Source organism: Nocardia sp. NPDC049190 (genome assembly GCF_040648115.1).
GTDB lineage: Bacteria > Actinomycetota > Actinomycetes > Mycobacteriales > Mycobacteriaceae > Nocardia.
In genome coordinates this window covers 1-57,671 of sequence record NZ_JBEZDE010000029.1, presented here as the reverse complement: position 1 = coordinate 57,671, position 57,671 = coordinate 1, and the positions used below count along the sequence as shown (strand labels likewise).

The window sequence follows — 57,671 nt, the reverse complement described above, 5'->3', positions numbered from 1 at the left end:
AAGTCGTGCCCGACGAGTTCCATCTGATAGAGGGCGTCGTCAACGGACATCGGGGTCGCCGAGTGCGCCTTCGTGCGCACGATATGACCAGGGCCGACGGCGTAATCCGGGATCTCGCCCGCTTCGTCGACGCGGCGGCTATCGCCCTCGGGATGATCATGTGCGGCGCTCGACCCGCTCGGCCGCTCGAACAAGGAGTCGTCCACCAGATCGGCCGTGGCCTGGGCGACGGAGACGGGGGTCTTGTCCCCGTAGTGCACCCGGCGCCGATCCTTGGTGCGGCGCAGTCTGCTCTCCAGCTTCGCGGTCACCGACTCGAAAGCGGCATAGAAGCTGTCCGCGCAGGCCTCGGCCCGAACGACGGGCCCCTTACCGCGCGCGGTGATTTCGACGCGCTGGCAACTCTTGCGCTGACGACGATTGCGTTCGTGGAACAGCTCCACGTCGAAGAGAAAGATCGACGGATCGAAGCGTTCGAGGCGGGAGAGTTTTTCCGCGACGTAGATTCGAAAATGGTCGGGCACCTCGACGTTGCGGCCTTTCACCACGACATCGGCGCGGGTCGCCCGTTGACTGTCTGTTGCGGATTGCTCTATCTCGTCCTGGGTGCCGGTATCCAGCACCGAAGGAGCAGATTCTTTCACTGAAGTTCGTGAAGAAGTCGTCACGCGTACCTCCCGGATATGGCCGCACACACCAATGGACATGCGGCGGGATTGAGCTGTGCCGATCGACAATTGCTCGGCACAAGTTGTCCGAGGCGCCACCTCCAAACTCCCGGTTCGGGTGTGTGCTCGCGACGCTAGTACGACTACGGGCCAACCGCCAGTGTTCACGTAAATTTTCCCCAGTCAAGCAGCACAAGTGACCATGACACCCTGTGCCGGTATGCCGATTCGCGCCAGCGCGCGAACCGATTCGCGGACCGTCGCACCGGTTGTCAGGACATCGTCGACCACCACCACCTCGACGTTTGCCGGCATAGTCCAGTCCGTCCCGAAACCTGGCACCGTCATGACCCGACCGCGCAGATTGTGCACCCGCTCATCCGGCGTCAAGCCCACCGAATCACGGACACCCCGCCACACGCGCAACACTGGCACCACCCGGCTCCCCGGCAGTCGCCTCGCGGCGACGCGCGATGTCCGCAGCACCGGATCTCCGCCCCGACGTCGTGCCGCCGCGGTTCTGCTCGGCGCGGGCACCAGCACCAGCGACCGGTCGACCGACCGCAGTCGCGCCAGTCCGCCCGCCAGCGCCACTCCCAGCGGTTCGGCCAGATCCCGCCGCCCCCGCTCCTTGGCCGCAAGCACCGCGCGCCTGGCCGGCCCACGATAAGGACCGAGCGCCCAGCACGGCACGCCCGGATCCATGCGCGGCCGCACCCGCACCGGAGGCACGTCCAACGCGGCGTCGCAGTCGGCACACCACCCTGTTCCAGACAGACCGCACCCGCCACACTCCGTCGGCAGAATCAGCTCCAGCAGCATCCCCATCGCCCGAGTCTGCACCGGCGCACCGACAACTTCACCGGGCTATGGCCGCGGGCTTACCTGCCGCGGAACGGATTACGACAGAAACCGCGGTGGTCGCTGCCTGCCGAACCGTCACGGCAACTGACCGGTCATCCACCCACGCGCGATCGACTCGATGCTCGCAGCGGCCGGGGACCGCCTTCGGCACGTCGGTGCGGGGACGCGGCGCGCGATGTCAGCCGGGCAGCACCGGGACGGCATTCGCGCCGAGACCGGGCACCTCGCGCCAGTACGGCTCGCCGCCATCCGGATTACTGGTCAGTTCGAGCACCGCGCGGGAGTCCACAACGTACTGGTGGTCCGGTGTCGCGCTGACCTCCCGCACCGGCGCCGTCAAGTTCCGGCTGGTCTGGGGCGCGGGCTGGGAACCATCCACTCCGACGGTGTTCACCGGGTCGACCTCGCCCTCACGGGCGATCATGATCGTGTCCAGGTTGAGCCAGCTGAGCGAGACCGCGCGGGTGCTCAGAGTGATCGCGACCTGCTGTGGCGAGGTGAGCGCGTAGCGGCCGTCCGGCCGCCGTACCACCACCGCCACATAGACCCTGCCGTCGGCGATCAGCGCCGCACGAACGCCGCTGCTGGAGATCCGCAACTCGGTGATCGGCGATCTCGGCGCAATGCCGGAGGACACCGTCGCAAGCGCCGAGATGTCGATATCCTGCACCGAGACCGTCGAGGTGGCCCGGTCGTTCACTGCCCGGATCACCCGGTCACCATCGACCACCGCCCACGCCGAACCACCGTCAGGGGCCCACGACGGTCGAGTGATGGTCGAACCCGCGGCGACCGGGAAGGCGTTGCCGCCGTAGGTGCCCACCATCAACATGCGCGGCTGCTCGGGCCGTCCGGTCTCCGCCACCGCGGCCACCAGCTGGCCGTCGTCGGACAGCGCCGCCGACTGCAGGGTGCTCACCCCGCCGAAGTACCCCGGCGCCGGCGTGATGGCGCCGTTGTCCCTGAATTGCACCAGTCCGCCACCGCGGAGCGCGTGCAACCCGATCTGGCTGCGCGACGCCGCCGGGCTGAATTGCTGGACGTCGGCGACCGTCCACCCGTTCACGGCGAACCGTTCGTCGAGCGGTTTACCGTCGGCGAGCAGGACGTAGGGTCCGAGGATGTCGGCGCCGGACAGGGTGATCACCACCTGGGCGGCCAGCAGATCACGATCGCGCGGGCTCAGCGCCGACGCGCCGGCGAAATCGATCTTGACGCCGCCGAGCCCGACCCCGACATCATCTGGGTCGCCGTTCGCCTTGGTGATCGTGCCGCGTAACGCGACCGGTGCAGCCAGCTCGTTGTGTAGTACCGGGGTGAGCGCCGGCTGCGGGCCCGCGATCAGCAGGCTGAGCAACTTCTGGGCAAGCTGCGCCTTGGGCACCGAGATCCAGCGCAGATCCGGCACCACCGTTGTTCCGCTCGGGTCGACGAAGTACAACACGTAGCGCCGGTAGGACTTGGCGAACGCGGTGGAGTCCATCACGACACCGTCCGGCAGATCGTCGATGCGCCACTCACCATCGACCTTGGTCATCTCGATCTTGTTCTCGATGATGTCGTCACTGGGACGGTACCCACCGTCCGCGGACAGCTCGCCGACCTTACGCGCACGGATCCGATAGGTCGCCTGATCGCCGGCACGAGACTCCCGCAGCGTGTCCGGCTTCTCCACGATCGCAGTGCTCGCCGCGTCGTCCCACTGGACCGAGGCCGCGGGGGTCATGTACTGGCGCGCGGCCAGATGACGATTGGCCGGATCCGCGGTGGCCTGCAAGAAGTCGCGCAGCAGTAGATCGGGATCCCGGTTGGCGATCGGTGGCGGTGGGCCCTCCATGGTGGGCTCGCGGTTGATGGTGCCCAGTGCCTGTGGCGCGGACGACTCGGGCAGGCTGGCGCATCCGGTAAGCGGCAAAACCATCGCGACGGCGACCGCGATCAGCGCGGACAGCCGCTGCGTCATCGCTGACCCGGCACGGATTCTCATGACTGTACGTCCCCGGAAGTACGCGACACCCCACCGTGGTCCGGTGCCGACCGCGGCGCTTGCGATCCATTCGCACCGGACGCGGGCGTGCTACCGAACCCGAACCCGAACCCGAACACGGATTCGGCACCGGACACCGGGCCGTCGCCGGACATGGACGCCGGACTCGGACCGGAGGCCTCGTCCGAGGGCAACTGGCCACCGGTCGGCGGATCACCGGCAGCCCAACCGTCACCGGACTCCGGCGAATCATCGGACACCGTCCGGTCACCAGCGGCGGGCCCATCACCGAACACCGGCGAACCACCGGAGACCGACTCGCCAGGTGCACGCGCACGATCAGAGCCAGGACCGTCAGCCGATCGAGGCGGACCCGGTTCGAGCGCGCCACCGGACGTGGGCGTCTCACTCGACGCAGATTCCATACCCGATTCCGACGCGGGATCGGTGGACGTCGACGCAGGAGCGCCCACGACGTCCGGTTCCACGCCGACCGGCTCGACCACGATCGGTTCCTCGGCGGGCGGCTCCGGTTCGACGAGCCGCATCGACTTGCGGGCAGGTTCCAACGGCAGCGGACTCACGCCGAGCTTCCTTCCGCGCACCAGCGGCAAGGTCAGCCGGAAACTGGCGCCTACGCCGGCCTCTCCCCACGCCTCCAGCCTGCCCTCGTGCAGATTCGCGTCCTCCACACTGATCGACAGGCCGAGGCCGGTACCGCCGGAGCGGCGCATCCGGGACGGATCCGAGCGCCAGAACCGATTGAAAACCAATTTCTCCTCGCCGGGCCGTAGACCGACACCCTGGTCGCGGACGACGACAGCGACCGCGTTCGCCAGGACATCGCCGCGCATCCTGATCAGCACCGGCTTGCCCTCGCTGTGGTCGAGCGCGTTGGCCAGCAGATTGCGCAACACCCGTTCCACCCGGCGTGGGTCCACCTCGGCGACCAGCGGATCATCCGGCAGATCGACGATCACTTCGACACCGGCGTCCTTGGCCAGGTGTCGCACGGTGGAGATCGCGGCCCGCGCACACATCCGCACGTCGAGTGATTCGACCTGGAGTTCGGCGACGCCCGCGTCGTGGCGACTGATCTCGAGCAGATCGTTGAGCAGGCCCTCGAACCGGTCCAGTTCGTTGACCAGCAGCTCGGCGCTGCGGGCCAGGGCGGGGTCGAGGTCGTCGCTGCTGCCGTGGATCAGATCGGCCGCCATGCGCACCGTGGTGAGCGGCGTGCGCAGCTCATGGCTGACATCGGAGGTGAACCGGCGCTGCAGGTTGCCGAACTCCTCCAGCTGGGTGATCTGGTTGGACAAGCTTTCGGCCATCTCGTTGAACGCCTGGGCCAGCCGTGCCATGTCGTCCTCGCCGCGCACCAGCATGCGTTCCTTGAGCCTGCCGTCCGCGAACCGACCCGCGATCCTGGCCGCGGAACGGATCGGCAGCACCACCTGTCTTGTCACGAGCGCGGTGATCGCGGCCAACAGCACCAGCAGCACGATGCCGCCGACCAGCATGGTGCCGCGCATCAGCGCCAGGCTGCGTTCCTCGTTGGACAGCGGGAAGATCAGGTAGATCTCCAGGGTGGGGATGTCTGCGCTCGGGCTGCCGATGATCAGCGCACGGCCGTGGTAGCCATCCGAGTCGGCGACCGTGGCGAACTGGTAGCTGACCTGGTTGCGCTGCACGAACCGCCGCAGCTCGTCGGGCACCTCCTGGATCGGTCCGGCGGAGATCTGCTGCTGTGGCGTGCCGCTGATGATGCTCAGCGCCGAGTCGAAACTGCCTGCGGCGCCGCTGGATTGGCCGGTGCCGCCGCGATTGGACAACGCGTTACGGGCCTCCTGCAAGCGCTGTTGCTGGGTCCCGATGTCGTGCACACCGACCAACTGGCTCTGCACCGTATTGCGCGCCCGGCTCATCTCCTCCACCGCCGCGTTGATCTTGGCGTCCAGCAGGCGGTCGGTGATCTGACTGGTCAGCACCACGCCGAGGATCGTGATGACGATCAGCGACAGGGTCAGCGTCGAGACGATAACGCGCAACTGCAGCGAGCGGCGCCAGAGGTGCCCCAACGCGCTGCCTACCGCTTGCGACCACGCAACCACAGGTACCAGCGACCCTCGAAGACGCGCGACCACGCCATCGGTGTCCGAATTCCGGCCTTCGCGGGGCCCTTCGTGGTCACGCAAGCTAGCGCCTCCGGGCCATCAACTCAGGCCGGATCACGGCGGTCCGGCCTTGTAGCCGACACCACGGACGGTCAGCACGATCTCCGGATTCTCGGGATCTTTCTCGACCTTCGCCCGCAGCCGCTGCACGTGGACGTTCACCAGACGGGTATCGGCGGCGTGCCGATATCCCCAAACCTGCTCGAGCAGGACCTCGCGGGTGAACACCTGCCGCGGCTTCCGTGCCAGCGCAACCAGCAGGTCGAACTCCAGCGGCGTCAGCGAGATCTGCGCGCCGCCGCGGCTGACCTTGTGCGCGGGCACGTCGATCACGATATCCGCAATCGACAGCAGCTCGGCGGGCTCGTCCTCGGTCCGGCGCAGACGAGCACGCACGCGGGCGACGAGTTCTTTCGGCTTGAACGGCTTGACGATGTAGTCATCGGCACCGGACTCGAGACCGAGCACGACGTCGACCGTGTCGGTCTTGGCCGTGAGCATCACGATCGGAACCCCGGAATCGGCCCGCAGCACCCGGCACACGTCGATGCCGTTCATGCCAGGCAGCATCAGGTCCAGCAACACCAGATCGGGGCGGATCTCCCGAACCGCCGCAAGGGCCTGTGTGCCGTCGCCGACCACATGCGGGTCGAACCCTTCCCCGCGCAAGACGATCGTGAGCATCTCAGCGAGTGCCATATCGTCGTCGACGACCAGAATCTTCGGCTTCATAACTACTATGTTGTCATCTCCCAGGCCAGGATCGGGCCGCCACGCCAACACTCGTGTGAACCCGCGCGTAATCCAACCTTACCGACCAACGAGTTCGGCGATCCGCGCGGACAGCTTAGCCGGATCGTCATCGGATCGGTATGTCCACCATGGTCCGTGCCAGTCGCGTGCGGCCAGCTCACGGTACACCGCACCGGTGCGGCGCTGCAGACCGCCATCGCGCTCGTAGACATCCAGCGCACGGTCGGCGTCGAGTTCGCCTCGCCTGCGGGCACGCTCGGCCGCGACCTCGGCGGGCACGTCGAGTAGCACCTGCGCCGCCGGCGCGGGCAGGGCGAACCTGTCGAACTCCAATTCCGCCACCCAGTCGATGATTTCGCCGTCGGCGGACTGTCCGAGCCGCGCGGCGGAGTAGGCGGCGTTGGACGCGACGTAGCGGTCGAGGATGACAACGTCGTTGTCGGCCAAGAGCTTCGACAGCTCGTCGTGGGCGCCCGCGCGGTCCAGCGCGAACAGGACAGCCATGCCACGGGCCGAGTCCGCGAGATCGCCATGCGCGCCGCGCAGCGCCTCGGCGGCCAGATCCGCGTGGACCGAGTGACCGTAGCGCGGGAAGGCCATCGTCGCGGCGCGCAGCCCCCGCCCGCACAGCTCGGCGGCGACCCGGTCGATCAGCGTTCGCTTGCCCGCGCCGTCCAGGCCCTCGACCGCAATCAGCACTCCCATAGCCAGGCAGGGTACTCCGTCGCCATTCCTCCGCCGTAGCCGACTGACCAGGGCCGATTACGGGTCACGTGGCCGGGCGCGGCGCGGTGACCGGTCGTTGGGGCGTCGCACCGACCGGATGGTCGGCGCGACGCCCCGGGCGCACCGCTCAGTAGCGGTAGTGCTCCGGCTTGTACGGACCCTCGACGTCCACACCGATGTACTCGGCCTGATCCTTGCTGAGTTTGGTCAGTTCGCCGCCGAGCGCCTCGACGTGGATGCGGGCGACCTTCTCATCCAGGTGCTTCGGGAGGCGGTAGACCTCGTTGTCGTACTCCTGCGGCTTGGTCCACAGCTCGATCTGCGCGATCACCTGGTTGGAGAAGCTGTTCGACATCACGAACGACGGGTGGCCGGTCGCGTTGCCCAGATTCAGCAGTCGTCCCTCCGACAGCACCAGGATCGAGCGGCCGGATTCTTTGAACGTCCACAGGTCGACCTGCGGCTTGATCGTCAATTTCGTTGCGTCGGAATGTTCCAGCGCGGCCATATCGATCTCGTTGTCGAAATGACCGATATTGCCCAGGATGGCCTGATCCTTCATCGCCTTCATGTGCTCGAGGGTGATGATGTCCTTGTTGCCGGTCGCGGTGATGACGATGTCGGCATCACCTATCGCTTTCGCCACGGTCACCACGTCGTAACCGTCCATCAGCGCCTGCAGCGCGTTGATCGGGTCGATCTCGGTGACCTGCACGCGTGCGCCCTGTCCGGCAAGCGATTCCGCGCAGCCCTTTCCGACGTCGCCGTAGCCGCAGATCAATATCTTCTTGCCGCCGATCAGCACGTCGGTGCCGCGGTTGATGCCATCGATCAGCGAGTGGCGGGTGCCGTACTTGTTGTCGAACTTGCTCTTGGTGACCGAGTCATTGACGTTGATCGCCGGAAACACCAGCTCGCCCGCCGCCGCGAATTGATACAGGCGCAGCACGCCGGTGGTGGTCTCCTCGGTGACACCCCGAACCGAGTCGGCGATCTTGCTCCACTTGTCCTTGTCGCTCGCGAACCGCTCGCGCAACAGGGTCAGAAACACCTTGAACTCGGCGGAGTGGTCCTCGTCCTCCGGCGGGACCACGCCCGCCTTCTCGAACTGCGCGCCGCGCAGCACGAGCATCGTGGCGTCGCCGCCGTCGTCGAGGATCATGTTGGCGGCCTCGTCCGGCCAGGTGAGCATCTGCTCGGCCGCCCACCAGTACTCCTCCAGGGTCTCGCCTTTCCAGGCGAACACGGGCGTGCCTTTGGGCTCGTCGACGGTGCCGTGTGGGCCGACGACCACCGCGGCGGCCGCATGATCCTGGGTGGAGAAGATATTGCACGAAGCCCAGCGCACCTGCGCGCCCAGCTCCGTCAGGGTCTCGATGAGCACCGCGGTCTGCACGGTCATGTGCAGCGAGCCCGAGATGCGCGCGCCCTGCAGCGGCCGCACCTCGGCGTACTCACGGCGCAGCGCCATCAGACCAGGCATCTCGTGTTCGGCGAGGCGGATCTCCTTGCGGCCGAATTCGGCCAGCGACAAGTCCGCCACCTTGTAGTCGATGCCGTTACGGACATCGGCGGTCATGGACGTGCGTGCGGGAAGTTCTGAGGTCGTCATCAGCCTCTCCTGGTTCGGCAAGTACCGAGGTAACGCTAGTCGCTGAATTTCGCGGGCGGACTATGCGGTCAGCCCGTAGGCCGACAGGATGCGGCGGCGCTTGCGCGGTTGGATGTTCGCCAACGTGACGTCGCCGTCGTAGTGGCCGAGGACCCGCTTGTCCATCACCCGCCGCCACAGCGGCGGAATGGCGGCGAGCAAGATCATCGTGGCGTACCCGGAGGGCAGTTGCGGAGCCTCCTCCGAACTGCGCAACGTCTGGTACCGGCGGCCGGGGTTGGCGTGGTGGTCGCTGTGGCGCTGCAGATGGAACAGGAAGATATTGGTGACCAGGTGGTCGCTGTTCCAGCTGTCACCTGGGGAGCAGCGCGCATAGAGACCGTTCGGGCGCCGTGCCCGCAACAAGCCGTAATGCTCGACGTAGTTCACCGTCTCCAGTAGGGCGATGCCGACCACGGCCTGTAGCGCGAGCCACGGCAGCACTGCCGGGCCGAAGCCCGCGACCAAGCCGCCGAACAGGATCACGGTCATCGCCCACGCCTGCAGGATGTGGTTGCCCACGCTCCACCAGCGCTTGCCCTTGCGGGCCAACCGCGCACGCTCCAGACCGATCGCCGAGCGGAAACTCCCCGACACGCTGCGCGGCAAGAACTCCCACAGCGACTCGCCGAGCCGACCGCTGGCCGGGTCCTCCGGCGTCGCCACCCGCACGTGATGTCCGCGGTTGTGCTCGACGAAGAAATGCCCGTACCCGGACTGGGCGAGCGCGATCTTGGCCAGCCAGCGCTCCAATCGCTCGACCCGGTGCCCGAGTTCGTGCGCGGCATTGATCCCGATGCCGCTGACGAATCCCAAGGTGGCGGCCAACCCGAGCTTGTCGACCACGCTCAACTCGTGGCCTGCCCACATGTAGCACGCGACACCCAATCCGATCAGCTGGATCGGCAAGAACAGGTACGTACACCATCGGTAGTACCTGTCGTTCGACAGCAACTCGTAATCCTCGTCTCTCGGGTTGCTGCCGTCCTCTCCGATCGTCCAGTCCAGCAACGGGATCACGACCAACACGATGATCGGTCCGATCCACCAGAACACCGCCGCGCCGGTATGCAGCACCAGTTGCGACGGCAGCAATGCCGACGACGGGGCGATCAGGCCCAAAACCCACAGATGGCGTTTGGGATCGGCCGACCCCGCCGGTTTGCCAACCGTTTGCACGTTTGCCCCGCTAAATGAAAGACCCTGAAGACCCTTATTTGACGCCTGGAGAATACTTGCAGACTGTACGTCTGTTACACCCGGTTGACCGCGTCGACATGGCGGCAGTTACATGCCGGCCAGTCACATTCTCAGCAGCTTCACAGGTGAGCACGATCATCGCATGAGTCGCACCCTGGTTGCCACACAGCTCAGTTTCGCACGCGCGCGGCGAGAATCGCCTCGACGTACGGACTCAACAGAATACTCAGCTCTTCCGGCGCATCCCGCCCCGGACCGGGTGGAGTCGGGATATAGCTGAGCGCGATCCGCACCAGCGCGTGTGCGATCACCGTCGATTCGGCCGGCGTCGCCGCAACCCAGCTGTGCTGGAACGCACTCGACAATCGCTCCGTCGCGTGGTCGAGCAGCGGGCCGGCATCCAGCGTGATCAGCCGCAACAGGTCCAACTTCACCTCGCCGGCCAGGAGCGACCGCACCAACGGGTCGGCGGCCGCGTCGACGAAGAAATTGGCCACCCCCTCCCGGAACGCCGCTCGAACGTCACCGACATTGCCGGTGATCGCCGCGTCGACATGGTCGACCAGGTCGTCCGCCAGACGCAGTGCGTAAGCCTGCGAGAGTCCGTTGCGTGAGCCGAACTCGTTGTAGAGCGTCTGCCTGCTCACCCCGGTGCGGGCCGCGATGTCACCGAGGGTGATCTTGGACCAATCTCGCTCGATCAGCAGCTCGCGCATCGCGTCGAGGACCGAAGTACGCAGCAGCTCGCGCGCGGCTTCCTGATAGGAATTCCTGGTCCCGTTGCGCGGCATACCCGCGACATTGTCACGGGCGTTGACCGCAGTCAAAACCTCACGACCGTTCGATCTCGACCATGAAGAAGTCCGCCTTGGCGGCGCCACAGTCCGGGCAGGTCCAGTCATCCGGGATGTCGTCCCATCGGGTGCCCGGCGCGATACCGTCCTCCGGCCAGCCCTCGGCCTCGTCGTACTCGAATCCGCACTGGATGCACTGGTAGAGCTTGTATTCGGTCATTTCCTCACCTCTATCGGCTCGAAGTCGATCTTTTCCCGCACACCACAGTCGGGACAACACCAGTCGTCCGGCACCGTCTCCCACCGGGTTCCCGCCGGAAACCCCTCGTGCGGCGCGCCTTTCATCTCATCGAAGACATAATCGCAGACCGGACACCGAAACGCGCTCATGCTCCGACCCCGTCCGCGCCGCCGGTCGCCGCCCGCGCGCCGTAGCGCGCGAATACCGCGTCCCGCTTGCCCGGTTGCACGTTGGCACGGGTGATATCGCCGCCATAGTGTGCGAGCACTCGCTTGTCCATGACACGGCGCCACAGCGGAGGGAAGTAGGCGAGCAAGATCATGCTCGCGTAGCCGCTGGGCAGGTTCGGCGCACCGTCCCAGCTGCGCAGCGTCTGATAGCGCCGGGTCGGATAGGCGTGGTGATCGCTGTGGCGCTGCAGGTGGTACAGGAAGATGTTGGTGACGATGTGGTCGCTGTTCCAGCTGTGCACCGGGGCGGGCCGCTCGTAGCGTCCGCCAGCCGTGCGCTGCCGTACCAGGCCGTAGTGCTCGAGGTAGTTGACCGACTCCAGCAGGCTGAAGCCGATGACCGCCTGCAGGATCAGATACGGAAGCAGCTCGATGCCGAACAGCGCGAGCAACGCCGCGTACAGCACCGCCGACATCAGCCAGGCACTGAGCACCTCGTTGTGCAAGCTCAGCGGCTTCTTACCGAGCCGCTCCAGCCGAACCTTCTCCAGGCGCAAGGACGACTTCAGGCTGCCCCACACCGTGCGGGGCCAGAATGCCCAAAACGTCTCGCCGACCCGGGAACTCGCCGGATCCTCGGGCGTAGCGACGCGGACATGGTGGCCGCGATTGTGCTCGATGTAGAAGTGCCCGTAGAAAGACTGCGCCAACGCGATGCGCGAGAGCCAGCGCTCCAGGTGCACCTTCTTGTGGCCGAGTTCGTGCGCGGTGTTGATCCCGATGCCGCCGATCATGCCTACCGTGATCGCCAGGCCGATCTTGTCCACCAGGTGCAGGCCTCCGTCGATGCCCAACCAGCTCACATTGTCGGCGGTGATCAGGTAGGCGGCCAGGAACAGCGTCGCGTACTGGAACGGCAGGTACAGGTAGGTGAGATAGCGGTAGTACTTGTCGTTCTCCAAGTACTCCATCACCTCGTCGGGCGCATTCTCCCCGTCCGGACCGAAGAAGAGGTCGGCCAGCGGAATCAGCAGGTAGATCAGGATCGGTCCGAGCCAGAACGGCACCTGGGCCGCGCGGTGCCAGCCGAGTTCGTTCAACGCCCAGATCGATGGGAGGCCGATCGTGAACAGGCCGGTCGGAGCGAACAGCCCCCACAGCCACAGGTATCGCTTGCGGTCACGCCAAGCCGGCACATCGACCGGCTGCGCGGCCATATCGGCGTTTGTCGACATCGTCGTCTCCATTCAGGCGGCACATCACATGTGACGTGCACTACATCCAAGATGGACAATATCGCGATAGCTGTCGCATGTCTAGACAAATTCTAGATTTTGTAAAGCATGCGCGGCGTGACGCAACCCCGCGGATCGCATCGATCGCCGGCACCTACGCGGACCGCCCGACCTTCGGCTGCACTACGGCGCCGCTTCGACCGTGCGGCGAATATCGACGCATGAACTCGGCCGACGTGGTGCGGGAGAATTACCGCCTGCCGCCGAGATATTCGCACCGCCGAGCGCGCAGGGCCGATGATCGACAGCACGGGTGGAATCGGTACGGCTTCACTCACAGGCCGAGACCGCGGACAGCACGATGCCGGTGCCGCCTACGGCAGAAAGGGCGGTGGCGGCCCTTCGGAGTCACTCTTTGTTTCAGCGTAGGAGGACGTCGGCATTCGCGGGCAGCGCGTCCACCGGCCACCAGCGCAGATCGGTGGACTCGCTGCTACGCACCGGCACCGCGTCAGCGGGCGCGGTGATCCGGAACAGCAGGTCCAGGTGTCGGGTGGGCACACCCAGCGAGCAGGTGATCGGGTGCGCCTGGGCGCCGTACAGCTCCGGCGCCAACCGGAGTTCCTCGATGCCGGACTCCTCGATCGCCTCCCGCAGCGCGGCGTCCGCGACGGTGGCGTCGCTCTCCTCGCAATGACCGCCGAGCTGGACCCAACGGCCGACCCGGGGATGCAGCGTCAGCAGCACCTCGCGACCGTCGGGCGAGAAGATCACCGCGGAGGCGGTGATGTGCCCGGGTGCGTGCTCACGCAGGCACCCGCGCGGCGCGGATCCGAGGAACGCCAGCATCGCCGCACGCAGCGACCGATCCGAATCGAGGACCGGACACCACGATTCGAGGAGTTCGTTCGCCGAGGCGTGCAGGGATTCCGCGCTCACCGCCGACTCCCGAGTCCGGCCATGCGGGTCGCGCCTGGCCTCACAGCTCGACCAGCCCGACACCGGCACCGGGCACCGGGCGCGGGGTCGGCTCTTCGAGTGGATTGCCGATGGCGATGGCGCCCAACGGGCTCCACTCGTCGCCCAGACCGAGCACGTCACGGGTCACCTCGGGGGCGAAGATGGTCGACCCGATCCAGCAACTGCCGATCCCCTCGGTGGCCAACCCGACGAGCAAACCCTGTACGGCCGCGCCCACCGCGACGGTGAACATGGTGCGCTCATGAGCGCGTCGCCGCTCGTCCGGGTAGTCGTGCGCGCCGTCCGGCACGCAGAACGGGATGATCATCTCGGGAGCGTCGAACAGAATGCGGCCGCGGGCGACTCGACGCTCGACCCGATCCGGGGCGAGCCCGTCGGCGGTGAGATCGGCGCGCCACTTCTCCGCCATCGCCTCCAGCAGTTGGGCCCGCAGGCCCGGCTTGCGCACCCAGACGAACCGCACCGGTCGGGTGTGGTGCGGGGCGGGTGCGGTCAACGCGACCGACACCGCCGCCCGGATGCGTTCGGGATCGACGGGGGTATCGGCGAACCGGCGAATCGAACGACGCAGCAGGATCGCCTCCCGCCGCCCTTGCTCGATCGCCTCCGCGGTGCCGAGCCAGAACAGGTCGTCGGTACCACCACGCAGCAGATCGGCGGCGCTGGACCCGTCGTCGACCACGGGAAGCCCGCGCACCACGGCGACGGGCACGCCGCCGAGCTTGCCCTTCACCAGGTCCGCGGCGGCGGCCAACTCGTCGGCCACCGCGACCTGGGTGACGAACAACTCGTTGCCCTGACCGTCGACCGCGCCCGCGTAGTCGTGCAGCACCCGAAGCCCGGCCGCCCCGATCGCCGCGTCGGTCTGCCCGTTGCGCCACGCGCGCCCCATGGTGTCGGTGACCACTACCCCGACCGTCACACCGAGTCGCGCGGCCAGCGCGGACCGTAGCGCCTTGGCGCTGGCATCCGGATCGGTGGGCAGCAGGACCAGCTCGCCCTGCTCGACATTCGAGCCGTCGACACCGGAGGCCGCCTGCACTATGCCGAGTTTGTTCTCGGTGATCATCGTGCGGCCCTTGCGCGCGAGCACTCGCACCGCCTCTCGATCGACGAGCGCGCGCCGGGCGGCATCCCGCTCGTCGGGGTCGACCGGCACCTCCACGATGCGGCCCTCGACCTTCGCGACGATCTTGCTGGTCACCACCAGCACGTCTCCGTCGGCCAGCCAGGGCGCGCACCGCGCGATCTGCTCGGCCAGGTCGTCGCCGGGCCGGAACTCCGGAAGGCCGGTGATCGGCAGGATGCGCAGCTCGCCTGCCGCGTGGTCGGTCGGTGCAGTCATGGCTTCACTCCCGCGAGATCCAGTGCCTGACGCACCATTTCGGCGGTGGTCGGCGGGTCGGTCATCAGCAAAGGAACGCTACGCACCTCGACGCCGGGCACGTCGGCGGTGTCGGTGGTGTGGATCAGCCAGCCGTCCAGGATTCCGGTGGCCGAGCGAGCACCGTAGTACCGGCCGATGGCCTCGGAGGTGGTGTCCACCCCGATCACCGACAGGCACTCGTCAGCCATGCCGCGCAGCGGTTTCCCGTCGATCACGCCGGACACACCGATCACCTTGGCAGCCGACGTGCGCAGCGCTCCCCGAATGCCCGGCACCGCGAGGATGGCGCCGATGCTCACGACCGGGTTCGACGGGGCGAGCAGAACCACATCAGCGGATTCTATGATCTCCGTCACATTCGGCGCCGGTCGGGCGTCTTCGGCGCCAATTGTGGCGAATCCATGGGTGTCGATGTTCGCGCGGTAGCGCACCCACCACTCTTGGAAATGGATCGCGCGCCGTTCGCCAGGACTGTCCGGGTCGGACACAACGACATGCGTTTCGCAGCGATCGTCGGTTGCGGGGATGAGTTTCACGCCGGGCTGCCACCGGTTACACAGCGCCTCGGTGACCGCGGAGAGCGGGTACCCGGCACGTAACATTTCGGTTCGGATCAGGTGCGTGGCGATATCCCGGTCCCCCAAGCCGAACCAGTCCGGCTGGGCAGAATATTTCGCGAGCTCTTCCTTCGCGTGCCATGTCTCGCCGATCCGACCCCAGCCGCGCTCGGTGTCGATGCCGCCACCGAGGGTGTACATGCAGGTATCGAGGTCGGGGCAGATCCGAAGGCCGTGCATCCAGACGTCGTCACCGACGTTCACGATCGCGGAAACATCCGCGTCGGGCAGTAGCTCCCGAACGCCCTGGAGGAAACGCGCGCCCCCCACACCACCGACGAGGACGGCGATCCGGGGCCCGCTCGCGGGTACGGCGTCCGCTTGTTGTCCAGTCACATCCGCACAGCCTATGCGGTGCCCGAGCCGACCCGCTTCCCAGCAAATTTGCTGATCATTTGCTATTGCAGATAACAAGATCAGCTCGGAATGCAGGTGCGGATAGTAACGGAATAGCGTCGGCGGCTTGACCACCCACACATCCGGCGTGTCTAATCACAGACATGTCATTCCGGTACTCGCGCGAGAGTGCAAGGCGTGAGCGAGTTTTCGAACAGATGTTCGCATAGGGGTGACAGGCTCGGGGACGTCCGCGGGACAACGTCGCGGGGTATGGCCGTCGGTATGCGTGTTGGTCCGACGGAAAGAATCATTCTGCGCTAACACACAGTGAGGAGGCGGAGCGATGGCCAACGAGATGGTCTCGCCGACCGATTCCACAGCAGGCGCAGCACGTGGCGTCTGCGCAGACAACGACTGGAGGGATGAAGAGGGGGGTGACGCAGTCTCGTCAGCCCGGCTCAGCCTGGTCGTGACCGGCTTCGACGAGATGTTCGAATCCATTGAAGAGCAATGGCAGGAGCGTGCCCTGTGCGCGCAGACCGATCCGGAGGCGTTCTTCCCCGAGAAGGGCGGCTCGACCCGCGAGGCGAAACGGATCTGCATGGGCTGCGAGGTACGCGACGAGTGCCTGGAGTACGCACTCGCACACGATGAGCGCTTCGGCATCTGGGGCGGCCTCTCCGAGCGGGAGCGCCGCCGCCTCAAGCGCGGCATCGGCTGAGACGTCCGCGATGCCCGGAGTTGCCCGCCCTCACCAGGGCGACTCCGGGAACGCGGGCCGACCGAGCGCGCACCCGACCGTTCGTCCACGGCCCGACCGACTCGGCATTCTTCGACGCGCTGGCGACACGGCCGGACCGATCACGCCGCCTCGATGCACCGGACGAGGGTCGGCTGCCCTAGATTTTGTGTCATGGCACGTTCCCGTAAGCGTCGACCACCGACCGCCAGGTCGGTGATCCGCCGCGGCCGTGGGGTGCGCGGGCCGATGCTGCCACCCACGGTGCCGGCCTGGCGGACCCGCGGCCAGAAGTTCGACCGGCTGGTGCTGGAGGCGTTCGCCCCGTTGGACACCCGCTGGCACGACCGGCTCACCAAACTCGATATCGCGGTCGACGACGTCCCGAAAATTCGTCCGTTGCATCCCGATTCGGTCACCTGGCCGGACGAGGTGGTCGCCGACGGCCCGGTCCCGCTGTCGCGACTCATCCCGGCCGGCGTCGACCGCCACGGCGCGGCGACCCGCGCCAGAGTGGTGCTGTTCCGCAAGCCGCTCGAGCTGCGCGCCAGCGATCCCGACGACCTGGTCGACCTGTTGCGCGAGGTCCTGGTCCAGCAGGTCGCGACCTATCTCGGCGTCGACCCGGACGTGATCGATCCGGAAGAAGAGTAGATCCGGAGGTCGCGGAACGCGCACCCATCCACGCACCCGCGCTCGTCGAACGGTGTTGCGGGGCAAGCGACGCCGATGCATGTCGCCATCGGTCGCGATGGGTATCCGGGATCTTCACTGGGGAAGACACCGTGGCGGGCGCTGCGCGTCCCACGGAACGTGGTGATGCCCACATTCCGCGGAGAGCGGACCGAGATCTTTCAAGCGTGTCTGACCCCATCGACATGCCAGGGGGGTTACTCTCATCGGCGTGATCCCCATGCGTCGTTGTTGCCGACCAGGTTGCAAGAATCCGGCCGTCGCGACGCTCACCTATGTGTACTCGGATTCGACGGCGGTGGTCGGGCCACTCGCGACGGTCGCCGAACCGCACTCCTGGGATCTCTGCGAAACGCACGGCTCACGCATCACCGCCCCGAAGGGCTGGGAGCTGGTTCGCCACGAAGGCGGATTCTCCTCCAGCACACCGGACGACGACGATCTGACCGCGCTCGCCGAAGCGGTCCGCGAAGCCGGACTACGGCGGCGGCCGCCGGAACATGAGCAGCGCGGATACCACGACTACGCTCCCCCACCGCCGCGCACCACGCGCACCGGCCGCCGCGGCCATCTTCGCGTCCTCCCCGACCCGCCTTCCTGAACCAGACCAGGACGATGTCGGACCGACCTGGCGCAACCACTAGGGTGTTGGGCATGACAGTCGCCCGCTCTGCCGAATTCGTGAACGCGGTGATCAAGGCCTATGACGTTCGCGGCGTGGTCGGTGATCAGATCGATGCGGAATTCGTCGGAGATGTCGGGGCGGCATTCGCCCGTCTGATGCGCGCGGAAGGCGCGAGCCGAGTCGTCATCGGACACGACATGCGCGACTCCTCGCCCGCGCTGTCCGCCGCCTTCGCCGACGGTGTGCTCGGTCAGGGCCTCGATGTCACACACATCGGCCTTGCCTCGACCGACCAGCTGTACTTCGCCTGCGGCCGGCTGAACTGCCCGGGCGCCATGTTCACCGCCAGCCACAATCCGGCCCGCTACAACGGCATCAAACTCTGCCGGGCCAAGGCTCTTCCGGTCGGGCAGGACACCGGCCTGGCGACCATCACAGCGGAAGTGATCGAGGGGGTACCCGGCTACGAAGGCCCCCGTGGCGCCGCGACCGAACTCGACCTGCTCGCCGAGTACGCGAGCTTCCTGCGCGGGCTCGTCGATCTCGATAGCATCCGCCCGCTGACCATCGCGGTGGACGCGGGCAACGGCATGGGCGGCCACACCGTCCCCGCGGTGCTCGGCGCGCTGCCCCAGGTGACCATCGTCCCGCTGTACTTCGAGTTGGACGGAAGTTTTCCGAACCACGAGGCCAATCCGCTCGATCCGGCGAACTTGGTGGACCTGCAGAAACTGGTCCGCTCGTCCGGGGCTGATATCGGCCTCGCCTTCGACGGCGATGCCGACCGCTGCTTCGTGGTCGACGAGAACGGCGATCCGGTATCACCCTCGGTGATCACCGCCTTGGTCGCCGAACGCGAACTGGCCACGGAACCAGGTGCGGTGATCATCCACAATCTGATCACCTCGCGCGCGGTGCCGGAACTCGTGCACGAGCTCGGCGGCACTCCGGTGCGCACCAGAGTCGGCCACTCGTTCATCAAGCAGCAGATGGCCGCCACCGGAGCCGTTTTCGGCGGCGAACACTCCGCGCACTACTACTTCCGGGACTTCTGGGGCGCCGACTCCGGCATGCTCGCGGCGCTGCATGTCCTGGCCGCGCTCGGCGAGAAGGACCGGCCGATCTCGGAGCTGATGGCGTCCTACGCGACCTACGCGGCCTCCGGGGAGATCAATTCCACCGTGCGGGACGCACAGGAGCGGACGATGGCGGTGGTGGACGCGTTCGCGGACCGGGCACACGCCGTGGACCGGCTGGACGGAGTGACCGTGCAACTGGTCGACAACGCCTGGTTCAACCTGCGTGCGTCGAACACCGAACCGCTGCTCCGGCTCAACGTCGAGGCCCGGTCGGCGGAGGAAGTAGACGCACTCGTGACCGAGATCTTGAGCATCGTCCGCTCCTGACTGGAATAGTGGAATCACAGGCCTTGGAGTCGCCCGACTCGGTCTCGGTGTGGCAGCTGAACCGGGTGGGCGTGGGGGCGGAAACGACACAGCGCGATGAGGGGAGGTGGGACGCCCGATGATCGCTGGAACACCGGTGCTCGACCTCGACGATGCCGCTTCACTCGAGGCGGCCGATGCCGACGGCGCCCTCCGCTCGGCCGCCTCCGGCGGCGCTCAGGTACGCGCCACCGCGGCGGCCGTTGGTGAGGATGCGCTGGCCGGTTTGGCCGATCTCAGGCCACGCAGCCTGGTGCTGGTCGCAGGGTCAGGGCGGGCGGCGCGTGCCGCGGGCCTGCTGGTCGCCGCGCTGGGCGATCGGGCGGGACTACCCGTGGTGCCCGCCGCGGCCTTGCCGCCGTGGGTCGGGCCGTTGGACGTGGTGCTCGTCTCCGGCGACGACGCGGGCGATCCGCGCCTGATCGACGCCGTCGACCGGGCTCTGCGCCGCGGCGCCGAGGTGGTTGTCGCCGCGCCGCACGAGGGCCCACTACGCGCCGCTGCGGCCGGTCGGGCCGCGGTGCTGGAACCGAGGGTGCGGGTGCTCGATCACAACCGCCTACTGCGCTTCCTGGCCGCTGGAATCGCGGTGCTGCGCGCTGTCGATCCGACGCGCAGCGGCAGCGCCGTCCCCGATCTCACCGATCTGGCCGACGTCCTCGATGCGGAGGCGCTGCGCGACAGCCCACAGAACGAGGTCTTCCACAACCCGGCCAAGACACTGGCGGCACGGATGCTGCAGCACGGCATCGTGCTCGCCGGTGACTCGCCGGCCGCGGCCGAACTGGCCGAACACGGTGCGGAGGTGCTTCTGCAGTCCGCCGGTCGGGTATCCGCCGCAGTGGATCTCGCCGAGGCTGTCGCGGCGCGTGCTCGGATGGCCGAGGCGGCAGGCGAATCCGCGGCCGACTTCGATCCGATGTTCCACGACGAGGAACTCGACGGACCCGCTCCGGTGGAACGCATTCGAGTGTTCGTGCTCAGCGCCGACCGCGATCGGTCCGCCGCGCGACGCCGGCTCGCCGTATTCGCCGGCGGCGGATCCAGCCTGGTGGACGCCGATCTGGTGAACGCCGACGTCGACCTACTGCACACCGATCTGACCGATCCCGCCGCGCCCGCGCAGACCAGGGCCGAGGACTCCGCCCTGGGTCAGGGCACCGAACTCGAACAGCTCGCGGTGCTCGCGCTGCGACTGGAGATGGCCGCCGCCTACCTACGGCTGATCGGTTCCCGCGCCGCCGCGGCCGACGGTCAGGGGCAGTACGGGGGCAGCTACTAGTGCATGAACTCGTTGGTGCGCTTCGCTCGTATGCCTGGGGATCGCGCACCGCGCTCGCTCAGCTGTGTGGCCGACCGGTCCCGTCCGCGCACCCGGAGGCCGAACTGTGGTTCGGCGCCCACCCCGCCGACCCCGCGCAGGTACGAACTGGCGACCGCACCCTCTCGCTGCTGGAGCTACTCGCCGCCGACCCGGTTCGCGAACTGGGCCCTGCCGCAACGCAATTCGACGGTAAGCTGCCGTTCTTGTTGAAGGTACTGGCCGCCGAGGAGCCCTTGTCGCTCCAAGCGCACCCGAGCACAGCGCAGGCCGAAGTCGGGTTCGAACGAGAGAACCGGGCACAGGTGCCACTGGATTCGCCGATGCGCAACTATCGCGACGAGAACCACAAGCCCGAACTGGTCGTCGCGTTGGATCGGTTCGAGGCGCTGGCCGGATTCCGTGATCCGCATCGCACGGTCGAGTTGCTGCGGGCGCTGCGCGTGGACGGGCTCGGCTCCTATGCCGAACTGCTTGCCGCGCAGCCGGACTCGGCCGGCCTGCGCACGCTGTTCACCACCTGGATCACGCTGCCACAGAACGTGCTCGCGACGCTGCTGCCCGCCGTGCTGGACGGCTGCGTGCGGTATCTCTCCGGCACGGGCGCACGCGAATTCACCGCCGAGGCGCGCACGGCGCTCGAGCTCGCGGAGGCCTACCCGGGCGACGCCGGGGTACTCGCGGCTCTGCTGCTGAACCGGTTGACCCTGGAACCGGGTCAGGGCCTGTTCCTCGCGGCCGGAAACCTCCACGCCTACCTGCGCGGACTCGGCGTGGAGATCATGGCCAATTCCGACAATGTGCTGCGCGGCGGGCTCACGCCCAAGCACGTCGATGTTCCGGAACTGCTGCGAGTGCTGGACTTCGAGCCGATCGATCTGCCGGTCGTGCTGCCGGAACCGGCGGGCGACGGGTCGATGCGCTACCGCACGCCCGCGCCGGAGTTCGCCTTGCGGCGTTTCGACCTCGCCGCCGGCTCCGCACCGGTGCCGCTGACCGCGGCAGGACCGGGCATCGTCTTGTGCACGGCGGGTACGGCACGGCTGTTCCAGAACGGTACGCCGTTGGAACTCGAACGCGGCAGAGCAGCGTGGATCTCGGCCGCCGACAGCGACACCCGCGCGCAGGCGGTAGCCGGCGCCGCTCAGCTGTTCTGCGCCTGCGTGGGCGCAACCACCTGACCTATCCGGATTGTCCGGTCCGGCTGCCCTAGTCTGTTCGCGGGTAGACCGAAAACAGAGAGGACACGCTGCTATGTCGGCTGGTGGTGGCAAGAAGGCGATTGTCGCGGCGTTATCCGCGAACGCGGGGATCGCCGCGGCGAAGTTCGTCGGTGCGGCGATCACCGGCTCGGGGTCGATGCTCGCCGAGGCCGTGCACTCCGTAGCCGACACCGGCAATCAGGGATTGCTGCTGCTCGGGCAGGCTCGCGCGGACAAGGAAGCGGACGCACTGCACCCTTTCGGGTACGCGCGCAACCGCTACTTCTATTCGTTCATCGTGGCGCTGGTGCTGTTCACGCTCGGATCCGGTTACGCCAGCTACGAAGGCATCCACAAGATCCAGCACCCGGAGGAGCTGAGTTCGCCGATCGTGGCGATCGTCATCCTGCTGATCGCGATCGGGCTGGAGACCTACAGCTTCCTGACCGCGGTGCGCGAGTCCAGACCGCTCAAGGGTGACGCCACCTGGTGGCGATTCATCCGTAATTCGCGCAGCCCGGAACTTCCGGTGGTGCTGCTGGAGGACACCGGCGCGCTGATCGGTCTGCTCTTCGCGTTCGCGGGCGTCGGCCTGACCATGCTCACCCACGATCCGGTCTGGGACGGCGTCGGAACCCTCGCCATCGGCGCGCTGCTCGGGGTGATCGCCGTCGTGCTGATCGTGGAGATGCAGAGTCTGCTGATCGGTGAGGGCGCCACGCCCGAGGAGGACCGGCTGATCCGCGCGAACCTGGCCGACGACACGCGCATCGATCGGGTCATCCACCTCAAGACCCAGTACCTCGGCCCGGAAGAGCTGCTCGTGGCGGCGAAGATCGGCGTGGTCCCCGGCCTGGACGTCACCGCGATCGCCACCGCGATCGACGATGCCGAGTCCCGCGTCCGCACCGCGGTCCCCGCCGCACGCGTCATCTATCTCGAACCCGACCTCTACCGCACCGAGACCGCCGACAAGTAGATCCGCGCACCAGGCCCTCAGCGATACTGGGGTGCGCTTGTCCGCAACAGCGCGAGAGGGTCGGTGCGAACAGCGAAGCGTTCGCGTAGGGCATGGCGTGCGGCGTGGAGTCCGCACATACCGTGTACGCCGGGGCCGGGTGGGGTCGCCGACGAGCACAGATACACACCGGGAATCGGTGTGGCATACGGGTTCCAGCGCGGCATGGGGCGGAATGCGAACTGGCGTAGGGTCATCGCGCCCGCGGAGATGTCGCCACCGACATAGTTGGCGTTGTGCGTGGACATCTCGGCCGCGGTGCGGACGTGCTCGGCCACGATCACGTCGCGGAAACCCGGTGCGAAACGCTCGATCTGGGCGATCACCGCGTCGCTGACATCACGCGGGGAGCCGTTCGGGACGTGCGCGTAGGTGTAGAACGTGTGGCCGCCGGCGGGCGCGCGGGTCGAATCGACTACACCGGGCTGGATAGCGAGCACATAGGGCCGTTCGGCGTGCCGCCCCGCGGCGACCGCGTGTTCGGCCGCCATGGCCTCCGCCCTGGTGCCGATCACGTGCACCGTTCCGGCCAGTTCACAGCCCTCGGCCCGCCACGGCACCGGCCCGGACAGCGCGAAGTCGATCTTGCAGGTCGCGCCGCCGTAGCGAAAACCGCGCAGCCGCTGGGCGTAGCGCGCGGGCAACCGGTCCGCCGCGATGCGCAGCAGTTCGGCGGGGGCGAGATCGAGCATGATCGCGCGGGCGCCGGCGAACTCGTCCAGTGCGTCGACCCGGTGGCCGGTGTGCACCCGTCCGCCGAGGCGCTCGAGTTCGGCGATCAGCGCATCCGGAATCGCCTGGCTACCGCCGCGTGGAATCACCCAGCCCCCGACATGGGCCAGGGTGCCGAGCAGCAGTGCGGCGCCCGCGGCCGGGACGGCGCGCGGCGGAGTGATCGCGTGGGTGGCGATACCGGTGAGCAAGGCGGGGGCGACCGGCTCCCGAAACCTGCTGTTCCACATCGGCGATCCCTGCTCCAGGGTGCGCAGCCCGAACCGGATCGCGGTCGCGAGCCCGTGCGGCAGCCTGCGTAGGTCCGACATGGCGAGGTCGACCACATCCGACCAGTGCCGCACCAACGGCGCGAAGAGCGAACGCCAGGCCGCGCCGTCGCGGCCGAGGCCGGCCGCGGTCCGCTCCAGATCCCGCCAGGCCAGGCCGGCCGTACCGCCATCGAGCGGATGCGCGTAGGACACTTGCGGCGCTAGCAACTCGACGCCGTGGGCTTCCAAGTCGAACGCGCGAAAGATCGGCGACGCCAACGCCATCGGATGCGCACCGGAGCACACATCGTGCCGGTACCCGGGCAGGGTCGACTCGGCCGTCCGCGATCCACCCCCCGCCGTCGCCTCGGCCTCGTATACCTCCACCGTGAGCCCGGCCCTGGCCAGGATCACGGCGGCGGCCAGCCCGTTGGGCCCGGACCCGACCACGACCACATCAGCCATGCCTCCACGCTACCGGCCGATACCCACCCCGATGGCGATCCGACGCGACCGCGGTCAAGCGGGTGACCCGCCGATCGCGGCGAGCCATTCCGCGACGAGGAGGGCGAGGCGGCGGTCTCGGAGTTCGGGGCGCAGACGCCCGCCACGCTCGAGCGTGGCCAGACCGTGTAGAGCGCTCCAGGCGACTTCGGCGCGGGCACCGAGGTCGGCTTCATCGACCAAGGGGCGAAACAGCGCCTCCAGCTCGCCGAAGGCATCGCGCAAGGGCTGTGCCGCCTCCGGTCCGAAGGTGAGATCGGTGCTCATCGAGAACATCGCGTCGTAGAGTGCCGGGTTGGTCGCGGCGAAATCGAGGTAAGCCCGCGCGGCACGGGCCAACCGCTCGGCCGAGTCGGTCACCCCGGCGCACGCTTGCCCCAGCGCAGTAGCGAGGTCGGCGAATCCCTGTTCCGCCACGGCCGAGCCGATCGCCGACTTGCCCGCGAAGTGGCTGTAGAGCACGGGCTGGCTGTATTCGATCCGGTCGGCGAGGCGGCGCAGCTATCTGTTCACGCCCGACACCATCGCCCCCGGTTTCGGGCTGCCCGCCTGGCCGGACGGCGACGCTGCCGCGTTCATGACCCTGAAGGGCGTGCGCGACACCGTGTCCGGGGTGTTGATCCTGGTGCTGCTCGGTGCGCGACAGCGGCACCCGCTCGGCATCGCGACCCTTGTCATCGCGCTGGTGCCGGTCGGCGACATGCTGACCGTGCTGTGCTGGAACGGTTCCACCGCAACCGCGCTCGGCGTCCACGGACTGACCGCCGTAGTGGTCGCGCTCACCGGTGTGCTGCTGATCCGCGAGCACAGTCGGCGCGATCGCACCCCGCGGTCCGACAAGACCGGCGCGGGTGCGACCGCGTGACGGCGACTCCCTCGAAATCGGCTCCGGTGCGATCCGGAACACACTCGCCGTCCCGGCGATGAATCGCCGAAGTCCACCCCGTCACCAGAACTGAACGAACAAGCAAGGAGATCGACCCATGACGACCACGCCCCACGGCCCCGCGTCCTACTTCCCGTCCATCGAGGCCCGTTACGGCCGCACCATCGACGAGTGGAAGGCCGCTATGCGTGATACCGGCCTGAGGTCGCACAAGGAACTCGTCGAGTGGCTGAAGACCGAGCACGGGTTCGGACACGGTCACGCCTCCGCGATCACCCAGCATCACCTCCACCCGGAGAAGTGGGCGTCCTGACCAGCAACGCACGAAGGGCCCGCGAGAGCGGGCCCTTCGTCCCTCACCCTGCTGTCAGGCCCTGACCAGGTCCTTGGCGTCCGCCGGCTGCGGCGCTGTCGCGTGCTCGTCGTCGACCATGGTCCGCTCGTCGAAGGGCACCTTGCGATCGAGCACGTCGCGCACCCGATCCACGTCGATGGTCTTGGTCCAGGTGCCGATCAATACGGTGGCGACCGCATTGCCGGAGAAGTTGGTCAGCGCACGCGCCTCGGACATGAAACGGTCGATGCCCACGATCAAGCCGACACCGTCGAGCAGTTCGGGCCGGTGGCTCTGCAACCCGCCGGCCAGCGTCGCGAGACCGGCGCCCGTGACACCCGCCGCACCCTTGGACGCGATGACCATGAACACCAGCAGGCCGATCTGCTCGCCGAGCGCGAGCGGCTTGCCCATCGCGTCGGCGATGAAGATCGACGCCATGGTCAGGTAGATGGCGGTGCCGTCCAAGTTGAACGAATACCCGGTCGGCACAACGACTCCCACCGTGGTGCGGTCCACACCCATGTGGTCCATCTTCGCGATCAGGCGCGGCAGTGCGGATTCCGACGACGAGGTCGCCAGGATCAGCAGAAACTCCCGTGCCAGGTAGCGGACCAGCTTGAAAATCGACACCCGCGAGACCGACCACAGCAGCACGCCGAGCACACCGAAGACGAACACCAGGCAGGTCAGATAGAACGCGGCCATCAACGTGGCCAGCTTCACCACCGCGTCGAGCCCGGTCCGGCCGACCACGTTCGCGATCGCGCCGAACGCGCCGACCGGAGCCAGCCAGAGGACCATCACCAAGATGCGGAAGACGAGCTTCTGGATGGCTGCCACGCCGCGCAGGATCGGCTCACCCGAGGAGCCCATGGCCTGCACCGCGAAGCCGACCAGCAGTGCCACGAACAGCGCCTGCAGCACGTTGCCCGTGGTGAGCGACGACAACAGCGTGCTCGGCACGATCCCCTGGATGAAGTCCCAGGTCCCGCCCGCGTTGTGCGCGGTCTTGGCCAGGTCCTGACCGGCTTTGACCGTCGAAGCGATGTTCAAACCGGTGCCCGGTTGCAGCAGGTTGCCGACCACGACGCCGATGCCGAGCGCGACGGTCGACATGACCAGGAAGTATCCGATGGCCAGTCCACCGACCTTGCCGACCGTGGCAGCGGCGCGCACCGAGCCGATGCCCAGGACGATGGTGCAGAAGATGACGGGGGCGATCATCATCTTGATGAGATTGACGAAAATGGTCCCCAGTGGTGCGAACGACTGTCCGACGCTCGGCGCCAGCCAGCCGACGAGCACGCCGGCGACCACCGCCACGATGACGGCCAGATACAGCCAATGAGTGCGGTCGCGCCGCGTTCGAATCGAGTCGCTCATAGCGATGGGTTTCCCTTACGAGTGGTACCGAAGTGAGGTGCTTCACGCACCCCAGGCAGAATGATGGCTGGCCGGGGTGATTCCGGTCACTGTTTGGTGCATTACGTTCAGCGAAGGAAGAGCTTGTGAGACACGGTCGGCTATCTCTGGCCGGTCAGGCATTTGCCCTTCAGCTGATCGTGCTGGCGCTGGTGGTCGCGATCGGCGCGGTGCTCGCAGTACTGGACGCGAGGCACGACAGCGACGTCACCACCACCCGCGAGGTCATCGACGTCGCGGTGAGCGTCGCGGACGCACCGTCCACCGTCGCCGCGGTCCGCACCGCCGACCCCACGCCGCTGCTGCAGCCGGTGACCGAGCGAATCCGGCAGCAGACCGGCATGGACTTCATCGTGGTCATGGCGACGGATCGGACCCGTTACACGCACACCAACCCCGCCATCATCGGGCTGCCGTTCAGCGGAAATATCGATCGCGCGCTGGCGGGCCAGACCTTCACCGAAACCTACGCGGGCACCCTCGGCCCCTCCATCCGGGCGGTCACCCCGGTTTACGACGACGGGAAGATCGTCGCTTTGGTCTCCGCGGGAGTGACTCGCGCGAAGATCGGCGACCAGGTCGCCACCCAGCTTCCGATGATTCTCGGCGTCGCGGGCGCGGGACTCGCGGTGGCGGCCGCGGGCTCGTTCCTGCTCAGCCGCAGGCTGCGGCGACAGACCCACGGCCTCGCGCCCGACGAACTGCGCGTGCTCTACGAGCACCACGACGCCGTGCTGCATTCCATCCACGAGGGTCTGGTCGTGTTCGGGCCGTCCGGCGCGAACGCGGAAGTGGTCAACGACGAGGCGCGTAGGCTGCTCGACCTACCCTGCGGCGCGATCCGGCGCAGCGACCTTCCGCTCTCGCTGCAGCGGATGGGCTGGGGCGTGGTGCGCGACGAGATGCACGTGACCACCGACCGGATCCTGCTGGTCAATCAAGATATCGTGGAGTGGGGCGGTCGGACGATCGGCACCGTGATGACAATCCGTGACCACACCGAATTGCGCTCGGTCATGGGCGAACTCGATTCGGTACGCAGTTTCGCGCAGTCGCTGCAGGCCCAGGCGCACGAGTCCGCCAACCGACTGCACACCGTCGTCACCATGGTCGAGCTGGGTCGCAACAAGGAAGCCGTCGAGTTCGCTACCGCGGAACTCGAGCTGTCCCAGGCGCTGATCGACCGACTGCTCGCCGCGGTGGGCGCGCCCGCCCTCGCCGCACTACTGCTCGGCAAAGTGAACCAAGCCGCCGAGCGCGGCATCGAACTGACGATCACCGAGGACACTGCCCTCGACTCGGTGGATCCGCTGTCCCCGCACGAAGCCGTCACCCTGGTCGGCAATCTCATCGACAACGCCATCGACGCCGCGGCGGCCAGCTCGTCCGGCTGGGTCGAGATCACCCTGCGATATCAGCAGGCCGAGGAAATAGCCGCGGCCGGCACATCGGTATTTTTCGTCCGCGTCGCCGACAGCGGGCCCGGCATGTCGGCGGAGATGTTCACGCGCGCGTCCCAGCGCGGCTATTCGACCAAAGCCGACCATCACGGGCTCGGCCTGGCACTGGTCCATCGGCTGGTGGGCCGCCATAGCGGAACCATCCACACCGAACGGGATCCCGAAAGCGCGGTGACCGTGATGATTCCACGAAACGACACCCCATGAGCGGTCAGGCCCGAAGGCGGCAGCGAAGCGTGACCACGGAGGGACCCGCTCATGGGAGAAAGGACACAGCACGATGATCCGAGTGCTGATCGTCGAGGACGAACCGCTGATCGCCGAGGCGCACCGCGCCTATGTGGAGCGCATCTCCGGCTTCACCCCGGTCGGCGTCGCCCATACCGGACGGGAGGCGATGCGAGCGGCGGCCGATGCCGCGGCCGAAGGCACACCGATCGACCTGGTGCTCATGGACATCGGCCTGCCGGACGCGAGCGGCCTCGATGTCGCCGCCGCACTGACCGGCCTGGCGCCGCGACCGGACGTCATCGCCATCACCTCCGCACGCGACCTGGCCATGGTGCGTACCGCCGTATCGCACGGCGTCGTGCTGTATCTGCTGAAACCGTTCACTTTCGCGGCGTTCCGCGACAAACTGGACCGCTACCGCGAATTCCGCACCGCCCTCCCCGCGGGCGAGTCGGCGATCTCCCAGCACGACATCGACCGGGCGCTGAGCGCGCTGCGCACCCCGGACCAGCGCGCCGCCACACCCAAAGGCGTTGCGCCACAAACCCTCGACGAGATCTCGCGCACCGTCCGCGCGGCCGAGACCGAGGGTGTCACGGCGGCCGACACCGCGACCTCGATCGGGGTCTCCCGTATCACCGCGTGGCGCTATCTGGAGAAGCTGGCCGACGACGGTCTGGTCATCCGGCGCTCGGACTACGGGAGGGCGGGCCGACCGAAAACTCGTTACGTGTGGAAGGCCACCGCCAGCTGAATGGCCGAACCGGACCGATCAGACCACGCTCGGTTCCGGCATCGCCGCGCGGCGCCCGAGCCGGATCGGCACTCGATGATAACCGTGCAGCGTGAACAGCTCGCGGCGCTGCGGCGGGCCGTCGAGCCGTAGCTCGGGGAACCGGCCGAACAGGGCCCGCAGCGCGTAGACCCCTTCCATCCTGGCCAGGCTGGCACCGAGACACACGTGTACGCCGCTGCTGAAGGAGAGGTGGTCCTTGGCGTTCTCGCGACCTACGTCGAAGCGCTCCGGTTCGGTGAAGACCGCCGGATCACGGTTGGCGCCCGCCAGCGACAGCACTACCGTGTCGCCCTCGCGAATCCGCACGCCGTCGATATCCACATCGGTCAGCGCGGTGCGTGCCGTGGTCTGCACCGGCGAGTCGAAACGCAAAATTTCCTCGACGGCGTTCGGCCACAACTCCGGCTCGGCGCGTAGCCGCTCCTGCTGGTCGGGATGGGCGAGCAGCTGCACGACACCGTTACCGATCAGATTGACCGTCGTTTCGAAGCCCGCACCCATGAGCAGGCTCGCGGTCGCCTTCAGTGCGTGATCGTCCAGCTCGCCCGTGGTGACCAGACTGCTGAGGATGTCCTCGCCCGGGTCACGGCGCAACCGCTCGATATGCCGGTCGAGGTAATCGTTCATCACTTCCATCGCCCGCAGCGCCCTCCGGTGCACGCGCCAAGGAATGCCGAGGTCCAGCAGCGGTGTCATCCGATCGCCCCAGTCCAGGAACATCGCCCTGTCCTCGTCGGGGAAACCGAGCATCTCGGAGATGATCGCGATCGGGACCTGCGCGGCGAACGATTCGATCAGGTCCGCGGACCCGTCCGAGGGCAGCGCGTCGAGCAGTTCCTCGGTGACGGACTCGACGCGGTCACGCAACCTGCCGACCGCGCGCGGCGTGAACGCCGAGGCGACCGGTTTGCGCATCGCCGTGTGCTCCGGTGGGTCGATCACCAGCATCGACGGCGGCTCGACCGGGTTCGGTGGCAGCGGGAAACGCTCGGCGAGCTTCGTCATCGACTTGGGGACGCGGAAACTCTCCTGCGTGCGCACACCGAACCTGTTGTCCCGCAGGAGGGAACGGCACAGCTCATGGTCGAAGGTGGCGAACGCGATCGCGGTGCGGATGATCCTGCCCTCACCGCGCAACCGCTCGATCAGGGGGTAGGGATCGGTGTACCCGGCGGGCCCGGCCACCAGCTCGGCGAACGGGTCACCACGGCGAGCCTGGAGGCGCAGTACGACACGGGGTGTGCCCTGCACCGACAACCAGCGGAACCAGTACTGCGGCTTCATGTGTTCACCAACCCCGTCGTTGTGCGATTACTCCACCGTACGGAACGTGGACCAATTGTGGAACATCTTCTGGTCGGACCAGACGGATACCGCGGTAAGGCACCGACGTGTGCGGCGCCAGGGGGACTCACCCGCGCTGCGCGGTCACCCGTTCCGAGACGATTCGCCGTTCGCGCTGCGCCGGATCGGGATTGACCACCTGCACCAACGAAGCGCCTGCGGCGAGCACGGCCACGTATCCATCGATCAGCTCGGCCGTCGTGTCCCACGGCGTACTCGACAGTACCCGGTCGACCTCGGAGAAGCCTTGCCGCGCAGCCGCTTTCCGCGCCTGCGCCAGCACCTCCGCCACCGGCATCCCGTCGAGCGCGACACCGGCGCCCCGGGGCAGGAATTGGTCGCCGTGCACGCGCACCGCGGTCGCGAAATCGGTGACCCCCACCGGCAGATCGCGCACCGGGGTGCCCATCGCATCCAGCGAGAGCGCGGCGACCTCGCCGACACCCTCCGACTCGTCCACTCGATCGAGGGTGACCAGGGCCAGATCGGCGTCCGCGTCCGGGTGCAGCACCACTTCGGCGCCCGCCCACCAGCAACCGAGCAGCACCGCGGCGGTCTGCCAGTGCGCGGGCAGCAGCACGGCGACCCGAGCACCAGGACTGAGGCCGAACTCGTCGCGGATCAGATTGGCGGTCTTGGCCGCCCAGTTCGCCAGCGTCAGTCCGGACAGCTCGATCCGCGCATCGGTGGCGTCGTCGTAATAGGTGACGCGCGGAGCGGCCGGTTCGCGGGCGAGGATCGGATCGAGTACCGCTTCGGTGAGGGTGTGTACCTGATGGATATCACGCATGGGTCAGTTCACGCATTTCGGTCCGTTCTGGCCTGCATCGATCGGTGGGGCGGGCGGGACGGGTGTGGGCGAGGTCGACGTTCCGGACAAGTCGAACGTACCGCTTGCCGCCGAACCTGGACCAGAATAGTCGCTCGCCAGCACGACACTCACCGAATCCGGTGACAGGTCCGGGTCGGCGAGGATCGTCAGCCCGCCGAGCGCCTTGGCCACCGCGCGGGCCTTCTGGTTCGCCGTGTCCGCGGCGAGCACCCGGCTGCTCGTGACGTGTTGCCCGGTGTAGTTGGTCACCACGCCTTGGTGGAACCCTTTGGCGCTCAGCACCCGCGCCACCTGGCCCGCGAGTCCACCGATGCCGGTGGCGTTGTAGACACTGACGGTCAGCGTCGCCGAGTCGACCGCGGGCTCGGCGCGGCGCGCGGAGGCGCCGTCGCCGACCAGCGAGCCGATATACGCCTTGACCGACTTGGGGTCCACCTTCACCACCGATTCGCCGCTGCTGGTCTCACCGTTGAGATCGACGACGGGAATGGTCTCGAAGGTCACCTCCCCGCCGGACAGATCCTGCAATTGCTGCAGGAACGCCAATACGTCCCAGTCGTCGTCGAGCACGACCGTCCGGCCCACCGCTTCGCTGAGCTGACGTAGCGTGCTCGGACTGCTCAGTGTCTTCGCACTGAGCACCTGCCGCACCAACTGCGCCATGAACACCTGCTGACGCACGATGCGATCGAGGTCGCCGCGTTCCAGATCATGGCGCTGGCGCACGAAGCTCAGCGCGTGCGGACCGTCCAGGCGCTGACGGCCCGCGGGGAAGTCGGCGCCGGACATCCATTCGTCGACCGGATTGTTCAGGCATACGGTGACGCCGCCGATGGCATCGGTGAGCAGCACGAAGCCGAGCAGACTCACCTCCGCGTAGTGGTCGACGGTGATACCGGTCAGGTTGGCCACGGTCTTGATCAGCGCCTGCCGGCCCGCCTGGGTGGACTGCTGCTCCGCATCGTCCTGCGAGACGTCCTGGTCGATCAGCTTCTGCCGCTGGGTCTCCTTGGTCGCGCCATAGGCCGAGTTGATCTTTCCCATCCCGAAACCGGGAATGTTGACGTACGAGTCGCGCGGAATCGAGATCGCGGTCGCGGAACGGCCGTCGTTCGGCACACGCAGCAGAACGATGGTGTCGGTATTGGTGCCGACCTCGTCGCCGGCGTGCAGCATGAGCCGCTCGCGGTCCGACAGCGGGTTGCCGTGTGCGTCGGTGCGGCTGTCCACACCGACCAGCAGGATGTCCACCGCGCCGTCGCGGCCGCCGCCGAGACCGAGGTCGCCGATGCGCTCGATGTCGGAGATCAGTGCTTCGACACTGCGCCAGGCGAAGCCGGTGAGAACGAGTACGAACACCGAAGCGACCGCGACGAACGAACGCAGCGGCCCGAACCGCGGCGCGGCGCGACCGGTGGGCCGTGCCGACATCGGTGTGCCCCTGCGCTGCGACAACTCTGCATCCTCTCGCCGAAACTCGATGTTCTGGCGACGCGTGCGCAACCGCTCCGCCCCTGATGATTCCGCCTACCCCACCCGGTTCCGAGAGCCCCTGATACCTCAAGGCTAACGAACCGTTATCGCGAAGGACTTCAACCGCCGGTGTGGCGGCGTGCCAGACTTGCGGCCGTGACCGACCCCACCCCGCCCGACCCCGCTGTCTCCGCACGCCTCATTGTCACCGGGGCACACGGGCAGGTGGGACGAGAACTGCTGCGTCTGGCTCCGGCCGCGCTCGGCTACGGCCGCGGCGACCTCGATATCACCGATGCCGCCGCGGTACGCGCCCGCCTCGCACCCGGCGACGTGGTGGTGAATTGCGCTGCCTACACCGCCGTGGACCGCGCCGAAACCGATACCGAGGCGGCATACGCGGGCAATGCGACCGGGCCGGCCGTCCTCGCCGCTACCTGCGCCGACCTCGGCGCCCGACTGATCCATCTGTCCACCGACTACGTCTTTCCAGGCACCCATGATCGGCCGTACGACACCTGCGACCCGACCGGGCCGGGCACCGTCTACGGCAAGTCCAAACTCGCGGGCGAGCAGGCGGTGCTCGCGCAGTGCGCGGACGCGCACGTGGTGCGCACCGCGTGGGTATACAGCGGGCGCGGCAGTGATTTCGTCGCGACAATGGTGCGGCTGGAACGCGACCGCGACACCGTCGACGTGGTGGACGACGAAGTCGGCTCACCCACCTACGCGCCCGACCTGGCTGCGGCCCTGCTGGAACTGACGCGGCGGCCGGACGCCCCGCGGGTGCTGCACGCTACCAACGCGGGCAAGGCCAGTCGGTTCGAGCTGGCGCGCGCGGTGTTCGCCGGGATCGGCGCCGATCCGACGCGCGTGCGTCCGTGTGACTCCACCGCGTTTCCGAGACCCGCACGGCGCCCGGCATTCTCGGTGTTGTCGCCGCGCTCGTGGGCGGAGGCCGGGCTGACCCCGCTGCGCGATTGGCGCTCGGCACTGGGCGACGCGCTGGCGCGGCGGTCCGACTAGGGTAGGTGGTCGTGAGTGAGCGCAGCGAGCGAACCATAGACCCAGCAGCTTCACTTCCGGCTAGGCCCAGCGTCAGCGAGGCCGCGTCGTGAGTGCATCCGATTCCGTTGGCCCCGCGGGCCTGGCCGTCGTCACCGTCACCTATTCGCCGGGTGAGCACCTCGAGCACTTCATCACCACCCTCGCGGCGGCGACGACCGAAAAACCGCAGGTGATCCTCGCCGACAACGGGTCGGTGGACGGGGTGCCGGAGCTGGTCGCCGAGGCCAATTCGCACGTGCGGCTGCTGCGCACCGGCGGCAACATCGGCTACGGCGGCGCGATCAACCGGGCAGTCGCGGAGATCGACCCGGATATCGAGTTCATCGTGATCGCCAATCCGGACATCCGCTGGGGCAGCGACTCCATCGACACGCTGCTCGCCGCCGCCGAGCGCTGGCCGCGGGCGGGCGCGCTCGGGCCGATGGTGCTCGAACCGGACGGCAGCGTGTACCCCTCGGCCCGCCGGGTACCGGGGCTGCTCGACGGCGCGGGTCACGCGATCCTCGGCGCGGTGTGGAAGTCCAACCCGTGGACCCGCCGGTACCGGCAGGAGAACGAGGAGATCTCGGAGCGGGCCGTCGGCTGGTTGTCCGGGTCATGCCTGCTGGTGCGGCGCGCGGCGTTCGACTCGATCGACGGATTCGACTCGCGCTATTTCATGTACATGGAGGACGTCGACTTCGGCGACCGCATGGGCAAGGCGGGCTGGCACAACGTGTTCGTGCCGGATGCCGAGGTCACCCATGCCAAGGGTCACGCCGCCGCCCGCCACCCGGAGCTGATGCTGCCCGCGCACCACGCCAGCGCCTACCGGTTCCAGGCCGACCGGCATCCGCACTGGTGGCAGGCGCCGCTGCGACTGGCGTTGCGGGCCGGACTTGCGGTGCGCTCGCGGATTGCGGTTCGATCTGCCCTGCGCCAACAGGCGCGCAGCGCCGAGTAAACGGCATGAGCGAGCGAATCATCGACACCACGCGCATCGCACATGACGGAGCCGAACGTCGGCGCGGCGTAGGCATGAGCGAGAACGACCCACTGTGAACAGGGGAGCTTGATGGCAGGAAATGCAGGCACCGACGCCGTGATTCTGGTGGGCGGTCAGGGGACACGGCTGCGTCCCCTGACCCTGTCGGCACCCAAGCCGATGCTGCCGACGGCCGGGTTGCCATTCCTGACCCATCTGCTCGCCCGGATCGCGGAAGCCGGGATCACCCACGTGGTGCTGGGCACGTCGTTCAAGGCAGCGGTGTTCGAGGAGCATTTCGGCGACGGAGCCGAACTCGGACTCGACCTCGAGTACGTCACCGAGAGCGAGCCGCTCGGCACCGGCGGCGGCATCCGCAACGTGCTGCCCAAACTGCGCGCGGACAACGTGATGGTGTTCAACGGTGACGTGCTCGGCGGCACGGATCTCGGTGCGGTACTCGACACCCACGAGTCCACCGATGCCGACGTGACACTGCACCTGGTCCGGGTCAGCGACCCGCGCGCGTTCGGCTGTGTGCCGACCGACGAGAACGGCCGGGTCACCGCGTTCCTGGAGAAGACCCAGGATCCGCCGACCGACCAGATCAACGCCGGCTGCTACGTCTTCCGCCGCGAGTACATCGAGAAGATCCCGGCCGGGCGTCCGGTCTCGGTGGAGCGCGAGGTCTTCCCGTCGCTGCTCGCCGAGGGCGCGCGCGTCCAGGGTCACGTCGACACGTCTTACTGGCGTGACATGGGCACCCCCGAGGACTTCGTCCGCGGCTCCGCCGACCTGGTGCGCGGTATCGCGCCTTCTCCCGCCCTGCCTGGTCAGCGCGGTGAGTCGCTGGTTCATCCCGGTGCGGGTGTCGCGCCGGGCGCCGTGCTCATCGGCGGCACCGTGGTCGGACGCGGCGCCGAGGTCGGCGCGGGAGCGCGGCTGGACGGCGCGGTCGTCTTCGACGGCGCGGTGATCGAGGCGGGCGCCACGGTCGAACGCACCATCATCGGCTTCGGTGCGCGCATCGGTCCGCGCGCACTGGTCCGTGACGGCGTCATCGGTGACGGCGCGAACATCGGCGCGCGCTGCGAATTGCTGCGCGGGGCTCGGGTGTGGCCCGGCGTCGTGATCCCGGACGGCGGAATCCGCTTCTCGACGGACGTGTAGGCGGACTTTGTCAGGTCGGTGGCCTCGCGCACGCCGATCCGACAAAGCCCCCTCAGCGACGTGCTGTCTGTATTCCGAGGTAGTTGACGATGCTCGGCTCCGGGTCCGGCAGATCATCCACTCGCAGATACCGCAACGCTGCCGCCCGTTGGATATGTTCTGTGGCGTCCGTCAACGGAGGATTGGGCTGCCCGTCGACGAAACGAATACCGGTACCGGGCACGTGCTCGACGTTGAATACATGGGAATCGCCGAGGTCGAGGTGCTGCCCCGGTGGCCAGTCCGCGATAATGATTCCCCGGGAACCCGGTTCCTCAAACGCATCGCGCAGATGGCTGCGCTGAAAAACCGTCGTGAACCGGCGCGCCCAGGCGATCTCGGTGAAACTGTGCGGGAACCCGGCCTCGAACGGGAACGACACCTGCCCTGCCTCGACGTCGTATCCTCGCCGCCGCAACTCGTACGCGGTCGCCACGGCGACACAGTTGTTCCTCCGGCGCGGATCATTCGGGTCGAAATGCGGACTCACCCTGGCGAGAGAGTCGTCGATTTCTCGGTTGACCCGGTCGGAGCGCAGCGATCGCGGATCGAACCACACGAAGTCGTCGCCCCACCGTGGGGATGAGACTCCGGTCCTTTCCCTGGGTTCCGCGACGCGCCCCGCATGGGTAGCCAACCGCATTTCCCCGCGCCGGTCCATGTCGGCCAGATCATCCATCACTCTGCGCACCTGGTTCCCCGCGCGCCGCAGTGCCCAGGCGAGGGCAGGCGTCTCGGGGTCGAGAGCTGCGCGAGGCTCGAGGGCTACGCGAGCGAGGTCCGCGGCCGCGCGCCGAAAAGCCGTGACCAGCACGTTGGTCGCCTGCATGTCCACCACACCTGTCCACGAAAAATATACCGACCGGTTTTCGCGAAAGCGGACTCGAATGTTAGCAATGCGTCGTGACCGCGCGTACAGCTTCGAGACCGGACGTCGCCTATCGGACCGATCGGCAACTGCCCGCCGGAGTTCAGGCTTTCAGCGTCAGCATTCCGAACACGAGGTCGCACGCTGGCAATCACCCTGCACCAGCCATCCGCACCCAGAAACATGCCGAACAGGACTAATGACGTCGCGGCGCCGCGCTAACTGAATCCCACGGCCTGGTCACCCCACGCGCTGTGCAAGTCGCGATCAGGGTCGTCCACCACTCGGTCGACGGCGTCGATGACCAGGGTGGTCCGGGCGGACAGACGGTAGGGGGGCCAGTGTTTCGAACCGTCGAGGGCGGCGGGGACGCCGTGGGTCGCGAAAGCGACCCAGCGGCGAATCATCCGCCCGGACACCTCCATCGCGACCTTGCGGCCGCCGAGCCAGAAGGTCGGATCGTGGTTCAAGGTACCGAAGTTGCCGAAGACATAGGGCAATTCGGTGGCGTGGCCCGCACCGACACGAGCCGCACGCAGCATGGGAGTGGCGTAGTCGAAGCGATACATCCAGGTCGGCGAGTGCTGGGCGTGCGCATCGGCCACCCAGTGCGCCGGCATCCGGAAGGCCGCGTCGGTGGACATCGCCAGCGCGCCACGAGTCGTGGCCAGATCGGGGTAGGCCGACGTGATCTCGGCGATCCGCTCCGGTGACCACTCCGGGTGGCCGGCCGCGACGTCGCGCAGCATCACGTTCACCGCGTCCGGGGTCACCGGCATGATCGGCGAGCGGAACAACCGGAACAGTGACGCCTCGTCCTTGTTGGTGCCGATGATCAGCGGCACCCGGTGCGAGCGGCCCTGCTGAAACCGATCGATCGGGTAGGTGGGCAGGAGTTCGCCATCGACCACCGGAGCGGCCGCCAACCGACCCGGCTCCTTCAACGGGATCTCGTCGAGCAGCACCCCCGCCGCCGCGACAATCCGGTCGATCGGGCATGCCAACAGCTCCTTGGCCCGCGCAGCGGGCAAATCCATCAGCTCCAAGAACCGCCGCGCCACCGTCGCCGCCCGCTCCTGCCCGAAGACCGTGGTGGCGGGCGGGCTCTGCGCGATCGCCTGGTGGAACAGACCGCACGCGCGCGGCGAAGTCAGCAGCGCGGTGACACAGCCTGCGCCGGACGACTCACCGAACAGCGTGACATTGCCCGGGTCGCCACCGAACGCGGCGATGTTGTCGCGCACCCACTCCAGCGCGGCGATCTGGTCGCGCAGACCGAGATTGGGCACGAAGTCGTCGCCGAGCGACGATAGGTCGAGAAAGCCGAGCGCGCCCAGGCGATAGTTCACGCCGACGACCACGACGTCGCCGGTCGCGGCCAGCTTGCGCCCGTCGTAGATCTCCTGCGCCGCGGTGCCCAGGCAGTACGCACCACCGTGCAGCCAGACCAGGACCGGCCGCGGCTCGTCCGGGTCGGAGGCACGGTCGCGGGCGCCGTCGTGCCGCGGCGACCAGACGTTCAGCCACAGACAGTCCTCGCCCATCGTCAGATCAGAGTCGACCGGGACCATGGCGCCCATCGTCTGCGGCGCGATCTGACCGAAGCTGGTGCAGTCACGCACCCCTTCCCAGGTCGATGGCGGCTGCGGGGGCGCGAATCGCGACGTTCCCGACGGCGCGGCCGCGTAGGGAATGCTGCGCCAGACCGCAACCGAACCCGAGCGCACGCCACGAACGTCGCCGTAAGTGGTACGCGCGACCGGTTCGCCGAGGTCGTCGGGACCGGGCGCCGTCTCGAAGAACTGAGCGCTCATCTCAGACCTCCTCATCACCTCTTTTCGAGAGTACTTCGGAGATCAGGACGACAACGTTTCGTTGCCAGGACATTGCCGCATGTCGGACGAAGCAATCGCTGTTCAGGCCGGGTCGAGATCAGCCGTGTCGAATCGGTCACGTCTGTCGACACCACGGCCCATCGGGCCGCTGACCCGATGCCGGCAGTCAGGGGCCGCGACGGAGGGATCCGACGGGTGTGCGCGGGCCGACCCGAACAACCCGGTGCCACAGGCCTTACACTGGCCGAATGCCGAGTTACAGCTATCGGTGCCGCGGCTGCGGTGACACGTTCGAGATGACCCGCCCGATGGCGGAGGCCTCGGCGCCCGCGACCTGTCCGCGCGGCCACGACGACACGGTCAAATTGCTGACCACATTCGCCACGGTCACCAGGGGCGGCGACAGCGGCCGACCGGCGCCAGCACCGGCGCCGGGTCCCGCGGGCGGCTGCTGCGGCGGCGGCTGCTGCGGCTGAGGGATCCGGCCAGGACCGGCTTCAGTCCCGCCGGTCTGCATGACCGAGATCACGCTCGGGCGCGACGCGGTCGCGCACCCTTTGCTTGAGCGCCGCGATCTCGGGGAATCCGCCGTCGGCCTTGCGCTCCCAGATCTGCTCGCCGTCGACGGTGATCCGGAATATCCCACCCGAACCCGGGATCAGCGCGACCTCGTTCAATTCCGCGGCGAAGGTACTCAGCAACTCCTGCGCCATCCAGCTCGCCCGCAACAGCCAGCGGCATTGGGTGCAGTATTCGATCGCGACGCGTGCCATGCCCACCGACGCTACCGATCACGCCTGGAACGTGCCGTCCAGGTAAACCCACGCGCCATCGGACCGGGCAAACCTGCTCACCTCGTGCAGCATGCCGCGCCCGTTGTCGTCCCGATAGTGCGCGACGAACTCCACCGTGCCGCTGTCGTCGAACAAACCACCCTGTTCGGCCGCGCGAATCTCCAGGAACAGCCAGCGTTGCGCCGGATCGAGCAGCATCTCCGGCGGACGGGTGCGCGGATGCCAGGACCGCAACAGGTAGTCGACGTCCCCGCTCGCGAACGCGGTGTAGCGCGACCGCATCAGCGCCTCCGCCGTCGCGGCGGATCGTTCGCCGCGCAGCACCGGGCCGCAGCAGTCGTCGAATGCCTCGCCCCGACCGCACGGGCACCTACGCGATCCGCTCATGACTGTCCCTCGCCCGCCCTCGCTCATGCCACCGATCATGCCGCCGGGCGAACGACGCACCCGCCTCGGGTGTCGCCTATACCCCGGCGAACCGCGATCTGACGCTGAATTATGTTCGCTCACAGCGTAATTCGCTGTCGGAGAACTCCCATTCCAGGATGCTCGGCCGACTCCTACGCTCTGGCCATGGCTACCAGTGGACTCACCTTCGACGACTCGGTACACGAACGACTCCTCCGTGAACGCGTCATCTTTCTCGGCCGACAGGTCGACGACGACATCGCCAACCGGCTGTGCGCGCAGTTGCTGCTGCTCGCTGCCGAAGATCCGGACCGCGAGATCAGCTTGTACATCAACTCTCCTGGCGGCTCGGTGGACGCGGGCATGGCCATCTACGACACGATGACCTACGTCGGCTGCGACATCGCGACCTACGCGATGGGCTTGGCCGGATCGATGGCGCAGGTGCTGCTCACCTGCGGCACCGCAGGCAAACGTCATGCGCTCGCGCATACGCGCATCCTGATGCATCAGCCTTCCGCCGGACTCGGCGGCTCCGCGACCGACATCCTCATCCTGGCCGAGCAGCAAGCGCTCATGAAGCGCCAACTCGCCGGGCTCGTCGCCGAGCACACCGGTCGGACTCACGAGCAGATCCTGACCGACTGGGACCGCGACCGATGGTTCACCCCAGCCGAGGCCAAGGAATACGGGATCATCGACCACGTCATCGGCGGCCCACCGCGGTCGACTCCCTGACCGCGGCCCTCCCGGACGGTGCGCGCGGATATCAACGGTGCGCGTGGACGGCCGCCAACTCCGCGGTGAGCGCGACGGTCTGTTCCCGCCACCGGCGTAGATCGGTGACGCTCGGCGCGAGCTCGTAGTCGTGGTAGTGCGCGGCCCGCGACAGCGCCGCCCACAATGCCGCGACTCGGGCCGCCACCTCCGGTCCGGCGAAGGCACGCAAGGCGATCAGCTGCGCCCGCATCGGACAGCGGGCCAACGCGGGCGCCAGCCGCGACCACAGTTCGTCGACCGCCTGTTCCAGGGCGATCCGCAGAATCCACGCGACCGCCCTGGACCACAGGCCGCCCGCATCGGTCACCGAACCGGCCAACAGTCGATCCACGGTGTCGAACCGCTCGGCCACCGAAGGACGATTGGTGCGCGGGCGCCGCGAGCCGTTGCGCGGTCCGCGCGGCCCGGGTCCGCGGCGTCCGCCGGTCGGTGGACGCCGCCCGGTCACCATCGCCTCACCGGCTCAGCCACTCGACGAACTTCTCGGTCTCGCCGATCAACTCGCGCATAGTGCGCCCGATCGGCACATGCGCGCCCGCCGTGGCGTCACGCAGGGCGTCCACCACCCACTTTCCCTCGCGCGCGATCAGGTTCTTGTTCAGGTCGTCCACCTTGCTGCCGACCCCGAACACCGCGAGCGCCACCTTGGCCCTGGTGGAGTGCGCGGCGTCGATGTGGCGTTCGACCTCGTGGTGGTCGATCCCCGCGGCGAGCAGGGTGCGCCGGGCCCTGGCCAGGCTGGCCGCCTCGACGGCCGAACGGCAGCAGGTGGCGACGAGTTCGTCGGCGATCGCCACGGGCAGTTGCGGAGTGCGCACCAGCGCGCGGGCGTCGTCGAGGTAGCGGCGGATCGGATCGCTCGACACCCGCACTTCGACCACCGAGCGGTCGCGGCGCTGCACCTCCAGCACGGTGGCGTCGAGCGACATCCGCCGCACCGCCTCGGCGAGTCGCTCGTCGTGGGTGAAGACCACCACCTGGCGGGTCCACGCGACCGTGGCGAGCACCTGCGCCAGACCGTCCACTTTCGCCGGGTCCATCGCCTGCACCGGGTCGTCGATCATGACGAAACGGAAAGGGCTCTCTTCGACCGTGGCCCGGGGCAGGAACAGCGAGAGACCGAGCGCGTGCAGTTCCCCTTGGCTCATCACACCGAGCGCGGCGCCGTCCACGTCGTCCACGGTCACGTCCAGCAGCACCCGACGCGCGGTTCCCGCGTTGCCCTGCAACCGAATCGCGCCGAGTTCGACGTTGCTCTGCTGGCGCAGCGTCTGCCACACCCAACGCGCCGTCGTCGCCAATGGTGTCATGCGCTCGCCCCGCAAACCCGCGGTAGCCGACTTCAGCCAGTCCTCGGCCTTCTTCACCGTGCGCAGTTCGGCCGTGTCGGCGGCGACCTTGTGGGCGCCCTCCAACCAGCTCGCGATTCGCGGCACCAGCGGCGTCCACACCTCGTGCAAGCGGTCGAGTTCTTTACGGGTCCCCTGCTGCAGCAGCTCGAGTTCGTCGGCCAGTCGCGCGTGCACGCCACGCAGTTGATCGGGCAGTTCGGGGGTGTAGTCGGCGCAGGACATCGCCGCCCACTCGGCCCACGCCGCGCGCACCGCGGAGGTGTCCACCGACGGCGGTGTGCGTGGATCGAAATCCAGTTCGGCCGGAACGAGATTCGGCAGTGCCCGTACGGCGCGTACGGCATCGTCCAGTTCGGCGCGCGCGGTGGCGAGCGCGTCGACCCGGACGGCGAGCTGTTCGATAGCGGCCTCGGTGTCGCGAACCCACTCATCGTCGAGTGCGCCGCGCCCGCAGACCGGGCACGAGCAGGTCCCGCTCGCCTTCTGGTGATCGCGCGCCTTCCGCAACAACTCCAGAATCCGAAGGTCGGCCGCCGCGTCGATGGTCGTGTCCCTCGCCAGGGCCGCGCCACACTCCGTCAGCCGGACGGCGACCTGCGCCACGTCCGTGCCGGTCGGCAGCGCGAGCCGAACGATGGCCCGCAACCCGTCCGATCCGACCGGGTCGTCGACGACGCCGAGTACCTCGCGACCGACCGCGGCGAGATCCGGCTGTGCGGAGCGCAGCAGATCGGCCACCCGCGCCGCCCGGTCGTCGGCCACCGTCGCCAGCAGCTCGAGCAGTGCCACGCGTTCCTGGCGCGAGTCTCGGACGGCACGTTCCAATTCCAGCCGGCGAACCCGGATTCGTTCCTGTGCCACCGTGAGTTCGTCGAGGCCGAGCAACTGGTGCAAGGCATCGAACAGATCGCTCGGCTTGCCGTCGACCAGCGCACCGAGTTCGCTGTAAGACAGGAAAGGACGGTAGAGCTCCAGCTGGGCCGCCCACCGGTCGGTGTCGAAATCCGCTGGCGGACCGGGCAGCTGCTGCTCGGTCCAGTGCGCATCGGCCAGGTCGGCGGTGGGTTCCCACTCCTTCGTGATGGTCAGACCGGGCGCACCCCCCGCGGACAGCAGCGCCAACTCGATGCGGGCCGCGCTGCCGTCGTGCAGGTTGCGCCAGCCTTCTCGCCACGCGGCCGAACGGCCGTCCCATCGGCGATTCCCGCCGGTCAGCGCCAGTTCGGCGGCCTCGGCGAAACTGGATTTACCGCTGCCGTTGCGGCCGACCACCAGGGTGAGGCCGGGACCGGGCGGCAGGTGCAGCGTCGTCTCCGGGCCGATGCCGCGGAATCCCCGCACCCGGATGGCGCGCAGGAAGATCCCGGAGTGATCGAATTCCGTTGCCGAGTTATCGGACTCCGCGCCACCGAGCGCGCGCAGCACGGTCCGCGCGACCGACGGCGTCACCACGGGATCTTCGGCGAGGCGCCTGGTCACCACGTCGGACAGCCGGGGTGCGGACTCCGAGGAGCCGCCGACCTGGACGGCATCGGAATCCGGGCGCATGCGAAAACCCCCCTCACCATGGAGCCGCCACGTCCTCCGGCCCCGTGCACGGCAGCATTGTCGAAGCTGTGCGAAACGCTACCCGATGCCGCCGAATTCGCCCACAGGGCCGGCGCGAATCTGCCCGCGGGGATGGATATGGCCATCGAAACGGCTCGGCCCCGCCTCGATGTCCACCCCTCGCCAACCCCGGCGGGCAGCTCGATGGTGTCCACACCCGTTCCGGGTGGCTCGGTCCAGCCGAACAGCACAGAATGCCAGAGTGCATTGATCGACGCAAGATCATCTCGGCCGGCGAATGTGCCGCTGAGACAGGAATTTCCGTGCACCAGCACCGTCGGGGGCGACATTTGTCGGTGGTCTGCGGTAGAAATCCGGTCAACCGAGGAACGGGGAAGGCGATGAGGCACCATCGAGCCGCACAATGACGACGCCGTGGACCGAAGACCAGGTCACGGCGCTCGCACCGGACGCGAACGTGCTGTCCGCGGCGCGGAAACTCGCGGGCCGTCGGCGCGATGCCGGGCAGCACGAGGCCGCGCTGTGGGGGCGGTATTCGGGCAGCGGCGCCACGCCGTACCAGACCATCATCGATCTGTCCGGTCCCGCCTACAGTTGCTCGTGCCCCAGCCGCAAGTTTCCGTGCAAGCACGCGTTGTCGCTGTTGCTGTCCTGGGCAGCGGGCGAGGTTCCCGTGGTCGCCCAGACCGCGAGCTTCGCCGCGGCCTGGCTCGGCGGCCGGGCCGGGCGGGCGGCGGCCCGGGTCGGACCACGCATCCACACACCGAATCCAGCCACCGCCGAACAGCGCAGGATGCGGGTCACCGCGGGGTTGGCGGAACTGGATATCTGGCTCGGTGACCAGGTACGCACCGGGTTGGCACAGACCGACCGCTCGTTCCACGCCTTCGAGTCCATCGCCGCGAGGATGGTCGACGCGCAAGCGCCCGGCATCGCCTCGGCCCTGCGCGGGCTGGCGACGACGATGGCCACCAGGGCCGACTGGCCCGATGTCGTGCTGCGCGAATACGCGCGGATACACCTACTCGTCGCCGCGCACCGGCAGCTCGACGACTTGTCGCCGGCGTTGCGCGCCAGCATCCGCACCCATATCGGCTACCCGACCCCGGCAGAGTTGGTGCGCGCCGAGCCCGCGGTGCGGGACCGCTGGATGGTGTTCGGTCGACAGATCTCGGCCGACGAGCGGCTCTACACCAGGCGCACCTGGCTGTACGGGCGCGTCCACAGACGGTGGGGGCTGATCATCGACCACTCCTTCGGCTCCCCGAGCTTCCCCGCCGATCTCCCCGCGCTCGGTGAGCTGGCCGACGCCGAGCTGCACTACTATCCGGGCGCCGCACCGCTGCGCGCGCTGTGGGGCGAGCAGTACGGCGCCGCCGAACCGTTCACGACACTGCCCGTCGATCCGGACCGGCCGCACACGATCGCCACCGCGCTGGCCGCCCACGCCACCGCGCTCGGCTGCGACCCGTGGCTGCGCACCTGGCCGATGCTGCTGGTCGATGTGGTTCCCACGCGGACCGCCGAGGGCTGGTACGTCACCGAATCCGATGGCACGGCGCTGCCGATCACAGGTACCGACCAGCCGTGGCGGCTGCTCGGCGTCTCCGGCGGCCACCCGGTCACGGTGGCCGCCGAATGGAGTACCGGCGGGCTGATTCCGATGTCGGTGTTCACCGCGGGCGAGGTCATCGACCTGATTGTGACGGACCGGGTCGGCCGCAGCACGCCGAATTCACTTGCCGCGCGGACCTCCGGCACCGATCTCACCTCCGTCGCGCTGCTCGGCACCGCACGCCGGACCCCGGATCTCGACCTGCTCACGCCTCCGGTGGCGCGCGCCACGGCGCGGCTGTCGACCGATCCGGCGTTGCGGCTACTCGAATCCGCAGCGCTACAGGATGTTTTCGTCCGCGGCGGCATCTGCCCGTCCGCCGCGACCGCGCCCGAACCCGCGGCGGACGACAGCCGTCGCCGGTTGCCACGCGCGGCGGCGGCGCGCCTGGCCAGCCTGCTGGAGCAGCGATCGGTCTTTCTTCCCGAATGGTTCGACGCGGCAGCGCCGCACAACTATCGGGCCCCGGACGCGTTGAGCGGGCAACTGCTGGAGCACGCGACGATCGATGTCGGATTGCGCGAGCCGTTACTGCGTCTGGCCGGAATCCGAGGCAACTGGCTGGCGGCGTGGCGTCCGGAGTGGCAGAGCCTGGTGCGGCAGCCCGGCGTGCCCGATCGTGCCGAGGACACCTGGCGATTCGGTCAACCGCCCGAGCGACGCGACTGGCTCGCCGAACTCCGGCGACGCGACGCCGCCGTGGCCAGGGAGCGACTCACCGCGGCCTGGCCGACGGAATCCGGTCCGATCAAGGCGGAGCTGCTGGCAGTTTTCGCCGAGGGCATCGCGCCGGATGACGAACCACTACTGGAGGCAGCGCTGGACGATCGGCGTGCTGACGTGCGCCGTACCGCGGCCGCGCTCCTGGCGCTGCTGCCGGATTCGGCATTCGCGCGTCGTATGCGCGACCGAGCGCATGCGTGGGTACGCATCGAACACCGGTTTCGCCACACGAATCTCGTTCTCGCCCTGCCGGATACGATCGACGCCGCGACCCGGCGGGACGGGATCACCGATCGCACCGTCGAATTCAGCTACCGCTGGAACGGCGCGCCCGACAATGCGGCCGCTCGATTGCGGCAGCTGGTCGCGGCGACCCCGCTGACCCACTGGGCACGACTGCTCGATACGCCGGAGCGGGCGGTGCGCGCCTCGGTCGAGGACCGGTTTCGCCAACCGATCTTCGACGGGTGGGTGGATGCCGCACTGGCGCAGCAGGATTCGTCATGGGGACGGGCACTGTTCGAGGCGGGAGTGCCCACCGATCTGGCCATGTTGCGCCGGCGTGAGTTGTTCGCGCTGCTTCCGCTGTCCGACCGGACCGGGCATCTGACCCGGCTGGACGGCTCGTGGCTGTCCGAAATCGAGGCGCTGTTACCGGCGATGGGCCATCCGTGGCCGGAACCGTTGGCACAGCACCTGATCCTGTTGCTGTTCGAGCGGGCGCGGGCCGCGGCCCGCCGCCCGGACACGCATGGCACCGCACCGAACGCGCACCGATCGCTGCTCGCCGCGGCCGCCGTGCATCTTCCGGTCACCATCGCGGGCGCCGTCACCGGGGTGGCGCGCCGGTGCGCTGATCCCGCCTGGGAGAACGCCTTCGACCAGCTCGCCCATGACCTCAACCAGCGCTCGATGATGCTCGAGGAGTTGCAGTGACCACTACCGACCCGACGCCGGCGCTGCTGCGCCCGCATGCCGAGCAGGAGTACGCCGACGAACTGCGCGTACTCGCCGCAGCCGACGAACGGCCGAGGCCACCGTCGTGGCGGCTGTCGCCCTGGGCGGTGGTCACCTACCTGCTCGGCGGCACGCTCGACGACGGCACCGTGATCAGCCCGAAGTACGTCGGGCCGCGCCGGCTGATGGAGGTGGCGGTCGCGACGCTGGCCACCGATCGGGCGCTGCTGCTGCTCGGAGTGCCGGGAACTGCCAAAACGTGGGTCTCGGAACATCTTTCGGCGGCCATCAGCGGTGCGTCCACGTTGCTTGTCCAGGGCACCTCGGGCACCGCGGAGGAAGCGATCCGGTACGGCTGGAACTACGCCCGACTGCTCGCCGAAGGACCGACCGAGGGCGCGCTGGTGCCCTCACCCGTGCTGACCGCGATGCGCACCGGCGCCATCGCCAGAATCGAGGAGCTCACCCGCATCCCCTCCGACGTGCAGGACGCACTGATCACCGTGCTGTCGGAGAAGACGCTCCCGGTGCCGGAACTCGGCACGGAGGTGCAGGCCGCCAAAGGATTCAACGTCATCGCCACCGCCAACGACCGCGACCGCGGAGTCAACGACCTGTCCTCCGCGCTGCGCCGCCGGTTCAACACGGTGGTGCTTCCCCTGCCATCCAGCGAGGATGAAGAGGTCGCCATCGTCCGCAGACGGGTCGAGCAATTGGGGTCCGCCCTGGACCTTCCCCCCGTACCCGCCGCGGCGGAGCAGGTGCGGCGGGTGGTGCGGGTCTTCCGCGAACTGCGCTCCGGCAGCACGGCCGACGGGCGGACCAAGCTCAAATCTCCGTCGGGAACGCTGTCCACCGCCGAGGCGATCTCGGTGATCACCAACGGGATCGCGCTGTCGGCTCACTTCGGCGATGGAGTGTTGCGCGCCTCCGACATCGCGGGCGCCGTGCTCGGATCGGTGATCAAGGACCCGGTGGCCGACGCGGTGGTCTGGACCGAGTACCTGGAGGCCGTGGTCCGTGAACGACCGGACTGGTCGGATTTCTATCGAGCCTGCCGTGAGGTCACCGGGTGAGTTCCGGCACCGGCTCCGGGCCGGTGACCAGGGTGTTCGGCATTCGACACCACGGTCCCGGCTCGGCGCGCTCGCTGCGGCTCGCCTTGGCCGCCTTCGGTCCCGACATGATCCTCATCGAGGGGCCCGCGGACGCCGACCCACTGGTGGGCTATATCGCGGCCGACGGGATGACACCGCCGGTCGCGCTGCTGGCCTATGCGCCGAACACGCCGGCCAAAGCCGCATTCTGGCCGTACGCCCTCTTCTCGCCGGAGTGGCAGGCCCTCCGCCATGCCGTGCGCAACGATGTGCCCGTGCGATTCTGCGATCTGCCCGCGACCGTCGTGCTCGCCGCGGAGGACGAACCAGGAGACCGGTTCGATCCACTGACCGCCCTTGCCGAAGCGGGCGGCTACGACGATGCCGAGCGGTGGTGGGACGCGGTCGTCGAATCCGCACCCGACGCGGATGTGTTCGACGCCATCACCGAGGCGATGGCAGCGTTGCGGGAATCCGCCGAGCCGGCGGCGCCCGAACGCATGTCGGAGGCGGGCACCGCGGACCACCCGGCCGCGCAGGCCGAATCGACGAACGACCGAACGTCGCACAGCGAATACTCGCACGAGGCGAATTCGGTTGCCGAGGCACTCGCCGACACCGGCATCGGCCGACCGGCGCCGCCCGAGCCGATCATCATCGACGCGCACACGCTGCGGCGCGAAGCCCACATGCGACAGACCATGCGCAAGGCGCTCAGCGGCGGGGCGGTCCGACTGGCGGTGGTGTGCGGGGCGTGGCACGCGCCCGCACTGGCGGGCGAACTCGGTCCCGCCGCAGCCGATGCCCGGCTACTGAAAGGACTTCCGAAGACCAGAGCCCGACTCACCTGGGTGCCGTGGACGCACTCGCGGTTGGCCGCCACCTCCGGGTACGGCGCCGGCGTCACCTCGCCGGGCTGGTATTACCATCTGTTCACCGAGACCGAGCAGCCGATCGTCCGGTGGCTGACGAAGGTCGCCGGCGTGCTGCGCGCGCACGATCTGCCTGTATCCAGCGCACACATCATCGAATCCGTCCGGCTCGCGGACACCCTCGCCGCGCTGCGCGGCCGTCCGCTCGCGGGCCTGTCGGAAGTCACCGAGGCGACCCGCGCGGTGCTGTGCTCCGGCGACGAGACGATGCTGCGTCTGGTGACCGGCGAACTCGTCGTCGGCGAGGCGATCGGCAGTGTCCCCGCGGCGACCCCGACTGTGCCGCTGGCAGCGGACCTGCGCGCCACGATCCGCTCGTTGCGCATGAAACAGGAACCGCGGGCCCGCACCATCGACCTGGACCTGCGCGAAGACCGTCAGGTCGACCGGTCGCGGCTGCTGCACCGACTGCGCGTGCTCGACATCGGGTGGGGCACGCTCACCACGAGCGAGGTGCGCGCTACCGGCACCTTCCGGGAGACCTGGACGCTGCAATGGCGGCCCGAGTACGCCATTTCGATCATCGAGGCCTCGCGCTGGGGCACCACCGTTCGCCTGGCGGCCGAGGCGAAGATCCTCGATGCCGCGGGCCGGGCGCAGCGTACCGTCGGCGAACTCACCGCCGCGCTGGAGGCGGCCCTGCTCGCCGATCTCGGCGGCGCCACCGATGGCCTGATCGCCCGGCTGGAATCCGCCGCCGCGCTCGACCACGACGTCACCCACCTGCTCGCCGCCCTGCCCGGCTTGATCAGAACACTGCGATACGGCGACGTGCGTGGCACCGACACCAAGGCGCTCGGACACGTGGCCGACGAACTGCTGGTGCGCATTTGCGCGGGACTGCCCACCGCGGTGACGGCGCTGGATACCGACGCAGCCACCGAACTGCGCCGCCTGCTCGACGTGGCGCACACGGCCATCCACACCAGAGACGACAGCTGGGCAACCGACGCGTGGCTGGCCGCGCTGCGCCGTCTCGCCGACCGCGACGACGTCCATGGCGCGCTGGTGGGGCGGGCTGTCCGCCTGCTCGCCGACGCAGGTCGCATCGATGGCGCCGAGTCCGCCGGCAAGCTGGCCGCGGCCCTGTCGGTCGGCGCCACGACTGCGGCCAAGGCGGCATGGATCGATGGGTTCCTCGGCGGCCGCGGACTGCTACTGGTGCACGACCGAGAGTTGTTGCGACTGATCGACGATTGGCTGCGCGGACTCGACGACGACGCGTTCGTCGAGACGCTACCGCTGCTGCGCCGGACCTTCGGTGCGTTCGAATCGGGCGAACGACGGGCGATCGGGCAGGCGGTGCGCGACGGTGGGCGCGTCCGCACGGCAGCGGGCGCCACGGCGGGCATCGACCTGGAACGCGGAACGATCGCGGCGCGCACCGCGGCGCGGATCCTAGGGGTGACAGTGTGAACGCTATCGACGAAACACAGGCGCGGCGTTGGCGTTTGATGCTCGGCGCGGCGGCCGAGGACGGTCTCGGTGCCCTCGGATCCGCCGAGGATGCGGCCATGGACCGGGCGTTGTCGGCGCTGTACAACACCGCGGACGACCAGTCGCCGGGCAAGCGCACCGGCGGGCTACAGGGCTCGGCGCCACGGGTTGCCCGTTGGCTCGGCGATATTCGAGGCTACTTCCCCGGCACCGTCGTCGAAGTGATGCAGCGCGACGCCGTACAGCGGCTCAACCTCACCCAACTACTGCTGGAGCCGGAGTTGCTCGATGCGGTGGAACCGGACGTGCACCTGGTCGGCACCTTGCTGAGCCTCAACCGGGTCATGCCCGAAACCACCAAGGCGACCGCGCGCATGGTGGTGGCGACGGTGGTGCGCGAGATCGAACAGCGCATCGCCACACAGACTGTCGCCGCGGTCTCCGGTGCGCTGAACCGCGCGGCTCGGATCGCCCGCCCGCGACCTCGGGATATCGACTGGGACCGCACCATTCGCAAGAATCTCGCCACCTATCTACCCGAGCACCGCACGGTCGTGCCGGAACGCCTGATCGGCTACGGCCGTAGGTCGCAGGCTGTGCGACGCGACGTGGTGCTCGCCATCGACCAATCCGGATCGATGGCCACCAGCGTCGTATACGCGTCGGTCTTCGGCGCGGTGCTGGCGGCCGTTCGGTCGCTGCGGACATCGCTGGTCGTCTTCGATACCGAAATCGTCGATCTCACGGACAAACTCGACGATCCGGTGGAGGTGTTGTTCGGTACCCAACTAGGCGGTGGCACCGACATCAACCGGGCGCTGGCCTACTGCCAGTCGCTTGTCACCCGACCCGCCGACACGCTGTTCGTCCTCATCTCCGACCTGTACGAAGGCGGCATCCGCGACGACATGCTCCGCCGCGTCACCGCGATGAAGGAGTCCGGTGTCCAGATCGTGGTCCTGCTCGCCCTCTCCGACGACGGGGCTCCCGCCTTCGACCACGAGAATGCCGCTGCGCTCGCGGCCCTCGGCATTCCCGCGTTCGCCTGTACCCCCGACAAGTTTCCCGCACTGCTGGCCGTGGCCCTCGACCGCGGCGACGTCCGAGCATGGGCAGACGCGGAAGCCGCCCGCCGCTAGATGGGTTTTCCGGCGGTGACCGGCGACGGGGTGTCACGGGCGAGCGCAATTTATCCAGCCCGTGCAATTATTTACGATAATTCACTGTCGGGGCGATAAAATACGCCTTGGGTCCAGGCTTTCCTCCCAAAACCTGCCGCAGTCGGAACAAGGAGGCGATTCTCAGATGGCCAAGATTCTCTTCGTAATGACCGGATCGAGTTATTGGACGCTGAAGGACGGCACCCGGCATCCGACCGGCTACTGGGCTGAAGAGTTCGCGGCACCGTACAGCGCGCTCACCGGCACCGGCCACTCGGTGGTGGTGGCCACACCCGGCGGGGTTACGCCGTACGTCGATGTGATGAGCCTGCGTCCTTCGATGGCCGGCAGTGAACAAATCGCACTGGAACAGGAGAGCACCCTGCGCGCCGCCGAGGAATTGCGGCGGCCGATCGAACTGGCGGATGTCCGCTTGGAGGACTACGACGCCGTCTACTACCCCGGCGGCCACGGTCCGATGGAAGATCTCTGCGTCAACGCCGACTCGGGGCGGCTGCTGATCGCGGCGCTCGCGTCCGGCAAGCCCCTCGCCATCGTCTGCCACGCGCCGGTCGCGCTGCTGGCCACCCGGGTGAGGGGCGACTCACCCTTCATCGGCTATCAGGTCACGGGGTACACCAACGATGAGGAGAACGCCGTCGGACTCGCCGTCAAGGCCCGGTGGCTGCTGGAGGACGAACTGCGCAACATGGGCCTCAACTTCAGCCGTGGCGAAATCTGGAAGCCGTACACGGTGGTGGACCGCAACCTCTACACCGGGCAGAACCCCGCTTCGGCCGCGCCGCTGGCGCAGAAACTGCTCGAGGTACTGCATTAGTCGACCGCGTCGCGGTCGAAAGATACGCACGCCTCGCACGGGAGCCGCACAGTGGGCGCATGCGCGTGGCGGTCTGCGCACCGACGAGTGTTGTGTCCGACACACGAGCAGACGCGCACACCGCCTACCTGCGTCGGGAAGTCGCGCCTACCAGTCATCGGCGGCACGCAGTGGACTCGCCTCGACCGGGCGGGTTTGACTGAACCGGCCCACGCCGTACCCAAAGGAAACGCCCGACGTCGTCGCCAGAGCGGTTCGACAGTGGCCGCTTCTAGGTGGGTGCGGTAGCAGCCAGCACTGCTCTTGGCCCAGTTCCAGATTTCGAAAGCAGGTGTTCCGCAATGAGTTCCATCCCGCGAGTCGCCCTGGGGAGCGGCATATCCCACTGCATCCGCACCGCCGGGTGGGTCCGATGAACCACAAGGCGGAGAACGAAGCCATCCTGCGTGGCGTATTGGACCGATGGCGGGCCGCCGTCGACGCGCACGAACCCGAGCGGGTGGCGGCGAATTTCACCGGGGACGCGATTTTCCAGGGCCTGCACCCGTATACCGTCGGACGCGAAGGCATCGCCGAGTACTACGACTCGCAACCTCTCGGCATGACTGCCGAGTATCGAATTCTGGAAACCCGCCGACTGGCCGACGATCTTGTACTCGGTTATCTGGCCGTCGATTTTTCCTTCACCGATCGACCGACAATTTCGGTAAATCTCAGTGTACTGGTGACCGACTGGCCGCACGGTGGCAGAATCACCCATTATCAGGTGTCCAAGTTGGATTGAAACGATTGAAAAAGGTGAGGGACCGACACCACGGCCGCAGCGGACCGTTCAGCACTTTCCGTTGGCAGTCCGGCCGACAACCGGTCAGAGCTTTGTCCAGGAATCGGTATCACGCCACTGTGGATCGCGGCGAGACCGGACCTCGAGACGGACGGAGCAAGGATGACGCACACCTATGCTGTCGACGACCTCGCGGAGTTCGTAGTGGCCGCCGAATCGGCCGATGTGTCCGAACACAGCCTGCCGACGCTGAAACGTAACGTGCTCGATAGCCTCGCTTGCGCGCTCGGCGCGATCGACGGCGAACTGATCCCTGGCGTCCGTGCCCACGCCGAACAATTCAGCAGCCGTCCGACCTCGACCTTCATCAGTGGCGGGCGGGCATCGGTCGACCAGGCGGCGTTCTTCAACTCGGTCCTGGTGCGCTATCCCGATCTCCTGGACACCTATCTGACTCCCGGCGGATTGTGTCATCCGGCCGACAACTTCGGCGCCATCCTCGCGGTGGCCGAACATGTCGACGCCAGCGGGGCGGACTTCCTGCTCGCTCTCGCGATCGCCTACGAGATCCAGTGTCGATTCAGCGCGCATGTTCCGGTGATGGCCCACGGCCTCAATCACGCGCTGCAGTTGGCCATGTCGGTCGCCGCCGGCTCGGCCAAGTTGCTCGAACTCGACGCGGCACGCACCGCGGATGCCATCGCTGCGTCGACCGTGGACAACGTTTCCCTGGCCGCCGTGCACACCGAACCGGTCTCGACCTGGAAAGGCGTGTCGCCCGCCAATACCGCGATGCGCGCGGTTTACACCACCTTCCTTGCCCAGCGCGGCGTCACCGGACCGAAGTCGCTGTTCGAAGGCCCTTATGGCCTGAACCAGTTGTTCGATCAGCCGATCGACTTCCACACCGGCGACCGCTCGCTCAATGCTGTCGAGCAGACCTACCTCAAGCAGTACTGCTCGTTGATCCACGGTCAGGCCATCATTGACGCGACACTCGCCATTCGCGACGAGCACGGCCTCAGCGGGGTCGATGTCGCCCGAGCCACCCTCGAGGTCTTCCAAGGCGCCTACGAATTCGCGGGCGGCGGTCACTACGGCGACAAAGACCACCCGTGGACCAAGGAACAAGGCGACTACGACCTGAAGTACCTCACCGCGGTCGCGTTGCTCGATGGGCAGGTCGGCCCCGAGCAGACGAGGACCCAGCGGGTCCGCCGCACCGACGTCCAGGATCTGCTGCGGCGCGTGGACGTGGTCGCCGCGCCGGACCTGACCGCGGAATACCCGAAACGGACCGCCGCGCGCGTGCACATCGTTCTGCACGACGGCCGGGAATTCCACCGTGAACAGGCGGACTTCGAGGGATCACCGACGCGACCGATGTCGTGGGATCGGGTCGTAGACAAATTCCACTGGCTCGGTGAACCGTTCGCCGACTCCGGATTGCGTGAGCAGATCATCGCCGCGGTGCACCACCTGGATCAGATCCCCACCACCGAACTGACCGGACTACTCGGCGCCGTGAGCCCGCAAGCGCAGCGCTCGCGCACCAGGCAACGGATGTGACCGCTGCCCGCGGCCGCTGAAGCGGCCACACCACCGGTTACGCCGGTTGCCAACCACTCGACAATCGCGGATGCGGGGGAATGAGTTTGGCCCAGAATTCGTGGCGCACCGCGTCCCACAGTTTCGCCAGTTCTGGAAGCAGTTCGCGAGCCTGCGCCAGATCCGGATAGTGATCCGGACCGAAGGACGCGACCGGGGAAGCGTCACACGAGTTGACGGCGAGGATGGCGATCAGATGGTGCTCGATCAAGCGCCACGTCACCCGCACGCCATCGACTTCGGTTCGACGCACGTCATCCAGCTCCGAGGCCCCCCGGTCGGCATCGACGGCTCGCGCCTTGGTCCATCGAGCGTGTAGTCGAGACCGGGGGCCGTGCCGCAAACTCGCGCCCTCGCCGGCGTGCTGTCGCGATCGCTGTGGATTCAGCTTGTCGAGCACAGTGCGTGTGAGTGTCGACCGACGATATCCGGTCACATCGTCCCGTTCGGCCCTCGCGAACTGGGCGCGATGGTCGACAACGTGGTCGCGTGACATCAGCACTCCCTCCTTTTCCCTGAAATCCCGCACTCGATTCAAGCCCGGCGGAATAGCGGAGTCCAGGACGAAGCTCCTACCTGTGATCAGCCGGACTTCGCACCGGCATCGTGCTGATCGCCGCTACTGAGCGCAGCACGGAACGGATCGTCGGAAGGTACCCACCATCGATCGATCGGCGGGCGGGGCCAGCGGTGGCTGCCGGCGAGGGTGAGCAGCGATTCGACGGCGTGCCGAACACTGCCGCGATCGTCATCGGAGCGGTGCAGCAATGACCACGTCCACAACGGAATCGGGTCGGCGACCGGGCGATGCCGGAGGCTGGGCGGCGGGACGGCGGTGTGCCGTTTGGGCGAGGCGAGAACCGGTGCGTTGATATCGCGGACATGCGCATAGAAGGCTTCGCCCGACACCCCGCCGTCATCGATCTTCGCGATGCTCGCGCCCACCTGGGTGGCGAATTCGAAAGCGAACCGGTGCCAGGACGACCAGGCCCAATCGTCGCTGTCGATCAGCACGGTGACGTTGGCGGCAGGCACCGTCTCGACCGCACTGACCCCGGGGCAGACCGCCTGAAGGGGTTCCGCGCGCATCAGATGCGCGCTGAGGCCGCGTGCCTCGGCGTCCTGCGCACTGGTCCAAGCCAGCGCGAGGTCGAGGCTGCCTTCGGCCACACGGCCGACCTGCACGTGCGATGGCAACACCCAGTCGTCGATGAGCAGGGACACTGTCGGGCCGATACACGCGATGACGTCGTCCGGGAGCCAACTGACGTAGCCCAGCCGCAGTGGTATGGCTTCGGCCGCCCGGTGGCGGACCCGTTGCCGTGCGTCCGCGGCGATGGCGAGGATCTGGCGCGCGTCCTCGAGCAGCGACCGTCCGGCTTCGGTCAGTTGGACGCTGCGACGGTCGCGGCCGAACAGCTGCGCCCCGAGGTCCCGCTCCAGGGCGATGATCTGCTGGGACAACGCGGGGCCGGAGATGTGCAGCCGCGCGGCGGCGCGGCCGAAATGAAGCTCCTCGGCGACGGCGACGAAGTACCGCAGCTGCCGTAGTTCCATAAGTCGAGCTTAGGCGCTTCTGCTCGGCCGACGCGGTCGCGTGGCACGCCGACCAGCCCATGGTTCGGTATCCACCGCGAGCGGACCTGAGCGAAGTACCTGCGTTACGAAGCAGCACCTACCAGTCATCGGAGACAGGTCGTGGACGTGTCGCCACCGCGTGGTGTTCGCTGAATGGGAGCCGCCAGGTGGGGAAGAGAATTCGGCGAATTCACGCTCCCGCGCCGATCGGCCGCGGTGACGACGACGTCACCATCTCACGCCTGTTCCCGACAAGGACGTCGGTATGGCCGCCAGCGATGTCGGCCACAGGCGGGCGACTCGGTCTTGATCCGGCCCATGCGGCAGCGCGATCAAGGCCATGGGCCAGGGCCGGGTTCAGTGCCGCACTGCGCTGCGAAGCCGATCGCGAGTGCTGTGGCGATGTCGCCGAGGTCCTTCTGGAATCTTTCCGTGCCGAGTCGGATACCGGACTCGAGGGCGGCTGCCGCGATGATGTCGTTGGGGTGGGCGAAGGGCCACAGACCGGCCACGGTAATGATGAGGGCTCGGCCGAACCCCGTGGCGGCGGTCTCGGTCAGAAGGGGCGCGACACGGAGGGTGAGCTCGACGAGACGATCGTTGAGTCCATAAGCACGCTGCTTGAACGATCGTGCGGTCGCGAAGGACACGTTGGTTTCCAACTCGATCGACGTGGCCGCGAACAGGTCGCACAGCACCGGCCTGCTGCTCAGCGTTTCTGCGAGCACGGCCGCCAGACGACGTGCCTGGCTGCCGGCGTCATCGGCAGTGGCGTCGTGTTCGGCCTGGATGTCGACCGCGAGATGGTCGAGCCACGATTCCCATTCCTCCAGCAATAGTTCGAGGAACACAGCTTCTCTGCTGTCGAAGTAACGCAGCACACGTTACTCGTCACGACTGCGCCGGCGCCGGCGCCGGCGCCGCCGACGGCTGCGGCTGCGGCTGCGGCTGCGGCTGCGGCTGCGGCTGCGGCTGCGGCTGCGGATGAGGCTGCGGC

Annotated in this window: 52 protein-coding genes and 1 pseudogene (1 of these 53 running past the window's edge); 23 read left to right on the top strand and 30 right to left on the bottom strand. The window is 68.0% G+C overall.

The annotated features are described in order from the left end of the window. The 15 genes and pseudogenes from raiA to cofD form a co-directional block, all read right to left on the bottom strand. Positions 1-596 carry the 5' portion of a ribosome-associated translation inhibitor RaiA gene (raiA, locus tag AB0B25_RS23340; RefSeq protein ID WP_357183189.1) on the bottom strand. 88 nt of this gene lie to the left of the window's left edge, so 596 of the gene's 684 nt are visible here — the first part of the coding sequence; it begins with the start codon at positions 594-596; the stop codon falls past the left edge of the window. 255 nt (positions 597-851) lie between these two features. Continuing rightward, on the bottom strand, positions 852-1,496 hold the full coding sequence (locus AB0B25_RS23335; protein WP_357183115.1) for a ComF family protein: 645 nt from the start codon (positions 1,494-1,496) through the stop codon (positions 852-854). 214 nt (positions 1,497-1,710) lie between these two features. Then, on the bottom strand, positions 1,711-3,519 hold the full coding sequence (gene lpqB, locus AB0B25_RS23330; RefSeq protein ID WP_357183112.1) for an MtrAB system accessory lipoprotein LpqB: 1,809 nt from the start codon (positions 3,517-3,519) through the stop codon (positions 1,711-1,713). A gap of 527 nt (positions 3,520-4,046) precedes the next feature. Then, positions 4,047-5,639: pseudogene (gene mtrB, locus AB0B25_RS23325) on the bottom strand (MtrAB system histidine kinase MtrB); the annotation flags it as partial. 108 nt (positions 5,640-5,747) lie between these two features. Next, positions 5,748-6,434, bottom strand: coding sequence for an MtrAB system response regulator MtrA (mtrA, locus tag AB0B25_RS23320; protein ID WP_357183186.1), 687 nt, complete (start codon positions 6,432-6,434; stop codon positions 5,748-5,750). A 69-nt stretch (positions 6,435-6,503) separates the two neighbouring features. Next, positions 6,504-7,151, bottom strand: a complete 648-nt coding sequence (locus AB0B25_RS23315; protein ID WP_357183109.1) for a dTMP kinase — start codon at positions 7,149-7,151, stop codon at positions 6,504-6,506. Positions 7,152-7,299: 148 nt separating this feature from the next. Further along, positions 7,300-8,784, bottom strand: a complete 1,485-nt coding sequence (ahcY, locus tag AB0B25_RS23310; protein WP_357183106.1) for an adenosylhomocysteinase — start codon at positions 8,782-8,784, stop codon at positions 7,300-7,302. Positions 8,785-8,844: 60 nt separating this feature from the next. Next, positions 8,845-10,002: an alkane 1-monooxygenase gene (locus AB0B25_RS23305; protein WP_357183103.1), complete on the bottom strand. Its 1,158-nt coding sequence runs from the start codon at positions 10,000-10,002 to the stop codon at positions 8,845-8,847. 191 nt (positions 10,003-10,193) lie between these two features. Further along, positions 10,194-10,814 (bottom strand): TetR family transcriptional regulator, encoded by a 621-nt coding sequence (locus AB0B25_RS23300; RefSeq protein WP_357183183.1) that lies wholly within the window; start codon positions 10,812-10,814, stop codon positions 10,194-10,196. 40 nt (positions 10,815-10,854) lie between these two features. Continuing rightward, complete coding sequence (locus tag AB0B25_RS23295) at positions 10,855-11,037, bottom strand: rubredoxin (RefSeq protein WP_040869242.1); 183 nt, start codon at positions 11,035-11,037, stop codon at positions 10,855-10,857. Continuing rightward, positions 11,034-11,207: a rubredoxin gene (locus AB0B25_RS23290; RefSeq protein WP_357183100.1), complete on the bottom strand. Its 174-nt coding sequence runs from the start codon at positions 11,205-11,207 to the stop codon at positions 11,034-11,036. Before AB0B25_RS23290 ends, AB0B25_RS23295 begins: the two co-directional genes overlap by 4 nt. Then, complete coding sequence (locus AB0B25_RS23285) at positions 11,204-12,463, bottom strand: alkane 1-monooxygenase (protein ID WP_357183098.1); 1,260 nt, start codon at positions 12,461-12,463, stop codon at positions 11,204-11,206. The genes AB0B25_RS23290 and AB0B25_RS23285 overlap by 4 nt, the downstream gene beginning before the upstream one ends. Before the next feature lie 420 nt (positions 12,464-12,883). Then, the gene (locus AB0B25_RS23280) at positions 12,884-13,402 is read right to left on the bottom strand and encodes an NUDIX domain-containing protein (RefSeq protein WP_357183095.1); all 519 of its coding nucleotides are present in this window, start codon (positions 13,400-13,402) and stop codon (positions 12,884-12,886) included. A gap of 40 nt (positions 13,403-13,442) precedes the next feature. After that, on the bottom strand, positions 13,443-14,789 hold the full coding sequence (locus AB0B25_RS23275; protein WP_357183092.1) for a coenzyme F420-0:L-glutamate ligase: 1,347 nt from the start codon (positions 14,787-14,789) through the stop codon (positions 13,443-13,445). Next, on the bottom strand, positions 14,786-15,784 hold the full coding sequence (cofD, locus tag AB0B25_RS23270) for a 2-phospho-L-lactate transferase (protein WP_357183089.1): 999 nt from the start codon (positions 15,782-15,784) through the stop codon (positions 14,786-14,788). The genes AB0B25_RS23275 and cofD overlap by 4 nt, the downstream gene beginning before the upstream one ends. 490 nt (positions 15,785-16,274) lie before the next feature. Here cofD and AB0B25_RS23265 point away from each other — a divergent pair, with 490 nt between their 5' ends. The 7 genes from AB0B25_RS23265 (at position 16,275) to AB0B25_RS23235 (ending at position 22,791) form a co-directional block, all read left to right on the top strand. After that, positions 16,275-16,508, top strand: a complete 234-nt coding sequence (locus AB0B25_RS23265) for a WhiB family transcriptional regulator (protein WP_029901515.1) — start codon at positions 16,275-16,277, stop codon at positions 16,506-16,508. 192 nt (positions 16,509-16,700) lie between these two features. Next, on the top strand, positions 16,701-17,180 hold the full coding sequence (locus AB0B25_RS23260) for a metallopeptidase family protein (protein ID WP_357183086.1): 480 nt from the start codon (positions 16,701-16,703) through the stop codon (positions 17,178-17,180). A 250-nt stretch (positions 17,181-17,430) separates the two neighbouring features. After that, entirely contained in the window at positions 17,431-17,820 is a 390-nt protein-coding gene (locus tag AB0B25_RS23255) for a DUF3499 domain-containing protein (RefSeq protein ID WP_357065803.1), read from the top strand. 53 nt (positions 17,821-17,873) lie between these two features. Next, complete coding sequence (locus AB0B25_RS23250; RefSeq protein WP_357183083.1) at positions 17,874-19,250, top strand: phosphomannomutase/phosphoglucomutase; 1,377 nt, start codon at positions 17,874-17,876, stop codon at positions 19,248-19,250. A 118-nt stretch (positions 19,251-19,368) separates the two neighbouring features. Further along, positions 19,369-20,571, top strand: coding sequence for a tobH protein (locus tag AB0B25_RS23245; RefSeq protein ID WP_357183080.1), 1,203 nt, complete (start codon positions 19,369-19,371; stop codon positions 20,569-20,571). Then, positions 20,571-21,791, top strand: coding sequence for a mannose-6-phosphate isomerase, class I (gene manA, locus AB0B25_RS23240; protein WP_357183078.1), 1,221 nt, complete (start codon positions 20,571-20,573; stop codon positions 21,789-21,791). Before AB0B25_RS23245 ends, manA begins: the two co-directional genes overlap by 1 nt. A gap of 73 nt (positions 21,792-21,864) precedes the next feature. Further along, positions 21,865-22,791 carry a cation diffusion facilitator family transporter gene (locus AB0B25_RS23235; protein WP_357183076.1) on the top strand — a complete coding sequence of 309 codons (927 nt, stop codon included), beginning with the start codon at positions 21,865-21,867 and terminating at the stop codon, positions 22,789-22,791. 17 nt (positions 22,792-22,808) lie between these two features. Here AB0B25_RS23235 and AB0B25_RS23230 read toward each other — a convergent pair whose 3' ends face one another. Both AB0B25_RS23230 and AB0B25_RS23225 read right to left on the bottom strand, forming a co-directional pair. Then, on the bottom strand, positions 22,809-24,278 hold the full coding sequence (locus AB0B25_RS23230; RefSeq protein ID WP_357183073.1) for an NAD(P)/FAD-dependent oxidoreductase: 1,470 nt from the start codon (positions 24,276-24,278) through the stop codon (positions 22,809-22,811). A gap of 54 nt (positions 24,279-24,332) precedes the next feature. Next, positions 24,333-24,779, bottom strand: a complete 447-nt coding sequence (locus AB0B25_RS23225) for a TetR-like C-terminal domain-containing protein (protein WP_357183071.1) — start codon at positions 24,777-24,779, stop codon at positions 24,333-24,335. A gap of 7 nt (positions 24,780-24,786) precedes the next feature. On the opposite strand from AB0B25_RS23225, the gene AB0B25_RS23220 reads away from it, so the two are divergent. Together AB0B25_RS23220 and AB0B25_RS23215 are read left to right on the top strand one after the other, a co-directional pair. Continuing rightward, complete coding sequence (locus tag AB0B25_RS23220) at positions 24,787-25,182, top strand: DUF4267 domain-containing protein (protein WP_357183181.1); 396 nt, start codon at positions 24,787-24,789, stop codon at positions 25,180-25,182. A gap of 118 nt (positions 25,183-25,300) precedes the next feature. Continuing rightward, positions 25,301-25,516 (top strand): DUF4287 domain-containing protein, encoded by a 216-nt coding sequence (locus tag AB0B25_RS23215; RefSeq protein WP_357183068.1) that lies wholly within the window; start codon positions 25,301-25,303, stop codon positions 25,514-25,516. A gap of 54 nt (positions 25,517-25,570) precedes the next feature. Here AB0B25_RS23215 and AB0B25_RS23210 read toward each other — a convergent pair whose 3' ends face one another. Further along, positions 25,571-26,923, bottom strand: a complete 1,353-nt coding sequence (locus tag AB0B25_RS23210) for a cation:dicarboxylase symporter family transporter (RefSeq protein ID WP_357183066.1) — start codon at positions 26,921-26,923, stop codon at positions 25,571-25,573. Positions 26,924-27,048: 125 nt separating this feature from the next. Here AB0B25_RS23210 and AB0B25_RS23205 point away from each other — a divergent pair, with 125 nt between their 5' ends. Further along, complete coding sequence (locus tag AB0B25_RS23205; RefSeq protein WP_357183063.1) at positions 27,049-28,629, top strand: ATP-binding protein; 1,581 nt, start codon at positions 27,049-27,051, stop codon at positions 28,627-28,629. A gap of 73 nt (positions 28,630-28,702) precedes the next feature. Next, positions 28,703-29,407 (top strand): response regulator, encoded by a 705-nt coding sequence (locus tag AB0B25_RS23200; RefSeq protein ID WP_357183061.1) that lies wholly within the window; start codon positions 28,703-28,705, stop codon positions 29,405-29,407. A gap of 18 nt (positions 29,408-29,425) precedes the next feature. Here the strand turns inward: AB0B25_RS23200 and AB0B25_RS23195 are convergent, their stop codons facing one another. From AB0B25_RS23195 to AB0B25_RS23185, 3 genes are all read right to left on the bottom strand, one after another. Continuing rightward, positions 29,426-30,733: a cytochrome P450 gene (locus AB0B25_RS23195; RefSeq protein ID WP_357183058.1), complete on the bottom strand. Its 1,308-nt coding sequence runs from the start codon at positions 30,731-30,733 to the stop codon at positions 29,426-29,428. Positions 30,734-30,860: 127 nt separating this feature from the next. After that, positions 30,861-31,583, bottom strand: a complete 723-nt coding sequence (locus tag AB0B25_RS23190) for a TIGR03089 family protein (RefSeq protein ID WP_357183055.1) — start codon at positions 31,581-31,583, stop codon at positions 30,861-30,863. A 3-nt stretch (positions 31,584-31,586) separates the two neighbouring features. Continuing rightward, positions 31,587-33,056, bottom strand: coding sequence for an LCP family protein (locus AB0B25_RS23185; RefSeq protein WP_357183179.1), 1,470 nt, complete (start codon positions 33,054-33,056; stop codon positions 31,587-31,589). A 198-nt stretch (positions 33,057-33,254) separates the two neighbouring features. On the opposite strand from AB0B25_RS23185, the gene rfbD reads away from it, so the two are divergent. The 3 genes from rfbD (at position 33,255) to AB0B25_RS23170 (ending at position 36,300) form a co-directional block, all read left to right on the top strand. Further along, positions 33,255-34,124 (top strand): dTDP-4-dehydrorhamnose reductase, encoded by an 870-nt coding sequence (gene rfbD / locus AB0B25_RS23180; RefSeq protein WP_357183052.1) that lies wholly within the window; start codon positions 33,255-33,257, stop codon positions 34,122-34,124. An 88-nt stretch (positions 34,125-34,212) separates the two neighbouring features. After that, positions 34,213-35,109 (top strand): glycosyltransferase family 2 protein, encoded by an 897-nt coding sequence (locus AB0B25_RS23175; RefSeq protein ID WP_357183050.1) that lies wholly within the window; start codon positions 34,213-34,215, stop codon positions 35,107-35,109. 111 nt (positions 35,110-35,220) lie between these two features. After that, the gene (locus tag AB0B25_RS23170; protein ID WP_357065758.1) at positions 35,221-36,300 is read left to right on the top strand and encodes an NDP-sugar synthase; all 1,080 of its coding nucleotides are present in this window, start codon (positions 35,221-35,223) and stop codon (positions 36,298-36,300) included. Between the two features lie 52 nt (positions 36,301-36,352). On the opposite strand, the gene AB0B25_RS23165 is transcribed toward AB0B25_RS23170, so the two are convergent. Together AB0B25_RS23165 and AB0B25_RS23160 are read right to left on the bottom strand one after the other, a co-directional pair. Then, positions 36,353-37,168, bottom strand: a complete 816-nt coding sequence (locus tag AB0B25_RS23165) for a toxin glutamine deamidase domain-containing protein (RefSeq protein WP_357183047.1) — start codon at positions 37,166-37,168, stop codon at positions 36,353-36,355. A gap of 257 nt (positions 37,169-37,425) precedes the next feature. Then, the gene (locus AB0B25_RS23160) at positions 37,426-39,021 is read right to left on the bottom strand and encodes a carboxylesterase/lipase family protein (protein WP_357183045.1); all 1,596 of its coding nucleotides are present in this window, start codon (positions 39,019-39,021) and stop codon (positions 37,426-37,428) included. A gap of 269 nt (positions 39,022-39,290) precedes the next feature. On the opposite strand from AB0B25_RS23160, the gene AB0B25_RS23155 reads away from it, so the two are divergent. Continuing rightward, entirely contained in the window at positions 39,291-39,518 is a 228-nt protein-coding gene (locus AB0B25_RS23155; RefSeq protein WP_357183041.1) for a zinc ribbon domain-containing protein, read from the top strand. A 21-nt stretch (positions 39,519-39,539) separates the two neighbouring features. Here AB0B25_RS23155 and AB0B25_RS23150 read toward each other — a convergent pair whose 3' ends face one another. Continuing rightward, on the bottom strand, positions 39,540-39,815 hold the full coding sequence (locus tag AB0B25_RS23150) for a SelT/SelW/SelH family protein (protein WP_357183038.1): 276 nt from the start codon (positions 39,813-39,815) through the stop codon (positions 39,540-39,542). Positions 39,816-39,833: 18 nt separating this feature from the next. Continuing rightward, complete coding sequence (locus AB0B25_RS23145; RefSeq protein WP_357183035.1) at positions 39,834-40,223, bottom strand: YchJ family metal-binding protein; 390 nt, start codon at positions 40,221-40,223, stop codon at positions 39,834-39,836. Positions 40,224-40,409: 186 nt separating this feature from the next. On the opposite strand from AB0B25_RS23145, the gene AB0B25_RS23140 reads away from it, so the two are divergent. Further along, entirely contained in the window at positions 40,410-40,982 is a 573-nt protein-coding gene (locus tag AB0B25_RS23140) for an ATP-dependent Clp protease proteolytic subunit (protein WP_357183032.1), read from the top strand. 31 nt (positions 40,983-41,013) lie between these two features. Here the strand turns inward: AB0B25_RS23140 and AB0B25_RS23135 are convergent, their stop codons facing one another. Together AB0B25_RS23135 and AB0B25_RS23130 are read right to left on the bottom strand one after the other, a co-directional pair. Next, on the bottom strand, positions 41,014-41,376 hold the full coding sequence (locus AB0B25_RS23135) for a hypothetical protein (protein ID WP_357183030.1): 363 nt from the start codon (positions 41,374-41,376) through the stop codon (positions 41,014-41,016). 103 nt (positions 41,377-41,479) lie between these two features. Continuing rightward, on the bottom strand, positions 41,480-43,924 hold the full coding sequence (locus AB0B25_RS23130) for an AAA family ATPase (protein ID WP_357183027.1): 2,445 nt from the start codon (positions 43,922-43,924) through the stop codon (positions 41,480-41,482). A gap of 424 nt (positions 43,925-44,348) precedes the next feature. On the opposite strand from AB0B25_RS23130, the gene AB0B25_RS23125 reads away from it, so the two are divergent. From AB0B25_RS23125 to AB0B25_RS23095, 7 genes are all read left to right on the top strand, one after another. Then, positions 44,349-47,219, top strand: a complete 2,871-nt coding sequence (locus tag AB0B25_RS23125; RefSeq protein ID WP_357183025.1) for an SWIM zinc finger family protein — start codon at positions 44,349-44,351, stop codon at positions 47,217-47,219. Next, positions 47,216-48,316: an AAA family ATPase gene (locus tag AB0B25_RS23120; RefSeq protein ID WP_357183023.1), complete on the top strand. Its 1,101-nt coding sequence runs from the start codon at positions 47,216-47,218 to the stop codon at positions 48,314-48,316. The genes AB0B25_RS23125 and AB0B25_RS23120 overlap by 4 nt, the downstream gene beginning before the upstream one ends. Next, positions 48,313-50,685, top strand: a complete 2,373-nt coding sequence (locus tag AB0B25_RS23115) for a DUF5682 family protein (RefSeq protein ID WP_357183020.1) — start codon at positions 48,313-48,315, stop codon at positions 50,683-50,685. Before AB0B25_RS23120 ends, AB0B25_RS23115 begins: the two co-directional genes overlap by 4 nt. 38 nt (positions 50,686-50,723) lie before the next feature. After that, positions 50,724-51,845: a VWA domain-containing protein gene (locus AB0B25_RS23110; RefSeq protein ID WP_357183177.1), complete on the top strand. Its 1,122-nt coding sequence runs from the start codon at positions 50,724-50,726 to the stop codon at positions 51,843-51,845. A 166-nt stretch (positions 51,846-52,011) separates the two neighbouring features. Continuing rightward, on the top strand, positions 52,012-52,704 hold the full coding sequence (locus AB0B25_RS23105) for a type 1 glutamine amidotransferase domain-containing protein (RefSeq protein ID WP_357183017.1): 693 nt from the start codon (positions 52,012-52,014) through the stop codon (positions 52,702-52,704). 412 nt (positions 52,705-53,116) lie between these two features. Beyond that, a complete protein-coding gene (locus tag AB0B25_RS23100; RefSeq protein WP_357183014.1) occupies positions 53,117-53,488 on the top strand; it encodes a hypothetical protein in 372 nt (123 codons plus the stop codon). Between the two features lie 162 nt (positions 53,489-53,650). Continuing rightward, positions 53,651-55,057, top strand: a complete 1,407-nt coding sequence (locus AB0B25_RS23095; protein ID WP_357183011.1) for an MmgE/PrpD family protein — start codon at positions 53,651-53,653, stop codon at positions 55,055-55,057. A 37-nt stretch (positions 55,058-55,094) separates the two neighbouring features. On the opposite strand, the gene AB0B25_RS23090 is transcribed toward AB0B25_RS23095, so the two are convergent. The 3 genes from AB0B25_RS23090 to AB0B25_RS23080 form a co-directional block, all read right to left on the bottom strand. After that, positions 55,095-55,592, bottom strand: coding sequence for a hypothetical protein (locus tag AB0B25_RS23090; RefSeq protein ID WP_357183008.1), 498 nt, complete (start codon positions 55,590-55,592; stop codon positions 55,095-55,097). Between the two features lie 86 nt (positions 55,593-55,678). Next, complete coding sequence (locus AB0B25_RS23085) at positions 55,679-56,653, bottom strand: LysR family transcriptional regulator (RefSeq protein WP_357183005.1); 975 nt, start codon at positions 56,651-56,653, stop codon at positions 55,679-55,681. Positions 56,654-57,006: 353 nt separating this feature from the next. Then, a complete protein-coding gene (locus tag AB0B25_RS23080; protein ID WP_357183002.1) occupies positions 57,007-57,555 on the bottom strand; it encodes a hypothetical protein in 549 nt (182 codons plus the stop codon). Between the last annotated feature and the right edge of the window lie 116 nt (positions 57,556-57,671).

Bases quoted from the DNA above. Each gene is read 5' to 3' on its own strand.
- AB0B25_RS23090 (WP_357183008.1), bottom strand. From the start codon at position 55,592: ATGTCACGCGACCACGTTGTCGACCATCGCGCCCAGTTCGCGAGGGCC.
- AB0B25_RS23110 (WP_357183177.1), top strand. From the start codon at position 50,724: ATGCTCGGCGCGGCGGCCGAGGACGGTCTCGGTGCCCTCGGATCCGCC.
- AB0B25_RS23285 (WP_357183098.1), bottom strand. From the start codon at position 12,463: ATGTCGACAAACGCCGATATGGCCGCGCAGCCGGTCGATGTGCCGGCT.
- AB0B25_RS23095 (WP_357183011.1), top strand. From the start codon at position 53,651: ATGACGCACACCTATGCTGTCGACGACCTCGCGGAGTTCGTAGTGGCC.
- lpqB (WP_357183112.1), bottom strand. From the start codon at position 3,519: ATGAGAATCCGTGCCGGGTCAGCGATGACGCAGCGGCTGTCCGCGCTG.
- AB0B25_RS23215 (WP_357183068.1), top strand. From the start codon at position 25,301: ATGACGACCACGCCCCACGGCCCCGCGTCCTACTTCCCGTCCATCGAG.
- AB0B25_RS23210 (WP_357183066.1), bottom strand. From the start codon at position 26,923: ATGAGCGACTCGATTCGAACGCGGCGCGACCGCACTCATTGGCTGTAT.
- AB0B25_RS23145 (WP_357183035.1), bottom strand. From the start codon at position 40,223: ATGAGCGGATCGCGTAGGTGCCCGTGCGGTCGGGGCGAGGCATTCGAC.
- AB0B25_RS23265 (WP_029901515.1), top strand. From the start codon at position 16,275: ATGTTCGAATCCATTGAAGAGCAATGGCAGGAGCGTGCCCTGTGCGCG.
- AB0B25_RS23250 (WP_357183083.1), top strand. From the start codon at position 17,874: ATGACAGTCGCCCGCTCTGCCGAATTCGTGAACGCGGTGATCAAGGCC.
- AB0B25_RS23190 (WP_357183055.1), bottom strand. From the start codon at position 31,583: ATGCGTGATATCCATCAGGTACACACCCTCACCGAAGCGGTACTCGAT.
- AB0B25_RS23100 (WP_357183014.1), top strand. From the start codon at position 53,117: ATGAACCACAAGGCGGAGAACGAAGCCATCCTGCGTGGCGTATTGGAC.
- AB0B25_RS23125 (WP_357183025.1), top strand. From the start codon at position 44,349: ATGACGACGCCGTGGACCGAAGACCAGGTCACGGCGCTCGCACCGGAC.
- AB0B25_RS23155 (WP_357183041.1), top strand. From the start codon at position 39,291: ATGCCGAGTTACAGCTATCGGTGCCGCGGCTGCGGTGACACGTTCGAG.
- AB0B25_RS23130 (WP_357183027.1), bottom strand. From the start codon at position 43,924: ATGCGCCCGGATTCCGATGCCGTCCAGGTCGGCGGCTCCTCGGAGTCC.
- AB0B25_RS23195 (WP_357183058.1), bottom strand. From the start codon at position 30,733: ATGAAGCCGCAGTACTGGTTCCGCTGGTTGTCGGTGCAGGGCACACCC.
- AB0B25_RS23150 (WP_357183038.1), bottom strand. From the start codon at position 39,815: ATGGCACGCGTCGCGATCGAATACTGCACCCAATGCCGCTGGCTGTTG.
- AB0B25_RS23160 (WP_357183045.1), bottom strand. From the start codon at position 39,021: ATGAGCGCTCAGTTCTTCGAGACGGCGCCCGGTCCCGACGACCTCGGC.
- AB0B25_RS23295 (WP_040869242.1), bottom strand. From the start codon at position 11,037: ATGACCGAATACAAGCTCTACCAGTGCATCCAGTGCGGATTCGAGTAC.
- AB0B25_RS23235 (WP_357183076.1), top strand. From the start codon at position 21,865: ATGTCGGCTGGTGGTGGCAAGAAGGCGATTGTCGCGGCGTTATCCGCG.
- AB0B25_RS23315 (WP_357183109.1), bottom strand. From the start codon at position 7,151: ATGGGAGTGCTGATTGCGGTCGAGGGCCTGGACGGCGCGGGCAAGCGA.
- AB0B25_RS23300 (WP_357183183.1), bottom strand. From the start codon at position 10,814: ATGCCGCGCAACGGGACCAGGAATTCCTATCAGGAAGCCGCGCGCGAG.
- AB0B25_RS23335 (WP_357183115.1), bottom strand. From the start codon at position 1,496: ATGGGGATGCTGCTGGAGCTGATTCTGCCGACGGAGTGTGGCGGGTGC.
- ahcY (WP_357183106.1), bottom strand. From the start codon at position 8,784: ATGACGACCTCAGAACTTCCCGCACGCACGTCCATGACCGCCGATGTC.
- AB0B25_RS23170 (WP_357065758.1), top strand. From the start codon at position 35,221: ATGGCAGGAAATGCAGGCACCGACGCCGTGATTCTGGTGGGCGGTCAG.
- AB0B25_RS23140 (WP_357183032.1), top strand. From the start codon at position 40,410: ATGGCTACCAGTGGACTCACCTTCGACGACTCGGTACACGAACGACTC.
- AB0B25_RS23200 (WP_357183061.1), top strand. From the start codon at position 28,703: ATGATCCGAGTGCTGATCGTCGAGGACGAACCGCTGATCGCCGAGGCG.
- AB0B25_RS23105 (WP_357183017.1), top strand. From the start codon at position 52,012: ATGGCCAAGATTCTCTTCGTAATGACCGGATCGAGTTATTGGACGCTG.
- AB0B25_RS23185 (WP_357183179.1), bottom strand. From the start codon at position 33,056: ATGTCGGCACGGCCCACCGGTCGCGCCGCGCCGCGGTTCGGGCCGCTG.
- AB0B25_RS23165 (WP_357183047.1), bottom strand. From the start codon at position 37,168: ATGCAGGCGACCAACGTGCTGGTCACGGCTTTTCGGCGCGCGGCCGCG.
- AB0B25_RS23245 (WP_357183080.1), top strand. From the start codon at position 19,369: ATGATCGCTGGAACACCGGTGCTCGACCTCGACGATGCCGCTTCACTC.
- AB0B25_RS23275 (WP_357183092.1), bottom strand. From the start codon at position 14,789: ATGACTGCACCGACCGACCACGCGGCAGGCGAGCTGCGCATCCTGCCG.
- AB0B25_RS23230 (WP_357183073.1), bottom strand. From the start codon at position 24,278: ATGGCTGATGTGGTCGTGGTCGGGTCCGGGCCCAACGGGCTGGCCGCC.
- AB0B25_RS23085 (WP_357183005.1), bottom strand. From the start codon at position 56,653: ATGGAACTACGGCAGCTGCGGTACTTCGTCGCCGTCGCCGAGGAGCTT.
- AB0B25_RS23260 (WP_357183086.1), top strand. From the start codon at position 16,701: ATGGCACGTTCCCGTAAGCGTCGACCACCGACCGCCAGGTCGGTGATC.
- AB0B25_RS23290 (WP_357183100.1), bottom strand. From the start codon at position 11,207: ATGAGCGCGTTTCGGTGTCCGGTCTGCGATTATGTCTTCGATGAGATG.